Source organism: Streptomyces sp. NBC_00012 (assembly GCF_045040875.1).
In the GTDB taxonomy this organism is placed as follows: Bacteria; Actinomycetota; Actinomycetes; order Streptomycetales; family Streptomycetaceae; genus Streptomyces.
The window spans coordinates 1,316,021-1,372,326 of record NZ_CP108309.1 but is presented as its reverse complement, the minus strand read 5'-3'; the positions used below and the strand labels follow the sequence as shown (position 1 = coordinate 1,372,326).

The window sequence follows — 56,306 nt, the reverse complement described above, 5'->3', positions numbered from 1 at the left end:
CGGGCCGTTCATCGTGGCCTGGCCACCGCCCTTGAGCCAGGGCAGCAGCTGCTTCTGGTCCTCGATCCTGTAGCTCGGGATGCCCGCGGCGTCGCGCGGGTAGTCCACGCCACCGCCCTGCGGTGAGTACCAGATGGTGTTGGAGGTGACCGGCGGCAGGTTCACCAGGCCGTCGTTGTTCGGCGACTCGTTCTTCGGATGGTCGCAGTCGTACCAGCCGAGCGGCTTGGCGGGGTCGGGCAGATTGCGGTCCCGGTAGGGCTGCTTGTTGCCCATGCAGTACGGCCAGCCGTGGTTGCCCGCCTTCGTGATCGCGGCGAACGTGTCGTACTTGGCCGGGCCCCAGGTGGTGGAGGGCGAGCCCGCGTCGGGGCCGACCCAGCCCGCGTACAGCGTGTCGGTCGACTTGTCGATGGAGATCCGGGCCGGGTTGCGCACACCCATCACATAGATCTCGCCACGCGTCTTGCCACCGCCCTCGTCGGGCTCCTTGCCGGTGAAGAGGTTGCCCTCGGGCAGTGTGTAGGTGCCGTCGTCCTCCGGGTGGATCCGCAGGATCTTCCCGTTGAGGTTGTTCGTGTTGCCCGCGGTGCGGCGGGCGTCGGCGAACGAGACGCCCTTGTAGTTCGGCTGCGGGTTGTTCCCCGAGTAACCGTCGCTGAAGCCGGAGGAGTTGTTGTCACCGGTCGCGATGTACAGATTGCCCTTGGAGTCCCAGGCCATCCCGCCGCCCGCGTGGCAGCAGCTGTGGACCTGGACGGGCCAGTTCAGCAGCACCTTCTCCGAGGACAGATTCAGCTTGTTCGTGGACAGGTCCATGGTGAAGCGGGAGACCTGGCGCACCGCCATCTGCTTGTCGCGGTCCAGCTTCGAGTGCGGGGTGTAGTGCAGGTACACCCAGCCGTTCTTCTCGAAGTCCGGGTCCAGCTCGATGCCGAGCAGCCCCTCCTCGACCTTGACCAGCTCGTCGCCGCCGCCCTTGTTGCCGAAGATCGTCAACTCACCGGCGAGGGTGACCTTCCCGGTCTTCGGGTCGTAGACGTGGATCTGTCCCAGACCCTTGCCGATGTCCGGGTCGTTCCAGTCGGTGACGACCGGCCTGCTGCTGTCGGCACCGCCGCGCCCGATGTACAGCACGCGTCCGTCGGGTGCCGTGACCAGGCCGTGGGGTTCGCCGATCTGATCGTTCTGCCCCGGCTGGTTGGGCCGGGTGACGCGTTCGGCCTTGTAGTTGGAGTCGATCGTCGCCTTGCAGTCGGCCTGCGAGATCCGGGTCGTCCAGTTCAGTGCGCCGCGCAGATGGTCGCGGAAGTCGGTCTCCGCGAAGCTGTCGGCCGTACCGCCCATCGCCGTGTAGAAGGACCGGCCGCCGTCGTAGTCGCGGCACCAGGAGACCGGGTGGTCCCAGCCGTTGGCACTCGCGCCCGGTTTATAGGTGATCTCGCGGACCCGGGCCACGGTGTGCACGTCGCCGGACGGGTTCTTCGTCCAGTTCAGCCACTTGTCGGGTCGCTTCCACTCCAGCGGGAGGTTCTTGGTCGCCGGGTGCTGACGGTCGCCGATCTCGACCGTGGCACGCTGTACGGAGGCCGGGCTGTTCGCCGCCGGACGGGCGCCGACCAGGCCGGTGAACCAGTCCGAGTACGGCTCGGTGCGCGCGGCGTCATGGATGCCGAGGAAGCCGCCGCCGGCCTCCATGTACGCCTCCAGGCCGGCCTCCTGATCCGGGTCGAGGACGTCGCCGCCGCCGGTCAGGAAGACGACGGCGTTGTACTTGCCGAGCTTCTTGCCGTTGGTGAAGACCGCGGGGTCGTCGGTGGCGACCGTCCTGAACCGGCCGGATTCCGGGCCGGTCAGGCCGATCCTCTCGATCGCCGCGATCCCGGCGTCCACCGTCGGGGACTCCTCGGTGGCCGAGGCGTGGAACACCAGCACCTTGACGTCGTCGCCGCCCGGCGGCGACGGCAGGGACAACGTTGTCGCCAGGGAGCCGGGCGGCTCCGGATAAGGCTTGGCCTCGGCCGCGTTGGCGCCGAGCAGGGAAGCGGTCAGTGCGCCGGCCGCGAGGCCCGCCGCGAGTCCGCGTCGCGATCTGGACCTGTGATGTGGTGCGCGCTGCATGTGGTCACCCACCCCTCTTTGGTCACTGCAACAGCGCATGAAGCTAGACCTCTTTTCGTGGTCCGCCAATAGCTATGGCGGCAATTGCACGAACTTTGTCCTGGCTGTGGATAAACAGAGTTCCTCCGGCTACGGTGTGGGCCGTCCGGGGCGAGTCGGCGCTCCAAATTCCTTGGATCGGTGGGGAGTTCGGCATGGACAGAAGGAGCTTCAACCGGCGGATGCTGGTCGGTGGCACAGTGGCGGCCGCGACCGGCCTGACATCGATGTCCCTCGGTTCGATCGAGGCCAGCTCGGCGGAACCCGCGGCGAAGACCGTCCCGGCGGGCGGCGCGGTCCGCCACCTCAAGCTGTACGCCGAGAAGCTGGCGGACGGTCAGCTGGGGTACGGCCTGGAGAAGGGGAAGGCGTCGGTCCCGGGGCCTCTCATCGAGATCAATGAAGGCGACACCCTGCACATCGAGTTCGAGAACACGACGGATGTGGCGGCCAGTCTCCACGCGCACGGCGTCGACTACGACATCGCGAGCGACGGCACCCGGATGAACCGGAGCGTCGTCGAACCGGGCGAGACCCGGACGTACACCTGGCGCACCCATGCCCCCGGCCGGCGCAAGGACGGCACCTGGCAGCCCGGCAGCGCGGGCTACTGGCATTACCACGACCATGTCGTCGGCACGGATCACGGCACCGGTGGTATCCGCAAGGGCCTCTACGGTCCGCTGATCGTCCGGCGCCAGGGCGACATCCTGCCGGACAAGACGATCACGATCGTCTTCAACGACATGACGATCAACAACAAGCCGGCCCACGAGAGCCCGAACTTCGAGGCCACGGTGGGGGACCGGCTCGAAGTCGTCATGATCACGCACGGCGAGTACTACCACACGTTCCACATCCACGGTCATCGCTGGGCGGACAACCGGACCGGGCTGCTCACCGGCCCCGACGACCCGAGCCGGGTCGTCGACACGAAGATCGTCGGCCCGGCGGACTCCTTCGGCTTCCAGATCATCGCGGGCGAACGAGTGGGCGCGGGCGCCTGGATGTACCACTGCCATGTGCAGAGCCACTCCGACATGGGCATGGCCGGACTGCTGCTGGTCGCCAAGCCGGACGGCACCGTGCCGGGGTACGAACCCCACCACATGACGGCCCATGGCACGACCGCCGAGGGCAGAACGGCACCCGAGGACGCACCCGAGGACGCGGCGAAGGGCGCGGCGAAGGGCGCGGCCGCGCACGACTCGGCGGCGCACGGCTCCTGACCCGGCCGGTCCGCAGGGGCCGGCACCGTCGGGGCGTGCACACGTCCTGGCGGCGTCAGCTCTCCGGAACTTCCCGGGCCGCCCCGTCCGCTTCGGCCGGGACGGCCGTCCCCTGCGCCGCGGCGGTCGCGGGCGGGTGGGCCGCTCCGGTCGCCAGGCGCAGCTGTTCCTCCTCGACGATGCGCCTGGCCAGCGCCCCGTCCGACACATCCACGGCGTCCGGCGTCGTCTCGGCGACGTCACTGCGCCGCGCGTACAGGTCGAACAGCCGCTCCTTGCGGGCCAGGATGTCCAGCATCCGTTCGTCGACGCTGTCGGCCGCGAGGAGCCGGTGCACCTGGACGGTCCGTATCTGCCCCATCCGGTGGGCGCGGGCCACCGCCTGGTGCTCCATCGTCGGCTTGATCTGCGGTTCGCAGATGATGACGACCGAGGCCGACTGCATGTTCAGCCCGACTCCGCCCGCCTGGATCTGGCTGAGCAGAACGGCATGACCGTCCACGGCGCCGAAGTCGTCGATCAGCCGCTGGCGGCGGTCGGCCGGCAGGCTCCCCGACAACGGGCCGAACACGGGCGGGTCCAGAGCCTGCCCGACGGTGTGGAGGACCTCGCGGAAGTAGGAGAACACCACGACCTTCAGGCCGTTCTCCGCGGCCTCGGCGACCAGCTCGCGCAGCCGGTTCAGCTTCGCGGACGTGGCGGGCCTGGCGTACGCCGCCCGGCGCATCCGCATGAACTGCCCGGCGCCCACCGCCTCGCGGTAGGCATCGAGATCGCCGGGGCTGAACTCCTCCCACTCGTCGACCTGTACCAGCGCCGGGAGTTCGGTCAGCACATCCACCTGGTTGCGCCGCAGATAGGCCGGGGCGACCGCCCTGCGGAAGGCGAGCGAGCCGGCGGCGCCATGGGTGGTGTGTATCGAGGGGGCCAGCTCCGGCTGGAGGTGACGGACCAGGCTGCGGAACTCCTCGACGCGGTTCTCCATGGGCGTACCGGTCAGGAACAGCACCCGTTCGGTGTGCCGCGTCCAGCCGGACACCGCCCGGGAACGGCGGGTGGCGGGGTTCTTGACGTAGTGGGCCTCGTCGACCACCAGCATGCCGGGCCGGGTACCGCAGTCCGCGGCGGCCGGAAGGGTGTGCAGGGCGTCGTACGTGGTGAGGGCGACCCCGCCGCCGCGCCGCCATTCGTCGAAGGCGGACTGCCGCTCGGGACCGTGCACCGGCAGGGTGCGCAGGGTGGAGCGGGCGCGGATCTCACGCGCCCAGTTGATCAGCACGCTCGCCGGGCAGACCACCAGGAAGTGTGTCTCGCCACGCGCCGACAGGTGCGCGAGCGCGGCGATGGCCTGCACGGTCTTGCCGAGCCCCATCTCGTCACCGAGGATCACCCGCTTCTGCGCGAGCGCGAACCGCGCGCCGAAGGACTGGTAGCCGCGCAGCGAGACGCGCAGATGGGCGTCGTCCAGCCGCAGACCGCGCACCCGGTCCGCCATTCCGGAGGGCAGGAACCCCTCGGCCGCGTCCCGGTCCGGCCCGGTGCCGGACATCTCGGCGAGCAGGCTGTAGTACTCCGCGGACCGCAGCTCGAAATCCACCCAGGCCGCGACGTCCGACTCCGCGCCCCGCAGCAGATCGACGCAGACCTGCCCGAACAGCAGGGGCAGCTCGCGCTCGTCCGCCTCGGCGACGGCTGTCCGCACCTCGGTGACGGCCTCCAGCGCCCGGGAACGGGCCTGGCGCCGGGTGAACACCATGCGCAGCCGTCCCCGCGCCGGACCCGCGTCGGCCAGCAGGGGTTCCAGGCGCCCGGCCAGCCGGCCCGCCGCGTCCACCGCCCGCCGGACGTCCGGACCGGCCTCGACCAGCCGGTGCAGTGCGACGACCAGCGCGGTCGTGGCGTCGTCCGGGGCGTCCACGTCTATCCGGACCGCGACCGTGTCCCGCACCGCGTGGGCGATCTGTCCGGCCGCGGCCAGCACCTGGTCGGCGGTCTGCGCGCCGACGCCGGGGATCTGGCGCAGCTCGTAGCGGTTGGCCTCGTGGACCTGGCCGACGGTGGCGAAACCGGCCTGCTCGACGGCGCCGAGCCGCAGCCTGCCCTCCGTGACGTCCTTGAGCCTGGAGGCCGGGATGGCGGCGAGCTCCCGGCGGACGAGGGAGTCGAGCAGCGGCTTCAGCGTGGTGTGCACGGCTTCGACGGCGCGGGTGTGATCGGCCAGTACGGTGCGTGCGCTCTCCAGCAGCCGTTCGGCCCGCGTCAGCAGCTCACGGGCGGCTCTGCCCGTGGGCGCCCCGTCCTCCGCCGGTCCGGCCTGTGTCATGTACGTCCCTCTGTCCGCGCAGCCCGGCTGCCGTCCCGCCCGGCACCTGCCCGGACGATTCCTATCGTGCCACGCGGCACCGACAGGCCCGGCTGGTCAGGGCGCGGGCGGCCGGCGCTCGGCCGGGGAGAGCAGCAGGATCTCCAGGGCCCGTGCGCAGGAGCGGGCCTGCGTCAGGAACCAGCCGGTGCGCGCGTCCGTGATCACGGACGGGGTGGCCCGCACGGCCAGGGCGAAGCGGGCATGACCGGTGCCGTCCAGGACCGGGACCGCCAGGGTCCGCACCCCGTGCGCCGACTCGCCGTCGTTGAGCGCGTAGGCGTCGGACCGGACCCTTGCCAACTCGGCCTCCAGCGCCGCCGGTTCGACGATCGTCCGGTCGGTGAACGCGGGCAGCGGAGGAAGTGCGGAAGGTCCGCCCTCGCCCGGCCGGGCCCAGGCCAGCAGGACCTTGCCGAGCGCCGTGGAGTGCAGCGGTCTGCGCAGGCCCACCTTCGGCGTCACCGAACCGCCCGCCACGATCACCGCATGGGGACCGCTGCGCAGCGCCAGGTCGGCCGTGGCGCCGGTGCGCTCGGCGAGATCGGTCAGCTCGGGCGCGGCCAGATGCAGACCCCGCTGGTGGTAGGAGAGCCTGCCCAGCTCGGTCACGGCGGGGCCCAGCCGGTAGCGGGACGTACGGGCGTCCTGTTCCAGGAAGCCCGCGCCGAGCAGGGTGCGGGCCAGGCGGTGCGCCGTGGAGGCGGAGAGACCGAGGCGGCGGGCGAGGTCGGAGGCGCTGAGGTCGGGGCCGTTGTCGTGGAAGCAGTGCAGCACGTCCAGGGCGCGCTGCACGGCCTGCGCGCCGCCGGGCGCACGCACTGCCGCGGCCTCGGTCATATCGGTTCACTCTCCGCTCGTGAGGGGTCGAGGGTCATGTGATTGCCACATTACGGGAGTTGAAGATCAGGGAAACCACCTGGTGAAACACTGTGTTCACACTGAATCCCACATCATGGGAAGCGAGTTGTGGGACGGCCCCGGTGCGTGGCAGTCTGCGTCGCGTCATCACCGACGAGCAGAAGGGAGCAGTGCCATGGCCGACCGCCGAACCGCGAGTCCGGCCCACGCCGCTCCGGTCCTGCTCGCCCTGACGCTGCGCCGTCACATCGATCTGGCGCGGGTCACCAGCGCTGCCTGTCGCTGACCCCCTCCCCCTCGCGTCTCCCGCTCTCCCTCCGCCGCGCCCCGGCGCGGCCGGGGCCCTCGGCCGTACCCGGTGTCCGCATCCCGGCGTACGCGCCACGACACACCCGCCGCTTCGCCGACCCCTCGGGAAGACCCCATGACGCATGCCGTCCCGCCCCGGACGCTCTGGTTCACCCGCTGTCCCGTACCCACCGCGACCGGCATCGCCGCCGACCGCCGGTGGCTCACCGAGGAGTTCGCCCCCGACGGCATCACGGTGCGGTCCCTCCAGGACGCGGCACCCGGCGCCGACCCGGCCGCCCACTTCACCCACGCCCTGCCGGGCCTGTTCCGCGAAGGCGGCAACGTGCCCGCCCTGTGGGCCCGTTCACGCGGGGAGCGGACCCGGCTGATCGGTCTCACCTGGATCGAGGAGCGGCAGGCCGTACTGGTCCGTCCTGGCTCCGGGATCCGGGGCGTCGAGGCCCTGCGCGGACTGCGGCTCGCCGTGCCCGCGCACGACATCGCCATCGACTTCTGGCGGGCCATGGCTCTGCGTGGCTTCGACGGCGCGCTGGCCGCGGCCGGACTCGGCCCGGACGACGCCACGTTCGTCGACGTACCCGCCGCCGGACACCGGGGCCAGTGGGCCGCCGAGCTGGCGGCGCTGCGGCGCGGTGACGTCGACGCCGTGTACGTGAAGGGCGCGCCGGCCGTCGAGGCCGCCCGGCGGGCGGGCGTGGAGGTCGCCGTCGAACTCGACGAGCTGGCCGACCGCCGGTTCCGCGTCAACAACGGCACCCCGCGCCCCATCACCGTCCACCAGCAACTCCTCGACGAACACCCCGGCCTCGTCGACCGCTTTCTCGCCGTCCTGCTCAGGGCCGCCGACTGGGCCACCGATCAGCCCGCCGAGGTCGCCCGGATCCTCGGCGCCGAGACCGGCGCGGGCGCCGAAGGCGTTGCCGGGGCCTACCGGCCGGGCACCCATCTCACCCTCTGCCCCGATCTCGCCCCGGACCGCCTGACCCTGCTCGCCGAGCAGGAGGCCGGGCTGCGCGCCCACGGGTTCTTGCCCGAACCCGTCGACATTGCGGCCTGGGCCGACCCCGAGCCGCTGCGCCGCGCCACCGAACTGGCCGCCTCCCACGCCCCCCACCGAGCCTTCGCCCCCTGAGCTGTGAGGACCCCCGACATCATGAGAATTCCCCGACCACTGCGCACGGCCGTCGCCCCCGCGCTCCTCACGGCCACCGCACTCCTCGCCCTGACCGCCTGCGGTTCGTCCGCGGCCGACAGCGGTTCCGGCGCCGGGGACCTGGTCGAGATCCGCATCCCCGACCCCGGCAACTCCGGTGTGCTCGCCCTCGGCAAGAAGGACGGCAGCCTCGACGAGGCGCTCGCGAAGGCCGGTGCCAAGGTGCGCTGGACCGGCAGCGCAGGACCGTTCGCCCCGGCCGCCCAGGCGATGAACGCCGACCAGCTCGACATCGCCACCGGCTCCATCACCTCCGGCATCACCTCGCTCGCCCAGCGCCCCGGCTTCAAGTTCTTCACCGCGGTCGACCCCGACACCGCCGGCGAGGGCATCCTCGTCAAGAACGGTTCCGGAATCGGATCGGTCGCCGACCTGGTCGGCAGGAAGGTCGCAGTCAACCAGGGCGGCACCGGCGAGTACCTGCTGCTCAAGGCACTCGCCAAGGCCGGCATCCCCGCCGGCAAGGTCAAGCGCGTCTATCTGCGGCCCGACCAGACGGCCGCCGTCTTCAACGCGGGCAAGGTCGATGCCTGGGCGGTGTGGGCGACCTACGCCGTGGCCGAGATCGGCAGCGGCAAGGCGCACTTCGTCGCCGACGGTGCCGCGATCGGCTCGGACAACTACAGCCTCAACGCCGTGCGCACCGGCTTCGCCGAGCAGCACCCCGGAATCGTCGAGGCGCTCTACCGGTACCTCCACGACGCCAGCGCCGAGGAGAAGCGGAACCCGGCCGCCTACCTCAATGTCTTCACGGACGTCGGGCCGACCGCCGTCACCGGGAAGGCGAAGGAAGTCCAGATCGGATTCGCCCGCAAGGCAGGCACGGTCGACCCCATCGGAGCCGAGGACATCGAACGCTTCGAGGACGTCGCCGGCTTCTACGCCGAGCAGAAGGTCACCACGGACAAGGTCGACGTCGCCGCCCACCTCCTCGACATCGAGAAGCTGAAATGAGCGACACCGTCCCGCACCCGGGCCTCGTCCGGCCCCGCCCCCAGCGGCGCAGGGCCCGCAGCCGCACCTACTCCGCCACCGTCCGCACACTCGGCCCGCTCGCCCTCCTCGTCCTGTGGTGGGCGGCATCCGCCACCGGCCTCCTCACCCCCGACGTACTCGCCTCGCCCGCCGAAGTCCTGCGTGCCGTAGGGGAGCTGTGGGGCAACGGGCAGCTGCCCGACGCACTCACCACCTCCCTCACCCGCTCCGGACTCGGCCTCCTGATCGGACTCGCCGCCGGACTGGTCCTCGGCATCACCACCGGATTTACCCGCCTCGGTGACGAACTCCTCGACTCCTCCGTCCAGACCCTGCGCACCATCCCGTTCCTCTCCCTGGTGCCCCTGTTCATGGTCTGGTTCGGGATCAACGAGACCGCGAAGATCCTCCTCATCGCCGTCGCCACCACCTTCCCGATGTACGTGTCGACATCGAGCGGAGTGCGCGACACCGACCCGAAACTCATCGAGGCGATGCGCAGCTTCGGCATGGGCCGGTTCGCCCTCGTACGCGAAGTCGTTCTCCCCGGAGCCCTGCCGTCGCTGCTCGCCGGGCTGCGGCTCTCCATGACGCTCAGCGTCATCGCCCTGATCGCCGCCGAGGAGATCAACGCCACGGCCGGCATCGGCTATCTGATGTCCCAGGCGCAGAGCTACGCCCGCACCGACATCCTCGCCGTCTGCATCCTCGTCTACGGGCTGCTCGGACTCACCGCCGACATCGTCGTACGGCTGCTGGAGCGCCTGCTGATGCCCTGGCGCACCGCACCACAGGGAGCCACCCGATGACCGACCACGACCCTCGACCGGCCGTACGGGTACGGGAACTGCGGCGCGTCTTCGGTGACCGCGCCGTGCTCGACGGACTCCGGCTCGACATCGCACGGGGCGAGTTCGTCGCCCTGCTCGGCGCGAGCGGCAGCGGCAAGACGACCCTGCTGCGCATCCTGGGCGCACTCGACGGAGCCGACGGGGGAGAGGTACTCGTCCCCGAGGCCCGCACCGTCGTCTTCCAGGAACCCCGCCTCGTCCCGTCGAAGAAGGTCCTCGCCAATGTGACCGTGGCCCTGCCGCGCGGCCGCTCCGGACACGGGCTGCGGGCGCTGGCCGAGGTCGGCCTCGAACGGCACGCCGACGCCTGGCCCGCCACCCTCTCCGGCGGCGAGGCACAGCGCGTCGCCCTCGCCCGCGCCCTGGTCCGCGAACCCGAACTGCTCCTGCTCGACGAGCCGTTCGCCGCGCTCGACGCCCTGACCCGGCTCAGGATGCAGGACCTGGTGGGGGAGCTGTGCCGCAAGCACCGGCCCGCCGTGCTCCTCGTCACCCACGACGTGGACGAGGCCGTACGGCTCGCCGACCGGGTGGCCGTACTGCGCGACGGCCGGCTGATCACCGACGTACCGGTCGACGTCGACCGGCCGCGCGACCCCGGCGACCCCGCCTTCGGAGCCCTGCGCCGGCGCCTGCTCGGCGACCTCGGCGTCGGGACGGCCCCGCACTCCGGGACAGAACCGCACTCCGGGACAGAACCGCGCCCAGATCCGAATCAGCAGCCCGCAACAGCCCCCGAACGTACCGAAGTCGGAGTGATCTGAATGGCCATCACCATTGGTGTGCACAGCAGCAACCCGTCCCTCTACCACCTGTACCACCTCTCCCGGCTCGGCCTCGCCCAGGAGGAACTGGCCCCGCTCGGCGAGAGCGTCGTCTTCCACCCGTACACCGACGGTGTCCGCACCGGCGAACTCCTCAGCCGAGGTGTCATCGACTTCGGCGGCACCGGCTCCACCCCGCCGGTCACCGCCCAGGCCGCAGGCCACGACATCGTCTACACCGCCGTCTCCGCCCCGCGCCCCGAACACGGCGCACTCCTCGTCCCCGAGGACAGCACCGTGCAGACGGTCGCCGACCTCAGGGGCACCACCGTCCACCTCGCGATCGGTTCCTGGCAGACCCACCTCATCGCCAAGGCGCTCGACGACGCCGGGCTCTCCTACGCCGACGACATCACCGCGCTGCGCAGCACCGACGACAGCGAGGAACTGCTGCGCACCGGCGCCATCGCCGCCTGGGTGGCCCAGGGCGCCCAGCTCGCCGCCGCCCGCCGCACCGGCGGACTGCGCACCCTGATCCGCACCGGCGACGTCATCACCGACCGCTCCGTCTTCTTCACCCGCCGGGACCTGGCCGAGGGCCGCCCCGAGATCATCGAGGCGCTCACCCGGGCTCTCCGGCGGGCCGACGACTGGGCGGCGGCCCACCCCCGTCAGGCGGCCGAGATCGCCGCCGCCGACCTCGGCGGAAGCGCCGACGACTGGGAGACCGCGCTGCGTACCCTGCCGTGGAGGATCGAGCCGGTCAGCGACGCCTTCGTCGCCGAGCAGCAGGAAGCGGCCGACATCTTCCACCGCATCGGATTCATCGACCGACCGGTCACCGTCGCCCACGCCCTCGCAGGTGCCGGTGAAGGCGTCGGTGCCGGCGCGGACCGGGCGGTGTGACGACATGGCGACCGAAGTCCTCTGGTACGTCATCCCGCGCGAAGGCGCCTACCCCTGGGAACCCGAAGGCCGGCGGCAGGTCGACCTCGGCTACCTCGCCCGGCTCGCCGGCACGGTCGAACGCCTCGGCTACAGCGGTGCGCTGCTCGCCACCGACCTGTACGACGTCTGGCCGCTCGGCAGCGCGCTGGCCGCCTCCACCAGCACCGCGTTCAAGCCCCTGCTGGCCGTCCACCCCGGCCTGATCTCGCCCACCCTGCTCGCCAAGATGGCCCTCAGCTTCGACAACCTCTTCGGCGGCCGGCTCCGCTTCAACGTCGTCAACGGCTCGACGAAGTCCCTCCAGGAGTACGGACTCCATGTGGAGCACGACGAACGGTACGAGCTGAGCGCCGAGTACTGGTCGATCGTGAAGCGGCTCACCGCCGGTGAGGTCTTCGACCACAAGGGCCGTTTCTACGACCTGAAGAACGCGGGCGCGTCCTTCGGGGAGCTGAGACCGGTCCAGGAGTCGCACATCCCGCTCTGGTTCGGCGGCTCGTCCGCCCCCGGGATCGAGATGGCGGCCGAGCACGTCGACGTCTTCCTCACCTGGGGCGAACCCACGCACCTGCTCAAGGAGAAACTGGAGCGGGTCAGGGCGCGGGCCGCCGCGTACGGCCGCACGCTCAGGATCGGGCTCCGGCTCCACCTCATCGTCCGGGACACGGAGGACGAGGCATGGGCGGCGGCCGACCGGCTCCTCGACGTGACGAGCGAGGCGACGTACGCCCGGCAGCTCGGCGACCGGGCGGGGGAGGACGGCGTGGGCTGGCAGCGCCAGTTCCGCCAGCACGGCGGCAAGGTCCCGGCGCACGCCCGGGAGCTGGAGGCGCACCCCAACATGTGGCCGGGCATGAGCCTGTTCCGCCCGGGGCCGGGCACGGCTGTCGTCGGCTCGACGGCCCAGGTCGTCGAGCGCCTCAAGGAGTTCGAGGAACTGGGCGTCGACACCTTCATCCTCTCCGGCAACCCGTTGCTGGAGGAGGCCTACCGGGTGGCGGAGACAGTGCTTCCCGCACTGGGCATCACCCGCTGACCGGGTCCGGTGACGGAGCAGGCGGCCGGGGAGCGGGCATCGGGCTCACGCCCGCCGGGGATCGCGGGACAGCCCCGCGGACGTGCCCCCGTTCCCCGGCGGCGGCGAGAACCGGCCGTCCGCGGGCTGCGGTCGGCGGTGCCCGGTGCGAGACTCGGAACGTCGGGGAGGACCCCGTGCCGCACGGTACGGGCACCGCCGAAGGAGCCGGCCATGCTCACCACCCGTTACGTCGACGGAGCGCCCATCTGGATCGACCTGGGCACACCCGATCTCGACGGGGCCGTCGAGTTCTACACCGGCCTCTTCGGCTGGGAGTACGTGGCGGGCGGCCCGGAGACCGGCGGCTACGGCATGTTCACGCTGAACGGGAGGACAGCCGGCGGCGCGATGACGGTCACCGAGGAGCAGGCGCAGCCGTCCTGGTCGGTGTATTTCCGGTCGTCGGACGCCGATGCCACGGTGCGGGCGGTCGAGCAGGCCGGCGGCACCGTACCCTTCGCCCTGATGGATGTCCGGGATTTCGGCAGGATGGCCGGATTCAGGGACCGGGCGGGCGCCTTCTTCGGCATCTGGCAGCCTGGGGAGAATCCGGGGCTGGGCGCCGTGGGTGTCCCCGGCAGTCTGTGCTGGGCGGAGCTGTACACCCCGGACGTGCCGGCGGCCGCCGCGTTCTACGACGCGGTCCTCGGATGGGAGACCGTCCGGGCGCCGTTCCCCGGAGGCGGCGGGTCGTACACGGTGATCCGGACCGGCGGCGGTGGCGAGGAGGCGGGCTTCGGCGGCCTCGTCCCGCTGAACGCGGTACCGACACGGGCGGTGGCCGGATCGCACTGGCTGCCCTACTTCGAGGTGGTCGACTGCGACGAGGCGGTCGCGGACGTGGAACGGCTGGGCGGCAGGCCGACCCTGGAGCCCGTGGAGATGGAAGGTGTGGGAAAGTTCGCCCACGTCGCCGATCCGGACGGGGCCGAATTCGCTCTGATCAAGAGCGCGCCGTCGCCGCAGAGCTGACCGGAAGTCATCGGCGCGCCGCATTGATGAGGCGTTGATCGGTCGTTTATCGCGACCGGGCACTGTGGACCGCATGCTGATCAACACCGCGGCCGACCCCGCACTCGCCTGGCAGGAGACAGCGCTGTGCGCCCAGGCGGGGCCCGAGTTCTTCTTTCCCGCCCCCGGCAGCTCCACCCGTGAGGCCAAGCAGCTCTGCAACGCCTGCGAGGGGCGCGAGGCCTGCCTGGAGTACGCCCTCGCCAACGACGAGCGCTTCGGCGTATGGGGCGGGCTGTCCGAGAAGGAGCGGGACCGGCTGCGCAGAACCGGCCGCGGCTGAAGCCCCGCGACACCCTCCGGGGCCCCGACGGTCCGGGCCGCGCTCGTCCGGAGGACGGGCGGCGGCCGGCCGTGCCTGTGGGGGCCGCGGCCGTACCGCCTCGCGGGCCTGGGACGATGGCCGTATGAATGATCACGACCGGGACAGTGCGCTCGCGGCTGCCGTACGGCTGCGCGCCGAGGGCCACCAGGAGGAGGCCCGGCAGCGGCTGCTGGCCCTCTCCTCGGAGTTCCCCGCGGACGCCGAGATCGCCTATCAGACCGCCAGGGCCCACGACGTGCTCGGGCTGGAGGCCGAGGCGGTGCCGTTCTACGAACGCAGCCTCGGCGGCACCGGGCTCTCGGAGGAGGACCGCAGGGGGGCGCTCCTCGGCCTGGGGAGCACGTACCGGGTGCTCGGACAGTACGAGAAGGCCGTGGAGGTGCTGCGCGGCGGTGTCGGGCGCTTCCCCGACGACGGGGCGCTGCGGACGTTTCTCGCCATGGCCCTGTTCAACACCGGTGAGCACCACGAAGCCATGCGGTTGCTGCTGGAACTGCTGGCGACCAGCAGCACGGACCCGCAGGTGCGTCAGTACCGGGCGGCGATCGAGCACTACGCGAGGGACCTGCACGAAACGGTGTGAGACCCGGCGCGGGCGTCGACCCGCCGGCCACCGGACGGCGGTCGGCGGGTCGGGCGCGGAAGGGTCAGGCGCCGGCGCGCGCGGCCATCCGCGCCTTGCGGGCGGCCAGCTTCTCGTCGAACTTCGCCGCCTCGCTGTCCAGGCCGCCCATGTAGAGGCCCAGCTCCTCCTGCGCCATGAGGCCGTTGGGGCCCAGGCCGTCGATGGAGAGGACCTTCAGGTAGCGCAGCACGGGCTGGATCACGTCGTCGTGGTGGATGCGCATGTTGTAGATCTCGCCGATCGCCATCTGCGCGGCGGCCCGCTCGAAGCCCGGCATGCCGTGACCGGGCATCCGGAAGTTGACGACGACGTCGCGCACGGCCTGCATCGTCAGGTCGGGGGCGAGTTCGAAGGCCGCACCGAGGAGGTTGCGGTAGAAGACCATGTGCAGGTTCTCGTCGGTCGCGATCCGCGCGAGCATGCGGTCGCAGACCGGGTCGCCCGACTGATGGCCGGTGTTGCGGTGCGAGACGCGGGTGGCCAGCTCCTGGAACGCGACGTACGCCACGGAGTGCAGCATCGAGTGGCGGTTGTCCGACTCGAAGCCCTCCGCCATGTGCGCCATCCGGAACTGCTCCAGCTTGTCCGGGTCGACGGCCCGTGAGGTGAGCAGGTAGTCACGCATCACGATGCCGTGCCGGCCCTCTTCCGCGGTCCAGCGGTGCACCCAGGTGCCCCAGGCGCCGTCGCGGCCGAAGAGGGAGGCGATCTCGTGGTGGTAGCTCGGGAGGTTGTCCTCGGTCAGCAGGTTCACCACCAGGGCGATCTTGCCGATGTCGGTGACCTTGGACTGGTCGGCCTGCCATGCCTCACCGTCCTCGAAGACCCCGGGGAAGTTCCGCCCGTCGGAGAACGGGACGTACTCGTGGGGCATCCAGTCCTTGGCGACCTTGAGATGGCGGTTGAGCTCCTTCTCCACCACCTCTTCCAGGGCGTACAGCAGCTGGGCGTCGGTCCACGCCTTCGGGCTGCCGAGGTGGGGAGCGGTGATCGTCACGGGGAACTCCTGGGGACGGGAGAATTACCTACGGATACGTAGGTTACGAGACCGTAGGTTAAAGCGGCGGTAAGGCCGGCGCCAAGCCGGCCCTCGCGATGCCCGGTTACGTAACGTTATGTACGCAGGTCCCGGGGTGGATCGGCGTCCCTGGACGAGGTTCGACGCGGCGTGCTGCGGGGGGTCCGTGCCTGCGGATCGCCGCTGACCGGGACCGCCCGGCCCCCGGCTGCGGGGCGCTCAGAGTTGTCGGCGTACTCGGAGCGGACCTTCGCGGGGGCGCGGGCACGGTCGGGGTGTGCGGTCAGAGCAGGTGGTCAGCCGCGCCGGACTTCACCGCGGAGATCAGTGCCCGCAACGCCTCCAGGGTGTCGCTGACATGGGCGGTGGTGTCCGTGGTGGAGCCGATGTACGCCCTGCCCTGGTCGTCGATTCCGAAGCGGAAGCAGTTGGCGCCCTCGCTGCAGAAGGCTTCGTCCCAACGGATATCGGTCATGGTCGCTCCTCAGAGGTCCTGGACTATGGATCGGATGAAGTCGCGCGACTCCTCGACGGGCAGCGCGAGTGCGCGCAGGCGCTCCAACAGGCCGCGATACCGGCGCAGTTGCATGTCGGAATCCAGCAGCATCGAACCATGCGAGGAATCGAGCTGCACGGTGTCGAGCTGTGGCACCGCGGCGCCCGCATAGGTGAACGACTGTCCGGCGCCCGGGAAGCCGCCGGCCGCGAACGGGATCACCCGGACCGTGATCCGGTCCCGCTCGGACTGTCCGAGGATGTGGTCCAGTTGGGCCCTCGCCACGTTTGGGCCGCCGAACTGCATGCGCAGCGCCGCCTCGTGGATCACCGACTCGTACATCGGCGGACTCTCCCGCTGCAGCACCTCCTGGCGGCGCAGCCGCAGCGACAGCCGGGCGATCAGATCGGGTCCGGGCAATTGTGGAACGGCCGTGTCGAAGACCGCCCGCGCATGCTCCTCGGTCTGCAGGAGGCCGGGGATGTGTGTGGTGGTGGATGTCTTCAACTCCACCGAGTGGTACTCGAGTTCGGCGATGTCGAGCAGTCCCGGCAGCAGTAGCCCGCGGTGCTCCTCCCACCAGCCCCTGGCGCGCTCCTGGGCCATCCCGGCGAGCAGGTCGACCAGCCCGGCGTCCGGGCAGCCGTAGTTGAAGGCGAGGGTGCGGACCCGTTCGGCGCTGATGCCGAACCGTCCGGATTCGATGTTCGGGATGCGGGTGCGGTCGACGCCGAGCAGCGCGGCGGCCTGCTGCACCGGCATGCCCGACTGCTCGCGCAGTTTGCGGAGTTCGCGCCCGAGGCGCTGCTGGCGGGCGGTCGGGGTGCTTCTGGGGGGCAAGGTGCGGTCCCTTCCGGGGGTGAGGAACGAAATGACCGGAACCGCACAAGTAGTAGCACTGTGCTCCGCGGTGCGCTACGGTCGGTAGCGCAAGCCTCACACGGGGCGACTGCGCCTATGTGTGATCGTCACCACAATTACCGAAATGTGAGCATCTTGATGAAAGGCGCACTGCGTTGTCTCCCGGCTGTCTCGCCTGCCGGACCCCACCCACCGGTGGCGGACAACCTGAGCTATTCGTTCGCACTGCCCGGCGGCGCCTTCTGCGCCGGCCTCGCACGCGGTGCCGTGAGTGACCTTCTCACCCGGCACGGCCTCACGGGGCTCCGGGAGACGGCCGTACTCGCCGCATCGGAACTGGTCGCCACCGCCTACCGGTTCACCCCGGAGCAGGAAATGCTGCTGCGGGTGCACTGGCAGTTCGACGCACTCCGCCTCACCCTCTACGACCAGCACCCCTCGCACGGCTCGGCCATGAAGTCCGAGGAGTGCCGCGAGCGCCGCAGTGACAGCATGTGGCTGCTGGCCGCCGCGGTCGACGCGCACGGCGGGGACTGGGGGCTGGCGCCCGCGCTGACCCCGTCCGGCGGCTGCAAGACCTGGGCGTTACTCCACAGCTGACGTGCACGCCCGCCCGGCCCGCCGGAGGCGAGGTCTCAGCGGGGGCCGCCGAACAGATCGGTCAGGCCGCGGTCGAGATCCAGGAACCGGTGCTCGTCGCCGACGGGCACCATTTCCTGCGCCCGCTCCAGGAAACGACGCAACTCCGCCGTGCGGACGTGCACCATCGCGATGCCCTCGGCGGCATGGAACTCCAGGACCGTACGGTCGTAACCGAACGGCCTGACGCGTACGTCCCCCACACCGGCCGCCCCGTCCATCCCCGCCGCCAGCAGCTCGCGGGAGAACTCCCAGGCGACCTCGGTGCCCTCCAGGGTCGCCGGGGCGGGAAACGCCATACGCACGGCGAACGGATCCTCGGGGTCGTAATGCAGGGTTGCGGGAAGGGTCTCCATCCGCGGTGCGGATGCGACCATGCGGGCCTGCACGGAGTGCTCGATAACGGTGGACAAGACCTGCTCCCTTTCTCGGCCAGATGAACGCTTCCCGGCACTGATACAGACGAGGGAACTCCCTCATCCGTGCACCGGAAGCCGGCGTGAGCTGTATCACCGCTCGCCGCCGCGCCCGGAGCCCGGCCACTTCCCGGCTGCGCACCCTGGACTGGGCACAACTCGTGGGCTAGCTTCCAGCGCCATGAGGGTCAAGGGGAAGACGAGACGACTGATGTCATGGGGGCTCTGCGCGGCGGCGCTGACCGCGGCACCGGCCACACCGGCAGCCGCGGCGACACCGTGGGAGCACCACCGGCCCGGCGAACGACCGGCCTGGACACTCACCGACACCGGAACCGATGCCCGTTTCCGCGGCCTCGCCGCCGTCAGCCGCCGCACCGCCTGGGTCGCGGGCACCAAGGGCACGGTGCTGCGCACGTCCGACGGGGGCGGGCACTGGCGTGACGTGTCACCGCCGGGTGCGGCCGCGGAGGCGCTGGAGTTCCGCGACATCGAGGCGTTCGACGGCCGGCGCGCGGTGGCGCTGGCCATCGGGGAGGGCGAGGCCTCCCGGGTGTTCCGCACGGACGACGGGGGAGTGAGCTGGACGGAGTCGTTCCGCAATACCGACGCGCGCGCCTTCTACGACTGCCTCACCTTCTTCGACAGTCGGCACGGGCTGGCGATGAGCGATCCGGTGGACGGCAAGTACCGCATCCTGTCCACCGCGGACGGCGGCCGGAGCTGGCGGGTGCTGCCCAGCGCTGGCATGCCGGACGCGCAGCCCGGTGAGGCGGGCTTCGCCGCCAGCGGCCAGTGCCTGGTCTCGGCGGGCTCCAGGGACGTCTGGCTCGCGACCGGAGGCGCCGCCACCGCACGGGTGCTGCACTCCGCCGACCGTGGGCTGACCTGGACCGCCACCGAATCGACGATTCCGGCCGGCGACCCGGCCCGCGGCGTCTTCGGACTCGCCTTCCGCGACCGCCACCACGGCATCGCGGTCGGCGGCGACTACCGGGCCGGAGAGCCGTCGCCGAACGCCGCGGCCGTGACGGGCGACGCCGGCCGCACCTGGCAGCAGGCCGCCACCCCGCCGACCGCCTACCGCTCGGGAGTCGCCTGGCTGCCGCACAGCAGGTCCGGTGCCCTGGCGGTCGGCCCGACCGGCACCGACCTCACGACGGACGGCGGCCGCACCTGGCGCACGGTCGACACCGGGTCGTACGACACCGTCGACTGCGCCCCGGACGGCGGCTGTTGGGCCGCGGGCGAGAAGGGGCGCGTGGCAAGCGCGGGACCGCGTCAGGCTCCCTGAGGGCTGTCCCGCAGCCGGGGCCACCACGAGCCCGCACGGCCCGCCGCCGCCCGACCGCACCGTCGGGCAGCGGCGCGGCCTGCCTGTGGCCCGGCCGTTCCGGGCGGGTTGCCGGAGACCGGGTCCCCGGCGGCCGCTTCGGGCGACACGGGACCAGGAGCCCGACCGGCCCCGGGTACCCGCTATCCGGGCAGCTGCCAACGGTACGGGGCGAGTTCGTCCGAGGTCTTCGTCGCGATGAACTCGGTGATGCGGTACGCGCACACACCCTGTGCCGAGAACGGATCCTCCGAAACGATCTCCTCGATCCGCGCACGGTCGTCCCCGACCGCCAGGATCACCCCGCCGTCGCGCGGGTTCTTGCGGCCCGACGCGATGAACACCCCCGCCGCGTACTGCTTGTCCAGCCAGACGACATGGTCCTGGAGCAGTTCGTCGACGCGCTCGACAGGGGCGGTGTAGGTCAGTTCGAGTACAAACATGATCGCCAGGCTACGGGTACGGCGGGGGCCGGCGGGCTCCGGGCCCGTCCCGTGGGCAGCCCTTAGACTCGGCCGCACCATGACAAACCTCCCGATGCCCGCCGACGAGGCCGAAGCCCGAGCCGTCCAGGACACCCTGCGCTCCCGGGTGGTGCTCGACGAACCCGGACCGCCGCCCGGTTCCGGCCGGGTCACGGGGGTCGACGTCGCCTACGACGACGAGCGCGATGTCGTCGTCGCGGCGGCGGTCGTCCTCGACGGGGCGACCTTCGAAGTGGTCGCCGAGACCACCGCCGTCGGCCGGATCACCTTCCCGTACATCCCGGGCCTCCTGGCCTTCCGGGAGATCCCGACCGTGCTGGCCGCGCTCGAGTCCCTGCCGGTCGACCCCGGGCTCGTGATCTGCGACGGATACGGCAGGGCGCACCCGCGCCGCTTCGGACTCGCCAGCCACCTCGGAGTGCTCACCGGCCTCCCGGTGATCGGCGTCGCCAAGAACCCGTTCACCTTCTCGTACGAGCAGCCGGGCCCCCGTCGCGGGGACCGGACGCCGCTGCTCGACGGCGAGGAGGAGGTGGGCCGGGCGCTGCGCACCCAGGACGGCGTCAAACCCGTCTTCGTCTCCGTCGGGCACCGGACCGGTCTGGACAACGCCTGCGCCCACACCCTGCTGCTGGCCCGCGACTTCCGTCAGCCGGAGACCACCCGCAGGGCCGACTCGCTCTGCCGGCAGGCCCTGCGGGAGGCTACCGCCTGAGGGTGTGCAGGGTGCGTGAGTACGCGTACGGATACCGTTTGCCGATCATCACCGGCAAGCTTGTACTCATGAACGAACATCGAACGTCTACGCGACCCGGCACCGTCTATCTCGCTCAGCGCCGGGTCGCGATAGGGATGACCCTCGGGATGATCGCGGGAGTGGCCTGGGCCGTCTCGATGGTCTGCACGCTGGTTTCCTGGGCGCTCTGAGCCCACAGCACTCGGCCGCCCCCGCCCGACCTGCGGCTACCTGTGCTGATCAGGCCCCTGGGCATTGAGCAGCACGCGCCAGGTGGCCTCGTCCCCGACCCCTGTCACCGGCAGATTCCGGGACTCCTGGAACTCCTTGAGCGACCGCATGGTCGAGGGCGTGTAGGTACTGGTGCTGTCGGTCGGCACCCCGGCGTGGTGCAGCAGGTACTGCACCGCCGTGACGGCATCGGGCTCCGTCGTGCGCGAGTCCACCGTGGTGATCAGCAACGGCCAGGTGTCCTTCCCGACCTTGCCGTCAGGGGTCAGACCGTGTGCCGCCTGGAACTTCTTCACGGCCTGGGCCGTGGCCGGGCCGAAGTCGGCGTCGACCTCCACGTCGAAGCCGTTCGCCCGCAGCAGCAGCTGCACCGTTCGCGCCTTCCAGAGCACATCGCCCTTGCGGGCCAGGGGCCAGTCCGTGCCTTCCGAGGGCCGGTCCGACACGTTCGCCGGGGCCTTGGCGTCGCTCTGTCCCGTGGTGGGCACCAGCCACCACACGAAGCCGCCGAGCACGAGCAGGAGAAGCGAGGCGACGGCCAGGGCCGGGTACGCGACGGGGGAGCGGTCCCACCGGCGGGCCGCCGCGTCGCGGTCGGCGGCCGGACCGGCGGGCGCTGCCGCCGGGCCGGGCGCCGCCGCTGCCGCCGGGCGTTTCCCGGCCGCCGCCCGTGCCAGGGCGAGTGCCCGGTCCAGCTCGTCGGCCGGGGCCCGCAGCGCCGAGTGCAGCTGTTCGACGATCCGGATCGGGGCGTTGGAGGCGTGAGCGGGATTCAGATAGCGCGACAGTGTGGTCTGGTCGATCCCCAGCCGCTTGGCGAGCGACTGCTGAGTGGGTTTCTCGCGGCCGTCGCGCGCCGACGACTCCCACCAGTTCCTCAATAACCCGGCGAGCGCCCGCCCCGGTTGTTCCTCGCGACCCGCCACAGTGTTGTCCGTCATCGTTCTTCCCCGACTCTCTGTGTGCCTAGCCGCAGGTCAGCGCTTTGCATCAGGAGCATGCCCGGGTGCGCCGACCTGCGGGACGCAGATCGTAGTGAAAGCGCCGATCCGTGCCGCGCGGCCGGGAGCCCGCGAAGCGGTGCCACGGCCCGCTCACCCGGGGAACGAGGAGGCAGGGGCGTGCGTGAGACATCACCCGAACGAGTGCGTGCCGCCCGGGACGTCGGCTCAGCGGGTCGACGCGACCCGGAAGCGCAGGCCGGCCGAGCGCAGCCGTTCCAGCAGTGCGTCACCCATCGCGGTGGCCGTGGTGACCTGCCCCGATGTCGGCGGGAGCTCGTCCAGGGCGAGGCAGAGCGCGGACTCGGCGAGCATCCTCGCTGTCTCGTCGTATCCGGGGTCGCCGCCCGAGACCTCGGTGAAGACCCGTTGCCCGCCGCCCTCACCGACGAAGCGCACGGTGAACCAGCTGCGCCGACGGCGCTCCGCGTCCGGCCCCTTGCCCGGCTCGTACCGGTCCATCAGCCAGGACCGGGCCGCCGGAACCTGCGCGGCGCCCAGGAGGGCGCCGACCGCGGCCGTGCCGCCGAGCGCCACCGGCAGATGGCGCACCGAGGCGAAGTGGCGGTAGCGGAAGTCGGGGCCGTACCGGGCCAGCGCCCGCGCCGAGCGTTCGACGATCTGCGGGTCCAGCGTCGGCAGCGGGAGCGCCCAGGTGCCGGTCTCCGTGCTGAAGTGCGGGGCGCCGATCGGGGCGCGGGCCCGGCGCGCGACCAGCCGCGGTTCGTGCAGCCGGCGTTCCCGGGCGGCGCTCAGCATCCGCGGGCCGCGGCCCATCGCGGTGAGCGCCGAGGCGAACGTGCCGCCGGAGAAGACGGCGTTGCTGCGTACGAAGCCGTCGATGCTCAGCGGTACGTCCTGGGGCAGCTGCTGGACGGTGAAGTACACCCCGAGGTCGTGCGGAACGGAATCGAAACCGCAGGCGTGCACGATCCTCGCCCCGGTCTCACGGGCGCGCGTGTCGTGCTCCAGATACATCCGGTCCACGAACTCCGCCTCGCCGGTGAGGTCCGCGTAGTCCGTCCCCGCCTCGGCGCAGGCCGCGACCAGCTTCTCGCCGTACCAGACATAGGGGCCCACCGTCGTGGCCACCACATGGGCGGACTCGGCGAGCTCGCGCAGCGAGTGCTCGTCCTCGGCGTCGGCGTGCAGCAGCGGGAGCTCCGCGCAGCGCGGGTCCATCGCGGTGAGGCGTTCGCGCAGGCGCTCCAGCTTGGCACGGTCGCGTCCGGCCACGGCCCAGCGGCAGCCGGAGGGTGCGTGGGCGACCAGATATCCGGCGGTGAGGGCGCCCACGAAGCCGGTGGCACCGAAGAGGATTACGTCATAAGGGCGTTGTGCCCCGTTCTGCCTGTTCATGAGTGCCTCCGCGGGGCCGGCGCCGATGTGGCAGGCAGAGGTTAGCGGAGGGGTCGTGGCGGTGTGCGGCCGGGCGGCCCCCATGGGGGAGGATCCCGGGGACGGAACTAAGCGCTTGCTCGGCCAAAGGGGTTGTGCGGAGCGCGGTGCGTTCTTAGCATCATCGCTGTTACATCAGTTGTGTCATACCGCTGGGGGCTCGATGGCAACGACAGAGCACGGCTCGCACGGCCCGCTGGCAGGGGTGCGAGTGGTCGAACTGGCAGGCATCGGTCCCGGTCCCTTCGCCGCGATGCTCCTGGCCGACCTCGGCGCCGACGTCGTCAGGGTCGACCGGCCCGGCGGTCCGGGGCTGGGCATCGACCCCGCGTACGACCTCACCAATCGCAACAAACGCTCCGTGCTCGTCGACCTCAAGGCCGAGGACGGAGCCGCCAAGGTGCTCGATCTGGTCGAGCGCGCCGACATCCTGATCGAGGGCTACCGGCCGGGCGTCGCCGAACGCCTCGGCGTCGGCCCCGACGCCGCGCTGGCCCGTAACCCGCGGCTCGTGTACGGGCGGATGACCGGCTGGGGCCAGGACGGACCGCTCGCCGAACGGGCCGGGCACGACATCGCCTACATCGCGCTCACCGGCACCCTCTCCATGATCGGCAAGCCCGACGAGCCGCCCACCGTCCCGGCCAATCTCGTCGGCGACTACGCGGGCGGCTCGCTCTATCTCGTCGTCGGTGTGCTTGCCGCCCTCCAGCACGCCCGCACCCCCGGCGGCCGAGGCCAGGTCGTGGACGCGGCGATCGTCGACGGCGCCGCCCATCTCGCCATGATGATCCACGGAATGCTGGCGGCCGGGGGCTGGCAGGACCGGCGTGGATCCAACCTCCTGGACGGCGGCTGCCCGTTCTACGGCACGTACGAGACCGCCGACGGCCAGTACATGGCGGTCGGGCCGCTGGAGCAGCGGTTCTACGAGGAGTTCCGCAGGCTCCTCGGGATCGGCGACGAGGCCCCGGACCGGGGCGACCCCGGCCGGTGGGAGGAGCTGCGCACCGTCGTCGCCGAACGGTTCCGGACCCGTACGCGCGCCGAGTGGACCGAGGTGTTCGAGGGATCGGACGCCTGCGTCGCTCCCGTACTCTCGCTCCGCGAGGCGCCGCACCACCCGCACATCGCCGCCCGTGCCACCTTCGTCGACCACGACGGGCTCGTCCAGCCCGCGCCCGCACCGCGCTTCTCGGCGACCCCTGCCTCGGTGCGCGGCGGGCCCGCTCGGCCCGGCGCGGACACCGAGGCCGTCGCCGCCGACTGGGGCGTACCCGGCATCGCGGGGACCCCGGAGGGCGGGACCGGCTGATGGTGCGGCCCGCCGTGACCCCCGCCGGGCCGCACCGGCCCGGCCCACCCCCATCGTCAAGAACTGGTTCCAGGAGGCACGCAGTGCAGCGGCAGATCTTCACCGAAGAGCACGAGGCGTTCCGCGAGACCGTGCGTACCTTCCTCACCAAGGAGGTGCTCCCGCACTACGAGCAGTGGGAGAAGGACGGCATCGTCTCGCGCGAGGCATGGCTCGCGGCCGGCCGGCAGGGGCTGCTGGGCCTCGCCGTGCCCGAGGAGTACGGGGGCGGCGGCAACACCGACTTCCGTTACAGCGCCGTCCTCGCCGAGGAGTTCACCCGGGCCGGCACCCCCGGCCTCGCGCTCGGGCTGCACAACGACATCATCGGCCCCTACCTCACGGGCCTCGGCACCGACGAGCAGAAGCGGCGCTGGCTGCCCGGATTCTGCAGCGGCGAGACCATCACCGCCATCGCCATGACCGAACCGGGCGCGGGCTCGGACCTCCAGGGCATCCGCGCCACCGCCGAGGACAAGGGCGACCACTGGCTGCTCAACGGCTCCAAGACCTTCATCTCCAACGGCATCCTCGCCGACCTGGTCGTCGTCGTGGCGAAGACCACCCCCGAGGGCGGGGCGAAAGGGCTCTCGCTGATCGTCGTCGAACGCGGCGCGGAGGGCTTCGAGCGCGGCCGCAACCTCGACAAGATCGGCCAGAAGTCACAGGACACCGCCGAACTGTTCTTCCATGACGTCCGCGTGCCCAAGGAGAACCTGCTCGGCGAGCGCGACGGCGCCTTCATCCACCTGATGACCAACCTGGCGCAGGAACGGATGGGCATAGCGGTCGCCGGGATCGCCGCGGCGGAACATCTGCTGGAGATCACCACGAAGTACGTCAAGGAGCGCGAGGCCTTCGGAAGGCCGCTCTCCAAGCTCCAGCACATCCGGTTCGAGATCGCCGAGATGGCCACCGAGTGCGCCGTCACCCGCACCTTCATCGACCGCTGCATCGTCGACCACTCCGACGGGACGCTCGACGCCGTGCACGCCTCGATGGCCAAGTGGTGGGCCACCGAGCTGCAGAAGCGCGCCGCCGACCGCTGCCTCCAACTGCACGGCGGATACGGCTACATGACGGAGTACCCGGTCGCCAAGGCGTTCACCGACGGCCGCATCCAGACCATCTACGGCGGCACGACCGAGATCATGAAGGAGATCATCGGCCGCTCGCTGCTCGCCTGACCCTGTCGCACAACCTCCCCCGAAAGGCTGCTGTCTTGAGTACCGAAGCGTTTGTCTACGACGCGATCCGCACGCCGCGCGGCCGCGGCAAGGCCAATGGCGCCCTGCACGGCACCAAGCCGATCGACCTCGTCGTCGGCCTCATCCACGAACTCCGCAGCCGCTTCCCCGGCCTCGACCCGGCGGCCATCGACGACATCGTCCTCGGCGTGGTCAGCCCGCTCGGCGACCAGGGCTCCGACATCGCCCGGATCGCCGCCATCGCGGCCGGCCTCCCGGACACCGTCGCGGGCGTCCAGGAGAACCGCTTCTGTGCCTCGGGCCTGGAGGCCGTCAACCTGGCAGCGGCCAAGGTCCGTTCGGGCTGGGAGGACCTCGTCCTCGCCGGTGGTGTCGAGTCGATGTCCCGGGTCCCGATGGGCTCCGACGGCGGCGCCTGGGCGATGGACCCGATGACCAACTTCGAGACCGGCTTCGCTCCGCAGGGCGTCGGTGCCGACCTCATCGCCACCATCGAGGGCTTCTCCCGCCGCGACGTCGACGAGTTCGCCGCGCTGTCCCAGGAACGCGCCGCCGAAGCGTGGAAGGACGGCCGTTTCGCCCGCTCCGTCGTCCCCGTCAAGGACCGCAACGGCCTCGTCGTGCTCGACCACGACGAGCACATGCGGCCCGGCACCACCGCCGACTCGCTCGCCGCGCTCAAGCCGTCCTTCGCCGCGATCGGCGAGATGGGCGGCTTCGACGCGGTGGCGCTGCAGAAGTACCACTGGGTCGAGAAGATCGACCACGTCCACCACGCGGGCAACTCCTCCGGCATCGTCGACGGCGCCGCCTTCGTCGCGATCGGCAACAAGGAGGTCGGCGAGCGCTACGGACTCACGCCGCGCGCCCGGATCATCTCCGCCGCAGTCTCCGGATCCGAGCCGACCATCATGCTCACCGGCCCCGCGCCCGCCACCCGCAAGGCCCTCGCCAAGGCCGGGCTGACCATCGACGACATCGACCTCGTCGAGATCAACGAGGCGTTCGCCGGGGTCGTGCTCCGCTTCGCCCGGGACATGGGTCTCCCGCTCGACAAGATCAACGTCAACGGCGGCGCAATCGCGCTCGGCCACCCCCTGGGCGCCACCGGCGCGATGATCCTCGGCACCCTCATCGACGAACTGGAGCGCCGCGACCAGCGGTACGGCCTCGCCACCCTCTGCGTCGGCGGCGGCATGGGCATCGCCACCGTCATCGAGCGTCTCTGACCGTCCCCCGGCCCCCCGGGAGGGCCGGCGGCGGGTGGCGTGGCGTCGCGGGGGCGGGGCACGCGCCTCGCGGCGTTGTCGTCCCTCACCGTGTTCCCCGAGCTCTCGGCTTCGCTCGAGCAGGGGAGGCCCCATGCGCCATGGACCGGTCCTCCGCCTCGCGATCCACGCACCCCGGCCCCGCTCCTTCACCCGCGCCACCCGCCGCCGGCCCCCTCACTTACGGAGAAGAACAGCAATGACCGAGAGCACGACCATCCGCTGGGAGCAGGACGAGACCGGCGTCGTCACCCTCGTACTCGACGACCCCGACCAGTCCGCCAACACGATGAACCAGGCCTTCAAGGACTCCATCGCGGCCATCGCCGACCGCGCCGAGGCCGAGAAGGACGCCATCCGCGGCATCATCTACACCTCCGCCAAGAAGACCTTCTTCGCGGGCGGTGACCTCAAGGACATGATCAAGGTCGGTCCGGACAACGCCCAGCAGGCCTTCGACACCGGCACCGCCATCAAGAACTCGCTGCGCCGCATCGAGACCCTCGGCAAGCCCGTCGTCGCCGCCATCAACGGCGCCGCGCTCGGCGGCGGTTACGAGATCGCGCTCGCCTCGCACCACCGCGTCGCCCTCGACGCCCCCGGCTCCCGGATCGGCCTGCCCGAGGTCACCCTCGGTCTGCTGCCCGCCGGTGGCGGCGTCACCCGCACCGTACGCCTCATGGGCATCGCCGACGCACTGCTGAAGGTCCTCCTCCAGGGCACCCAGTACACCCCGCGGCGCGCCCTGGAGAACGGCCTGGTCCACGAGGTCGCCGCCACCCGGGAGGAGATGATCGAAAAGGCCCGCGCCTTCATCGACGCCAACCCCGAGTCCCAGCAGCCCTGGGACGTCAAGGGATACAGGATCCCCGGCGGTACCCCGTCCAACCCGAAGTTCGCCGCGAACCTGCCGGCCTTCCCGTCCAACCTGAAGAAGCAGCTCGCGGGCGCCCCGATGCCCGCGCCCCGCAACATCCTGGCCGCCGCCGTCGAAGGCTCCCAGGTCGACTTCGAGACCGCGCTGACCATCGAGGCCCGCTACTTCACCGAGCTGGTCACCGGCCAGGTCGCGAAGAACATGATCCAGGCGTTCTTCTTCGACCTCCAGGCCGTCAACTCCGGAGCCAGCCGCCCCAAGGGCATCGAGGAGCGCCAGGTCAGCAAGGTCGCCGTGCTCGGCGCCGGGATGATGGGCGCCGGCATCGCGTACTCCTGCGCCCGCGCCGGCATCGAGGTCGTCCTCAAGGACGTCTCCACCGAGGCCGCGGCCAAGGGCAAGGCGTACAGCGAGAAGCTGCTGGACAAGGCGCTTTCCCGGGGCCGTACGACCGAGGCGAAGCGCGACGAGCTGCTGGCCCGCATCACGCCGACCGGCGACCCGGCCGACCTGGCGGGCTGCGACGCCGTCATCGAGGCCGTCTTCGAGGACACCGCGCTCAAGCACAAGGTGTTCCAGGAGATCCAGGACATCATCGAGCCGGACGCGCTGCTCTGCTCCAACACCTCGACACTGCCCATCACCGTCCTCGCCGAGGGCGTCTCGCGACCGGCCGACTTCATCGGGCTGCACTTCTTCTCGCCCGTCGACAAGATGCCGCTTGTCGAGATCATCAAGGGCGAGCAGACCGGCGACGAGGCCCTGGCCCGCGCCTTCGACCTGGTCCGCCGGATCAAGAAGACCCCGATCGTCGTCAACGACTCGCGCGGCTTCTTCACCTCGCGTGTCATCGGCCAGTTCATCAACGAGGGCGTCGCCATGGTCGGCGAGGGCGTCGAGCCCGCGTCCGTCGAGCAGGCCGCGGCACAGTCGGGGTACCCGGCGAAGGTGCTCTCGCTGATGGACGAGCTGACGCTCACCCTGCCCCGCAAGATCCGCAACGAGACGAAGCGGGCCGTCGAGGAGGCCGGAGGCACCTGGCCCGGACACCCGTCGGACGCCGTCATCGACCGGATGGTCGACGAGTTCGGCCGACCGGGACGCAGCGGTGGCGCGGGCTTCTACGAGTACGACGAGGCAGGCAAGCGCACCCGCCTCTGGCCCGGACTGCGGGAGCACTTCGGGGGTTCCGGGGGTCGTCCCCCGGGTGGGCACAGCACCGAGCCCGATGCCGACATCCCCTTCGTCGACATGAAGGAACGGATGCTGTTCTCCGAGGCACTGGACAGCGTCCGCTGCCTGGAGGAGAACGTCCTGATCACCGTCGCCGACGCCAACATCGGCTCCATCATGGGCATCGGCTTCCCGCCGTGGACCGGCGGCGTGCTCCAGTACATCAACGGTTACGAGGGCGGCCTGCCCGGCTTCGTCGCCCGCGCCCGGGAGCTCGCCGAGCGGTACGGCGACCGTTTCCTGCCGCCCGCGCTGCTCGTGGAGAAGGCCGAGAAGGGCGAGACCTTCCACGACTGACACCCATGGACGGAGCACATCCCGCGGGCCGCGTTCACTCCGCCGTGAACGCGGCCCGCAGCTCCTCCTTCAACGACCGCTGGAACGCGGTGACCAGCGCCTGGAGCACCATCGGCTGCATATGGGCGGACAACGACTTCATCGCCGCCACGTGCTCGGGGTCCGCCTCCCGTTCCCGGTACGGACCCCACACCTCGTCCCGGAACAGCCGGGTCAGCTCCTGCGCGGCGGACCGGGAGTGCTCAAGCAGCACCGTGCGGGCGGCCAGGATCGTCTCGTGGGCGATCGGTACGCCGAGCAGTTCGACCCCGAGCCGCAGCAGCCCCGGATCCACCCGGTAGCTGCCGTCGGCCGGCTCCGCGTGCTCCAGCACACCCATCGCGGCCAGCCGCGCGATGTCCTGATCGGTCAGCGCCCGGCCGGCCCGCCGCTCCAGCTCCGCCCGCGTCGCGTCCTCCGCGGAGTCGGGTGCCCAGGAGGCCACCAGCGCACGGTGGATCGCCAGGTCGTGCGCGCTCAGATCCGGTGGCAGCTGCTCCAGATAGCGTTCGATCGCGGCGAGCGTCATGCCCTGGTGCTGGAGCTCCTCGATGAGCGCGAGCCGTGACAGGTGCTCGTGGCCGTAGTGCCCCACCCGTCGCGGCCCGATCACCGGGGGCGGCAGCAGACCCCGGGTGCTGTAGAAACGCACGGTGCGTACCGTGACACCGGCGCGCGCTGCCAGCTCGTCGACGGTGAGCGTCGGCTCCTCGGTCCCGGTCGCCATCTCTGCTCCTCGTGTCCGGCCCTGAGGGCGAGCGGCTGTACGCGTGGCCCACCCCGGTGCAACAGTATTGCTGTCTCACCATTGATGTGAAAGTGCCCGGCTCGGTTGTCAGAGGTGCCGCCTAGCCTGATGCCATGTCCGGGATCATGTACGTACAGGGGGACGCGACGGCGCCCCACGGCAAGGGCGTCAAGCTGATCGTCCACGTCTGCAACGACCTCGGTGGCTGGGGCAAGGGATTCGTCCTGGCGCTCTCGCGCCGCTGGCCCGAGCCCGAAGCGGCCTATCGCCGGTGGCACCGGGAGCGCGCGGGCAATGACTTCGCCCTCGGCGCGGTGCAGTTCGTGCAGGTGAGCCCGTACGTCTGGGTGGCGAACACGGTGGGCCAGCGGGGCATGCGCACGGGCAGCAACGGAGTCCCGGTGCGATACGAGGCGATCGACACGGCGTTGGAAGCGGTGGCCGACCGGGCCCGCGAGCTGGGGGCCTCGGTCCACATGCCGCGGATCGGCTGCGGGCTCGCGGGCGGGAAGTGGTCCCGGATCGAGCCCTTGATAGAGAAGCGGCTGACCGGCCGGGGGATACCGGTGACGGTGTACGACTTCGGCTGAGCGTTCGTCCCGGTGTCCCGGTGTCCCGGTGTCCCGGTGTCCCGGCGGGCCGGTGTCCCGGTGTCCCGGGGGCCCTTCGGGGCGCCGGGCGGCCTCGGCCCGCGGTGACCTACTGGATAATCTGACCCGGCCAGCGGGGCGGCAGGAAGAGGTGGGGCCGGTGGCGGGTGCCGAGACGGGGCGCGGAGAGTCCGGGCGTCCCGATGCCGTCAAGCCGCCCGACCCGGTGGACACGTCCCTGCTGACCCTGCTCGGCCTCGGACCGGACGAGGACGCGGTCTACCGCCTGCTCGTGGACCGTCCCGACAGCGAACCGGCCGCGCTCACGGGCCCGGTGAGCGGCCCCGGGGCGGCGCGCGCCCTCGACTCGCTGGTCGAACGCGGGCTCGCCAGTGCCACGCGGCCGGATGCCGAGGACACCGTCCGGTACCGGGCCGCCCCGCCCGTCCTCGCGCTCGGACCGCTCCTCGAATCCCGCAGGTCGGCGCTGCACCGGGTCGAGTCGCTGGTCGGGGATCTCACCGAGCGCCACCGCGCCGCGCAGTCGCACGCATCGGGAGCGCCGGTGGAGGTGCTGTCCGGCCCGGCGACGTCTGCTGACCATGCAGCGCCAGGCCAGGACCGAGGTGTGCACCTTGGTGCCGGCCAGGCACGTGCCCGCGATACTCAGCTTCGAGGACAACCACGAAGAGGTGGACTCCGAGATGATGCGCCGCGGCGTGGCCGTGCGCAGTGTGGTGGAACGCGAATGGCTGGAGCATCCGGAGACCGCGGCCGTGCTGTCCTCCTGCGTCGCCCAGGGCCAGCACATCTCCGTCACGGACCGGCTGCCGATCAAGCTCGCCATAGTGGACCGCCGGGTGGCCCTGCTGCCCCTGGATCCTGAGCGCGAGGCGGAGCCGGTGGCGCTCGTCGTGCACCGAACGGGACTGCTCACGGCCCTGGTCTCGCTCTTCGAGGAGCACTTCGAGAAGGGCTGGCGGCTGAGTGTCTCCGGTACGGCGGAGGAGCACGAGTCCCCGGGCGCGGCGATCGACCGGCAGATCGTGGCCCTCCTCCACGTGGGTCTGACCGACGCCGCCATCGCCCGCCAGCTGGGGATGGGGCATCGCACCGTGCAGCGGCGGCTGCACGCGCTGATGGACGAAGTGGGTGCGGCGACGCGCTTCCAGCTCGGCTGGTACGCCGCGCGTGCCGGGTGGCTGCCCGACATCGCGGACAACCCCTCGGCCCCGGACGTCATCTGAGGCGTAATTACGCCACGGCACTTTCGCGCCAGCATCATCTCTTGTTCACCCGGCCTCCCATGGCGAACGATCAGCACGTCAACGCCTGAGCCACCCCGTTGGCTCGGGCGCAGGTGTGCGATGGGGAGGTCCCGTGAGACGAACGAGTGTGCTGCGGATGCTGGCGACCGGAGTGGCCGCCGCCGCGACCGGCGCGACGCTGCTGGCCGCACCCGCCTGGGCGGACGACACCGCCACGGCACAGCCGACGGAACCGGTGGCCGTCGCCCCGGCGATGACCCAGGGCCTGGACCGGACCGCCCGGGCGGGCACGCCCGCCGAGGCGGCCCGCGCCCACATCAAGGACCACAAGGACACGTACAAGGTCCCGACCTCCGACCTGAAGACGCTGCGGACCACCAGGACCGGCAAGCAGTCCTCGGTGCGTTTCCAGCAGAAGCACGACGGTGTGCCGGTCTTCGGCGCCGAGTACGCGGTGCAGACCGAGGCGGCCGACGGCGGCCAGCGGGTCACCTCCGCGACCGGCACGCTCTACACCGATCTCACCGTCTCCACCACGCCGAAGGTCGCCGAACCCACCGCGAAGCAGAGGATGTTCGCGCTCGACCGCAGTCTGTCCGCGGTGCAGGGCGCGAAGACCGCGGCGCACGGCCTCTCCGTGCTGCCCGACGCCCACGGCGGCAGGCTCGCCTGGCACTTCACCGTCACCGGCGCCAGGACGGACGGCAGTCCGGTGCGCCAGGAGGTGTACGTCGACGCGCGGGTGGGCGGCATCGCGCTCTCGTACAACAACATCGACGCGGCCGACGCGTCGCCCGCGCAGGGGACGGGCGTACGCGTCGACGGCAGCGAGGCGAAGCTGGACGTCAACAAGGAGGCGGACGGTTCGTACACGCTCGTCGACTCGACGCGCTCCATGTACCCGCAGTCCGGCGGCCAGATACGTACCTACGACGCCAACCGCAAGCAGTACACGGACGTCGCCGGCGGCCCGGTCGCCGGCGACATCCCGCTGAGCACCTCGGCGAGCGACCGCTTCGACGGCGCGAACACCTCCTCGGGCGCGGTCGACGCCCACCTGAACGCCACGAAGGTCTACGAGTACTACAAGAGCCAGATCGGCCGCGACAGCATCGACGGCAAGGGCGGCACGATCCACTCCGTCGTCAACGTCGCCGCGAACGGCAAGGACTACGCCAACGCCTTCTGGGACGGCTCCAAGATGGTCTACGGCCACATGAACGGAGTCCCGCTCTCCGTCGGCCTGGACGTCGTCGGCCACGAGATGACGCACGGTGTCACCGAGCACTCCGCCGGGCTCGTCTACCTCAACCAGTCGGGCGCCCTCAACGAGGCGATATCCGATTACTTCGGCAACGCCATGGAGACCGCCGACAAGGGCGTCGCGATGAGCGACCCGACGTCCGGCCTCGTCGGTGAGTACCTCTGCAACGGCACGAAGCCGCTGGAGGAGTGCGCCCTGCGCGACCTGAACGACGGGCGCAACGCGCAGAAGGACTACGAGCCCATCACGCTGGACATCGACAACGGCGGGGTGCACTACAACTCCACCATCGTCGGCGGCGCGCTGTGGGACATGCGCAAGAACCTCGACAGCAAGCTCGCCGACCAGATCGTCTACCGGTCCGCGCAGAACTACCTCACGCCGCTGTCCGGCTTCACCGACATGCGCAACGCGGTCACCCTGGCCGCCAAGTCCCTGAAGGTCTCCGAGGCCGACCTCGCGACCATCGCCAAGGCCTTCGACGACCACGGCATCGAGGCCGGCTGGGAGAAGAAGGGGGGCACGCACGACGGCACCACCATCGGAGCCGGCGTACTGCCCGCCTACGAGGTCTACGGCGGCGTCGACGAGCAGGCCGCGCAGATCAACGGCGATGTCTACGCGATCAGCCACGGCGACGCCATCGCCTGGGACCAGGGCAGCGCCGCCTTCGGTATCACCGTGGGCGCCTTCGGCAAGAAGCCGGTGCGCGAACTGGCCCAGAAGGACGCCTATCTGCTCGACCCCTCGCTGGACGACGACCGCATCGTCTTCACCCGGATCACCGCCGACGGCGTCGGCATCTACCGGACCGGCGCGAAGGGCCAGGGCGCGATCAAGAAGCTGGTCGACCTGCCGGGCGCGGACGAGACCGAGCCGGTGACCGAGAGCGGTGCGCTCGCCTACATCAGCACCACGCCCGACGGCGAGCAGGACGTCATGCTCCGCAAGGCCGACGGAACGACGGTCAACGTGACCCCGGAGGGCGGCACCAAGGCCGCCCGCCTCGCCATGAAGAACGGCCGGATCGCCTGGGCCGGCGGCGACGGGACATACGTCTACGTCCACGACATCGCGACGGGCACCACGCAGACCAAGCGGATCGCCGGTTTCATCTTCGACTATGTCTCCGACATCCAGCTGACCTCCGACAACGTCTTCTGGCGGGAGACGAGCGGCTTCCTGATTCCGGGCTCGAAGTTCATGTCGGCTCCGCTCGACGACCTGTCCAAGGCCGCGAAGCTGCGCTACCCGACGAGCGTGTACGGTGCCCAGTTCTCGGTCAACGACGAGTACTTCGCCTACTCCACGTACGACCTCTGGGGCGCGCTCGGCTCCTGGAGCGGGCCGACCAAGGTGAAGGTCTCCAAGACCGCCGATGTGCTCGCGGGCCTCGACAACTACACCCGCGTCTCCTGCTCCTCCGGCGCCCAGCTGGCTCCTTCGCTCGGGGACGGCCAGCGCGTCGCCTGGCTGGACACGACCGCGGCGGCCACCGACGTGGTGACCCGCGAGACGTTCGCCGGGACCTGCGAGTAGTACCCCCCGGCCGGCAGACCGCACCCTCGGCAGGGCGCCCACCGGACTCCGGTGGGCGCCCTGCCCGCGCTGATACGTCGATACGGGGTGAGTCACTCCGTTCTAGGGTGGGGGTGGAAGCGGCGGAACGGGAGAGGGCCCATGACGGCACGGAGCACCGACGAGACACGGCTGGCCCTGGCGCTGCGCACGACGCCGCCCTCCGACGCGCTGAGCGAGCAGATCCTGGACGCCGCGCGCGAGCAGTTCACGACCTTCGGGCTGCGCCGTTCCACCGTCGACGACGTCGCCAAGCGAGCCAGGGTCTCGCGGGTGACCGTGTACCGGCGGATCGGCAACAAGGACGGCCTCGTCTCCGCCTGTCTGCTGCGCGAGTACCGCCGCTTCGTCATGGAGGTGGACGACGCCGTGGCCGCGCTCCCGACGAAGGAGGACCGGCTCGTCGAGGGCTTCGTCGCGGTTCTCCGGCACATCCGCGAGCATCCGCTCATCGGCGGTCTGCTGAGACTGGAGCCCGAGACGATGCTGCCGTTCCTGACCCTGGAGAGCGGACCGGCCTTCCTCGCCATCCGCGAGTACCTGGCCGACCGGCTGCGGGACGCCCGGCGCGCGGAGGGCCGGCCGGCGAGCGATCCGACCCCGGTCGCCGAACTGATGGTGCGGATCACCGTCTCCTTCCTTCTCAATCCCGTCAGCTGTTTCGAGCTGGACGACGACACCCAGGTGCGGGAGTTCGCCCGCCGCTATCTGGTGCCGCTGCTCGCTGCCGGGTAGCACCGGCGCGGCCGTCCGTCTCGTCGGGCAGGGGCTCCACGGGGCGGCTGCGGGCCCAGTGCGGTCCGAGGTCGTCGAGCCGCCAGCCGAAGGGGTACGAACGGGGCTGCGGGCGCGAGGGTAACCTGCGCGGCCGGGCCGGCAGTGCGCGGACACAACGCGCGCGCAGGCGCAGGGCCGCCGACGCGGAGGCCCGCACCCACCGCGGCTGCGGCCGGAAGCCCAGCGCCGCCAGCAGCGGCTCGTCCAGCACCCCGAGCGCGAATCTGGCCACCAGCGGCCGCAGCGGACGCGGGTACCAGCTCGCGATCACACGGAACGTGGCGTTCGCGACCCGCCGGTTCGCCGGGTCGTACGCGAACATCCGCTCCTCGTAGGAGTCGAGAAGCCGCTCGAACCCCTCGTATGTGTCGGGCACCCCCTCGATGCCCATCATCGCTGCCGTCTTCCGGCCGGCCTCCACCAGGGCCTGGACCTCCTGGGCGCACAGGGGACGCCAGCCGAACCGGTCGATCCAGCGCTTCGGTCCCACGACCGTGGTCGCGAGGACATAGCGGAAGTCGTCGTTCGGGATCCTGTACTTGCCGTGGATCCGGTTGAGATGACGCGCGGCCGCCCGCCCGCGCTCCGAGTCGAAGCCGTCGGCGGCCATCTCGTACCCGATCAGCACCGTGTCGTCGAACCGCTTCTGCCCGGCCCGTTCGAACTCCTGGGTCCGGTCCAGGAGCAAGGAGATGCGGGGAACGCCGTAGTCCCGGAGGAAGGCGACGCTCACCCCCTGCCGGTAGTCCCAGGGGAACTCGAACTGGGAGATCAGCCGAAGGATCTCGGCGTAGTCGCGCGCCGGATCCATCCGGCGAATCTCGTGCAGGCGGCTGTATCGGCCCATGGTGCGCCCTCCTGTCCGTGTGCCGACTCCCTGTGGGGCCGCTCTCGCGGTCTGGCGTTGCGTGACGGGCCAACTCGGCTGATCCACACGGGATATGACGGATCGTCCGGACCGGGAGTCAAAGTTACAAATACTATCGACTTGTTTCACGAGTCCCGTCAACACCGCGGCCGGCCGGGCATGCGGCAGTGTGCGGCGGGGGCCGGTGCGCATGACTTCCGAAGCGCTCGCATACTGGATCACGCAGGGACCGGGCGCCGAACCGTGTGCCCGCCGACCGTCGGGAGCACCGTATGAGCAGCGAACCGGCCAGGGGCGCGGACCCCGCACCACCCCAGCCCGGCGGTGTGCTCTGGAGTCTCTCCGGCGATATTCGGGCCCTGCTGATGCTGCCCGCCGCGCTCGCCCTCCAGGTGGCCCATCCGGCGGTCGGCGCCGGGGTCGACGAGCACTCCGTCTTCCGCACCGACCCCTGGGGGCGTGGCGAGAGATCGCTGCGCTCGCTCCAGCTCTGGGTGTACGGGGGTGAGGCGGCGGCCGAGGAGGGGCGCAGGCTGCGCGCACTGCACCGCACCATCCAGGGCACCGACACCCGGGGGCGCCGCTACCACGCGCTGTCACCGCAGAACTACGCGTGGGTGCACGCCACGGGCTTCCCGGTCTACCAGCACGCCGCGCGCTATCTCGTCCGGCCGCTCACCGCGGCACAGGAACGCGTCCTGTACCGGGAGTGGCTCCAGGTCGGCAGGATCCTCGGTATCCACGACCGGGACATGCCGCAGACGATCGAGGAGTTCTGGCCGTACTACCGGAAGGTGCTCGCCGAGGAGATCGAGTCGACCGCGGTCGTCGAGGACCTGGTCGCCACCGACCGCCCCGTGCCGCCGCCGGACCGCGGGCCGCTGCCGCTCAGGCTGCTGCTGAGGGTGCTGTGGCCGGTGCTGTTCCCGCCGCTGGCCCGGTTCCGGCGCTTCATCACCATCGGGCTGATGCCGCCGGACGCGCGGGAGGCCATCGGGCTGGAGTGGACGGACCAGCAGGAACGCAGACTGCGGCGTTTCAGCGGGGTGGTGCGGCGGGTGGTGCCCGTGCTTCCCGAGCGGCTGCGCTATCTCCCGTACGCATGCCGGGCACGGGCGGCCCACCGCGAGAGCCTCCGGAGCGGGGGAGGGCTCAGGCGGAAGCCCGGCGCACCAGCTCGGTCGGCGTGATCACCGGCTCCTGCTCGCCGTCCCCGGCCTCGCCGTCGAGCCGGCTCATCAGCATCCGCACCATCAACCGGCCCATGCCCTCCACATCCTGACGGACCGTCGTCAGCGGCGGGTCGGTGGCCTCGGCTATCGAAGCCATGTCGTCGAAGCCGACCAGGGCCACCTCCTCCGGCACCCTGAGACCGCGTTCGCGCAGCACTCGCAGAGCGCCCGAGGCCATCAGGTCGTTGGCGGCGAAGACCGCGTCCGGGCCGGGGTGGCGGTCGAGCAGCTCCGCCATCGCCCGCGCACCGCCCTCGACGGTGAAGTCGCCGTCCACCAGCAGGGCCGGATCGGCGTCGGGCAGCACGTCGCGGTAGCCGTCGACCCGGTCCAGGGTCGAGGTCTGGTCGCGCGGCCCGGCGATGTGCGCGATCCGCCGCCGCCCGAGTCCGACGAGATGGCGTACGGCTGCGGCCGCGCCGCCGCGGTTGTCGCAGTCGACGTATGGGACGGCCAGTTCGGACGCGGCGCCGGGCCGCCCCGGACGGCCGCCGTAGACCGTGGGCACCCGGAACCTGCGGATGATCGCGGGGAGTTCGTCGTCGGTGTGCAGCGAGAACGCCAGTACGCCGTCCACATGACCACCGGCCAGATAGCGGGCGACCCGGTCGAAGTCGCCGCTTCCCTCCACCAGGAGCAGGACCAACTGGGAGTCGTGCAGGGTCAGTTCGCGGCTTATGCCGCGGATCTGCTGGGAGAAGAAGGGGTCGGAGAAGATCCGGAACTCCGGCTCGTCGATGATCACGGCGACCGCGCCGTTGCGCCGGGTGACCAGGGTCCGGGCCGCGTGGTTCGGTACGTAGCCGAGCTCCTCGACCGCCTTGCGTACCCGGTCCGCCAGCGGTCTGCGCACCCCGGCTCCGCCGTTCACCACCCGGGAGACCGTCGCCCGGGAGACCCCGGCGCGGGCTGCCACGGCTTCCAGGGTGGGGCGGGCGTCAGAATCGGCATCGTGGGACGGACCGGGCAAGGGACGCTCCTCGTACACGCGGGATCGGGCCGGAAACGGCCGGGGCCGGCCGGACAGCACCGACGCCATCAGCCTAACCGCCGCCGTCGGCCCGCCGCCGGGCACCGCCGCCCCGACCAGGGGAAAGGGTGGCGGCGCCCGGACCGGTCAGCGGTGTTCGTGCACGGAGTCGGTCGCCGCGATCTTCTTCCAGGAGGCGGGCCGGGCCGCCGGCTGCCCGGAGGCGTGCAGGGCGTGTGTCCCGGCCGCAGCCGGCGCCCCGGGCCGCGTCGGCTGGAACAGCCAGGCATCGAAGAGGGCGGCGAGCGGCTTGCCCGAGACCCGCTCCGCATAGGCGACGAAGTCGCTCACGCTCGCGTTGCCGTACGCGTGCTCGGCGGGCCAGCCCTTCAGCAGCGCGAAGAACGTCTCGTCGCCCAGCTCGTCGCGCAGTGCCTGGAGGGCCATCGCGCCCCGGTCGTAGACGGCCGCGTCGAACTGGTTGTCCGGGCCCGGGTCGCCGGGCTTCACCTTCCAGAAGGGGTCGTCGGCCGGGTGCAGGGAGTAGGTGTAGTCGGCCAGCTCCTGCGCGGTTCCCTCGCCCTCCTTCTCCGACCACAGCCACTGGCTGTAGCGGGCGAAGCCCTCGTTGATCCAGATGTCCTTCCAGCCCTTGAGGGACACGCTGTCGCCGTACCACTGGTGCGCCAGCTCATGGACGACGACCGAGACATTGGCGCCGTTGGCGAACTGCTTCGGGCTGTAGAACGGCCTGGTCTGGGTCTCCAGGGCGAATCCGCTCGTCACATTGGGGGAGTAGCCGCCGAGCGCTTCGAAGGGGTACGGCCCGAAGACCTCGGTCAACCACTCGGCGACCTCGGCGCTCCGCTCGATGCTGGCGCGGGCCGCACCGGCGTTGGCGCCGAGGTCCTTGCTGTACGCGTTGACGACCGGCAGCCCGTCGGAGGTGGTGTCCGTGGTGATGTCGAATTTCCCGACCGCCAGCGTCGTCAGATACGTCGCCTGCGGCTTGCCGGAACGCCAGTTGAAGCGGGTCCAGCCGAGCCTCGAACTCTGCGACTGGAGCGTGCCGTTACTGATCGCCTGGGTGCCGTCCGGGACGGCGACGGAGATGTCGTACGTCGCCTTGTCCAGCGGGTGGTCGTTGCTGGGGAACCACCACGCGGCCGATTCCGGTTCCTGGGCGGCCACCGCGCCGTCCGGGGTGCGGACCCAGGACGTCCAGCCGTTGATCTTCACCTCGGAGGGCTTCCCGGCGTAACGCACGACCACCGAGACGGCCCTGCCCTTCGCCAGCGGGGCGGCCGGGGTGATCTCCAGCTCCTGTTCGCCGTTCTTCACATGGCCGGCCTTCTTGCCGTTCACCCGCACCTCGGAGACGTCGAGCCCGAAGTCCAGGTTGAACCGGGATAGTTCCTGGGTGGTCGTGGCGAGGATCGTCGCCGTGCCCTCCAGCAGATCGGTCGAGGGCTGGTACTTCAGGCGCAGGTCGTAATGGGACACGTCGTAGCCGCCGTTGCCACTGGCCGGGTAGTAGGCGTCGCCGATGCCCGGGGCGCCCACGGTGCCTTCGGCGGCCGAGGCCGGGATCGCCAGCAGCAGGGAGGCCGCGATGGCGCTGGGGACGATGAATCTGCGGTGCACGGAATGCTCCAAGTCGTCGGGCGAAAGATCTTTCGAACCGTCATGCCGACACTATTCAGGGACTGCCGCAACAGTGGTGTCCATGGCCGCAGCTGTCACACGATCGCCATTCGGCCGCTGCTCCGGACTGTCGCAAATATGCCGTGATCATGCCATTCCTGTCGTTGATCGCCCTCTGTCGCACGGCAGTTGACCGGGGTACCTTCCGCCCATGCCGATTCGTGTGCTGGGCCGCCCAGGCCCCCGTTCGAGGTACAGATCATTGGTGGTGGCGGCGGTCGCCGCCCTGATGGCAGTCCTGGTCCCACCGACAGGTGCCCAGGGTGCGGGCCCGGCGGACGCCCGGCCGCCGGAGAGCAGGCCCGTCTACTCGTACGGGGACGCCGCCCGTGAATCGGTCTGGGTCGACACCGGGCTGGACGGCGACGGGGACGGGCGGAGCGACCGGGTCGCCGCCGACATCGTCCGGCCGCGCGAGCCCGCCCGGCAGGGCCGGAAGATCCCCGTGATCATGGACGCCAGCCCGTACTACTCCTGCTGCGGGCGCGGCAACGAGTCTCAGCTCAAGACGTACGACGCCGACGGCCGCCCCGTGCAGTTCCCGCTCCACTACGACAACTACTTCGTGCCGCGCGGCTACGCCTTCGTCGCCGTCGATCTGGCCGGAACCAACCGCTCCGACGGCTGTGTCGACGTCGGCGGCCGCTCGGACGTGCAGTCCGCCAAGGCCGTCATCGACTGGCTGAACGGCCGCGCCCGCGCCTACACCACCCGCACCGGCTCCGCCCGCGCCACGGCCGGCTGGTCGAACGGCCGCACCGGGATGATCGGCAAGAGCTACGACGGGACCGTCGCCAACGGTGTCGCGGCGACCGGTGTCGAAGGGCTGCGGACCATCGTGCCGATCGGCGCCATCTCCTCCTGGTACGACTACTACTTCGCCCAGGGCGCACCGCTCTACGGCAGCGGACCCGACTGGCTCTCCGGTTACGTGGAGAGCCCCGAGGCGCGCGGCCGCTGCGCCGCCGTCCAGCAGCGGCTCGTCGACGGCGCGCCGCGCAGCGGTGACTGGACCGGGCTGTGGACCGGGCGCGACTACGTGAAGGACGCCCGCAAGGTGCGCGCCAGCGTCTTCGCCGTGCACGGCATGCAGGACCTCAACGTCCGCACCAAGCACCTCGGCCAGTGGTGGGACGCGCTCGCGGACCGGGGCGTGGAGCGCAAGATCTGGCTCTCCCAGACCGGACACGTCGACCCGTTCGACTTCCGGCGCGCCGAATGGGTCGACACGCTGCACCGCTGGTTCGACCACTACCTCCTCGGCTACGACAACGGCATCGACCGCGAGCCGATGGCCGACATCGAACGCCGCCCCGACCAGTGGTCCACCGACCGGGTCTGGCCGCCCCGCACCACCCGCGCCACCACCGTCCGCCCGGGTACCGGGGACGCGCCGGGCGTCGGCACCCTGACCCTGAAGCCCGCCCGCCCCGGCGCCACCGAGACGTTCACCGACGATCCGGCACAGGGCGAGACGGAGTGGGCCGCCGGCCTGGACCGGACCACGAGCGCCAAGGCCGGGTTCCGCACCGCGCCGCTCACCGACGGTCTGAGGCTCTCCGGCTCCTCCACGGTGACCGTCACCGCCACCCCGACCACGTCGACCGCCCATCTCTCCGCGGTCCTCGTGGACCTCGGCCCCGACACCATCCGCGACTACGGCTCCTCCGGCGAGGGCATCACCACGCTCGCCGACCGCGACTGCTGGGGCGCGAGCACCGCGGGGGACAGCTCCTGCTACAAGGAGACCGAGGCCGACACCACCACCGTCGACCGGACCGTGGTCAGCCGAGGCTGGGCCGACCTCGGTACGTACGCCGACGCACGGAAGGGCCGCCCCCTCACCCCCGGCAGGGCCGTCACCCTCACCATCGACCTGGCGGCCACCGACCACGTCGTCCAGGCCGGACACCGTCTCGCCCTGATCGTCGCCGGCACCGACCGGGACCTCATCGACCCGCCGGACTCCACGCCCACCCTCACCCTCGACCTGGCCCGCACCTTCGCGAAGCTGCCGTTCGTCGGCGGCACCGGTGCCTTCGTGCGCGCCACCGCGGGCTCCGCGGCCGTGCCGGCCACGCCCCGGGCGGACGGCGCCCAGGGTGTGACACCGCCGCGGCCCGCCGCTCGTGTGCCGGGCGGCGGCCGCCCGTAACGGCCCGCCCCACCGTGAAGGGTCCTTCCCGAGAGGGCCCTTCGCACCGCTTGTTGGTCCTCGGAGGCGAGCACTGCGTGTGGTACTGCCTACGGAGAGCGAAACAGTTGCTTCCGTGAAAGGCGCCATCCGTGTCGCAGGACGAACAGAGAAGGGGTGACCGGGGGGACCTGCCGGTGACGGCGGACCTCCCCGGTGACCCGGCCCAGAACCGGCACCCCACGACGGACCGGGTGGTGTTCGGCGTCACCGCCGCCTTCACCCTCGCCTTCGTGGTCTGGGGAGCCACCGCCACCGACTCGCTGGAGAACATCTCCAGCTCCATGCTCAACGGGTTGATCCACAACGGCGGTTGGGCCTTCATGCTCGCCGCGTCCGGCTTCGTGGTCTTCGCCCTCTGGCTCGCCGTCAGCCGCTACGGCAAGATCGTCCTCGGCCAGGAGGGGGAGGAGCCCGAATTCCGGACCGTCTCCTGGGTCGCCATGATGTTCAGCGCCGGCATGGGCATCGGCCTGATGTTCTACGGGGTCAGCGAGCCGCTCGCGCACTTCACCAATCCGCCGCCCGGCACCCATCCCGCCGATGCCGCCGAAGCGATGCAGACGGCGATGGCCACCACCCTCTTCCACTGGACGCTCCACCCCTGGGCGATCTACGCCGTGGTCGGTCTGGCCATCGCGTACAGCACCTTCCGGCGCCGCCGGAGGCAGACGATCAGCGCCGTCTTCGAGCCGCTCATCGGAGCCCGGCACGCCCACGGCGGTCTCGGCCGGCTGATCGACATCCTCGCCATCTTCGCGACCCTCTTCGGCTCCGCCGCGTCACTGGGCCTGGGCGCCCTCCAGATCGGCAGCGGCTTCCACGAACTGCACTGGAAGGAGAAGACCGGCACCGGGCTCCTGGTCCTGATCATCTCCGTGCTGACCGTGGCCTTCGTCGCCTCGGCGGCCTCCGGCGTCGAGAAGGGCATCCAGTGGCTCTCCAACACCAACATGGTGCTCGCCCTGGTCCTCGCCGTCTTCGTCTTCATCGCGGGCCCCACCATCATCGTGCTCGACCTGCTGCCCACCTCGATCGCCGCCTATTTCGGCAACCTGGCCCAGCTCGCCGGACGCACCGAAGCCACCGGCAAGGGCGACGTCGCCGAGTGGCTCGGCAACTGGACCGTCTTCTACTGGGCCTGGTGGATCTCCTGGACGCCCTTCGTCGGCATGTTCATCGCCCGGATCAGCCGCGGCCGGACGATCCGCCAGTTCATCGGCGGCGTCATCCTGGTGCCCAGCGCCGTCAGCCTGGTGTGGTTCGCGATCTTCGGCGGTACGGCGATCAACCTCAAGGAGGCCGGCAAGCTGGGCGACGCCGTCACCCAGGAGGCACAGCTCTTCGGAGTGCTCCAGCAGTTCCCGATCGCCACGGTGATGAGCCTGGTGGTGATGATCCTGGTCGGCATCTTCTTCGTCTCCGGCGCCGACGCCGCCTCCATCGTGATGGGCACGCTCTCCCAGAAGGGCATCCTCGAACCCGCCAAGTGGGTCGTCGTCTTCTGGGGCGTGGTCACCGGCGCCGTGGCCGCGGTCATGCTGCTCATCGGCAACGGCGAGGGCGACGCCCTCGCCGGACTCCAGAACCTGACGATCCTGGTCGCCGCGCCGTTCACGGTCGTCATGGTCGGCATGTGCGTGGCGCTGATGCGGGACCTGCGCCAGGACCCGCTGATCGTACGGCGCGAATTCGGTGTGGAAGCCGTCGAATCCGCGGTCATCGAGGGGCACGCGAAGTACGCCGGTGACTTCGAGATCCGGATCGGTCCGGGCGGCAGCCGGATCACCACCGGGCTCCACGAGGACCACGGACCGGAACCCGACCCCTCCGGCGCGGGCGAACCGGCCGGCTGAGGCCCGGGCCGTCCCGGCGAAGTCCCGCCCTGCCGGCCGGAGCGCGTTGGCCCGGGCAGGGCGGGACCCCGGCTCCGATTAGGATCGACATCCTGATGACTGCCACTCTCGTCGCCAAGGACCTCGCCGCCGGACACGGCGACCGCACACTCTTCGCCGGGCTCGACCTCGTCGTCGCGCCCGGGGACGTGATCGGTCTCGTCGGAGTCAACGGCGCCGGAAAATCGTCCCTGCTCCGGCTCCTCGCCGGGCTCGACCGGCCGGAGGAGGGCGAGCTGCGGCTCTCCCCGCCCACCGCCACCGTCGGCCACCTCCCGCAGGAGCCGGAACGGCGGGCCGGGGAGACGGTGCGGGAGTTCCTGGCCCGCCGCACCGGCGTCGCCGAGGCTCAGGCCGCGATGGACGCGGCCACGCAGGGCCTCGTCGACGGGGCGCCGGGTGCGGACGACGCGTACTCCGAGACGCTGGAACGCTGGCTGGCCCTCGGCGGCGCCGACCTGGACGAGCGCGCCGAGGAGGTCGCCGCCGAGCTCGGGCTGACCGTCGGCCTCGACCTGCCGATGACCGCGCTCTCCGGCGGCCAGGCCGCCCGCGCGGGCCTGGCCTCCCTGCTGCTCTCCCGCTACGACGTCTTCCTGCTCGACGAGCCCACCAACGACCTCGACCTGGACGGCCTGGAGAGGCTGGAGCGCTATGTCTCGGGGCTCCGCGCGGGCACCGTGGTGATCAGCCACGACCGCGAGTTCCTGATGCGTACGGTCACCAAGGTCCTCGAACTGGACCTCGCCCAGCAGCAGATCAATCTGTACGGCGGCGGCTACGCGGCCTACCTGGAGGAGCGCGAGCGCGCCCGCAGGCACGCCCGCGAGGAGTTCGAGGAGTACGCCGACAAGCGCGCCGCCCTCGAAGGGCGCGCCCAGATGCAGCGCTCCTGGATGGACAAGGGCGTCAAGAACGCCCGCCGCAAGGCCACCGACTCCGACAAGCTCGGCCGCAAGTTCCGCAGCGAGTCGAGCGAGAAGCAGGCCGCGAAGGCCCGGCAGACCCAGCGCATGATCGAACGGCTCGATGTCGTCGACGAGCCGCGCAAGGAATGGGAACTCCGGATGGAGATCGCCTCCGCACCCCGCTCCGGCTCGGTCGTGGCCACCCTGCGCGAAGCACGGGCCGTACGCGGTGACTTCGCCTTCGGCCCGGCGTCGCTGCAGATCGACTGGGCGGACCGGGTCGCCATCACCGGCGCCAACGGAGCGGGCAAGTCCACCCTGCTCGCCGCACTGCTCGGCCGCCTCCCGCTGGACTCCGGCCATGCCACGCTCGGGGCGGGAGTGGTGGTCGGAGAGGTCGACCAGGCACGCAAACTCTTCCACGGCTCGGAGTCGCTCCTGGAAGCGTTCTGCGCCGCCGTGCCCGACACCGAACCGGCCGAAGTGCGCACGCTGCTCGCCAAGTTCGGCCTCCGCGCCGACCATGTGATGCGCCCCGCCACGACGCTCTCCCCTGGGGAGCGCACCCGGGCGGCGCTCGCCCTGCTCCAGGGCAGGGGCGTCAACCTCCTGGTGCTCGACGAGCCCACGAACCACCTCGATCTGCCCGCGATCGAGCAGCTGGAGTCGGCGCTCGACTCGTACCCGGGAACGCTGCTGCTGGTCACGCACGACCGGCGCATGCTGGACGCGGTACGGACCACCCGGCGGGTCGAGGTGGCGGCGGGAAGGGTGACGGAGCTCTGAGCCCCGCACCGGGCCGTCGGCGGCGGCCCGGTGCCCGGCGGTCCGTGCGACCGACCGCTTCTGCTGGTATCCCAAAGGGGTCGCGCCTTTCGATTCCGCACCACTTTCGGCCGGGTCATTTCTGGCGTGACGCCCACGCTCCTCGACGGTGGTGGAATTTGGTATGCCAAGTGCTCAGGTGCTGTACTCCTTCGACGCGTACCGGCGGGCAGGCGTCAACCTCTGCCTGGGCACCGACTCCTTCCCGCCGGACCTGATCCGGGGCATGGACCTCGGCGTCCACCTCGCCAAGGTCGTCGACGGGCGCGCGGACGCGGCGCCCGCCGAGCGCTACGTCGAGGCGGCCACCCTCGGCGGCGCCCGAGCGCTGGGCCGGAGCGACCTCGGACGGCTGGAACCGGGCGCCCGGGCGGACCTGGTCGCGTTCCGGCTGGACGACATCCGCGACGGTGTCCAGGACGACCCCGTCCGCACCTTCCTGCTGAACGGCACCGCCCGGCAGGCCACCCACTCCGTCGTGGCGGGACGCCCGGTCATGACCGACGGCCGGATCCCCGGCGTCGACCTGGTGAACCTGCGCCGGCGCGCCCAGAGCCTCTTCGACCGGATGCGCGAGGCGTACAGCGAGCGCGACCTGCGCCGGCGCGGTGCCCGGGAGCTGTTCCCGCCGACGTTCCCGCCGTTCGAGGAGCCCCGCCCATGACCGGAGCCGGCACGTCCCACGTCGCGCACGCCGAGCGGACGATCCGCTCCCGCAGCCTCGGCGGCGAATACCCGCCCGGCTCGCGCCTGCGTGAACGCGAACTCTCCGACGCCCTGGGCGTGTCCCGGATTCCGGTCCGCGAAGCGCTCACCCGGCTGACGGGGGAGGGGCTTGTGCTGATCTCGCCACGACGCGGCGCGTCCGTGCGCGACCTCTCGCTCCGCGACGTGGCCGAACTCTTCGACCTCCGGCTGAGCCTGGAGGTGTTCGCCGCACGCAGAGCGGCGGAGGCCTGCGCCGCCGGCCGCGGCGGTGAACGGCTGCGGGAACTCATGGAAGCGGCCGAGGACGCCACCCGGCGCGGCGACATGCAGGAGATCCCCGCCGCCAACACCGCCCTGCACGCGGAGATCGTCGCGATGACCGGGAACCGGCTGCTCCAGGACGGACTGCAACCGTCGCTCGGCCTGGTGCAGTGGCTGTTCACCCTCACCGGCGGCCTCGAACCGCGGCACCGAGCACCAGGACATCTGCGCCGCGATCCACGCGGGCAAGCCCGACCTGGCCGATGCCCTCGCCTACGCGCACATCGAGAGGGGCCGAGGCCCCTCACTGGCGGCCCTGGCCGAGGTGCTCCCGGCCGAGTGACCGGCGGCCGGACGACCGCCGGCCGGGGAACCGGGCACCGGCGCCCGAGACAAGGAGATCCACCACATGCTGATCACGAATGTCCGCCCCTGGGACGGCGAGCCGTGCGACATCGAGATCGAGAACGGCACGATAACGGCGCTCACCCCGCACGATCCGGACCGCGCCGCGGCAGACGGCACCGTCGCGGGACGGGGACGGCTCGCCCTGCCGTCGTTCTCCGACGTCCACTGCCACCTGGACTCCCCCGCATCGGGCTGCCCTTCCGCCCGCACACGGGCGCCCCCGGCGTCTGGGCCATGACCATGAACGACCGCGCCCACTGGCGTGAGGACGAGTGGAGCGTCGCCGAGCGGGCCACGTACACCCTGGGCCGCATGATCGAGCGCGGCACGACCCGGGTCCGCAGCTACGCGCAGATCGACGCGGACTGCGGCCTGGAGCGGTTCGAGGGCGTGCTCGCCGCCAAGGAGGCGCACGCCGGCCGGTGCGAGGTCGAGATCATGGCCTTCCCGCAGGCCGGCCTGCTCAAGGAGAAGGGCGTGCCGGAGCTGATGGACCGGGCGCTCTCCTCGGGCGCGGCCGTCGTCGGCGGCATCGACCCCTGCACCCTGGACCGGGACCCGGTGCGCCACCTGGACATCATCTTCGACCGCGGCCACATCCCGCTTCGGGCAGGTGAGGGGGGAGCTGAGCGGAGTTCCCGGAGGAACGGGGCCGCAGGCCGGCTCGTACATGCCCTGGAAGACCAGCTTGTTGATCAGCTCGCGGTCCAGCGACAAGTCGAACGCCTCCGCACCCGCACATCGCGCCCGAAGGGGGTGTCGACGGGGCCGGGGTCCTTGTCGATGCCCTTCGCGTTGCCGACGTTCAGGGTGAGGGCCATGTAGCCGAGCGACGGGGTGTTGAGGAGCTGGAGGTCCTTCTCACTCAGGGAGTTGCGTACCTCGACCGGACCCATCTGGTCGCCGATCTGGACGTCGCCGAACCGGATGTTGGCCATCCGGATGTTGCCGTCGGTGATCGTCTTGTAGATGACGCGGTCGAGATGGACCTTGTCCGCGTCGTAGTACAGCGGGTCCTTCGTCAGCTTGATCCGGTCGCCGACGACTCGCTTGTCGTACCGGAACGGGGCGACGCACGACGGATGGGTGGCGAAGTCCCTGCCGTACTTCTTGATGGCCTTCGGGGACATGATCAGCCCGGCGGTGTTGGCAGGCCGGCCGGCCCAGCAGCGGGACGTCGGGGTGGCTCAGCGAGAGCCGCACGGTGTAGGGACCGATCGCCGTGACCTTCTGTACGGAGTCGATCTCGGACGCGCGCCCGGATCCGCGCAGATGCAGATGGCGGTCGAGCGAGGTCTTCATCGCCGCGGCGTCCAGCCGGGCGCCGTCGCTGAACCCGGCGTCCTTGCGGACGGTGAAGGTCCTGCCGCCGTCGGTGATCTTCGGCATCGAGGCGGCGAGCTGCGGTACGAACTTGTTGTCCTGGTCGACGTCGTAGAGCTGTTCGCACATGGACGAGAACACGGTGCGGGCGACCAGGGTGGACGTCAGGCTCGGGTCCAGCATGTCGGGATCGGACTTCAGCCCGATGGCGACCGTGGGTCCGGGTGCACTCACCGGACCCGTGAGAGGGAGGGGCGGGGAGGGGGCCGTCGCAGGCTCGGCCCTCCCCGCCCCGGCACCGCTACCGCTTCCGGCCGCCCTGGTCCGGGTCCGCCAGCCCGGCCCGGCGCAGCGCGTCCGCCATCGCGCTGTTCACCGGCGCCGGTGCCTGCCGGGCGGATCCGCCATCGCCACCACCGCGCCGGTCACGCTCCTGGCCGCCCTGCCCCTGGCGCTGCCTCGGCGGCCGGCCGCCCTGGCCGCCGCGCTCACCCCGCTCACCCCGCTCGCGCCGCTGGCCGCCGCCCTGGGTGCCCGCGCCGGCCGCAGCCTCGTCGTCCAGCCGCAGTGTCAACGAGATCCGCTTCCGCGGCACATCGACGTCCATGACCTTGACCTTGACGATGTCGCCCGGCTTCACGACGTCCCTCGGGTCCTTCACGAACGTCCGGGACATCGCCGACACGTGCACCAGGCCGTCCTGGTGCACCCCGATGTCCACGAACGCGCCGAACGCCGCGACATTGGTGACGACACCCTCCAGCACCATGCCGGACGCCAGATCGCCGATCTTCTCGACGCCCTCCTTGAAGGTGGCTGTCTTGAACGCGGGCCGCGGGTCGCGCCCCGGCTTCTCCAGCTCCTTCAGGATGTCGGAGACCGTCGGCAGACCGAACTTCTCGTCCACGAAGTCGTCGGCCCGCAGCGAGCGCAGCACACCGGTATTGCCGATCAGCGACCCGACATCGCCGCCGGTCCGCTTCACCATCGACCGCACCACCGGATACGCCTCCGGGTGCACGCTCGACGCGTCCAGCGGGTCGTCGCCCCGGATGCGCAGGAAGCCCGCGCACTGCTCGTACGCCTTCGGGCCCAGCCGCGCCACGTCCTTGAGCGCTTTGCGGGACCGGAAGGGGCCGTTGGCGTCACGGTGCGCGACGATGTTCTCGGCGAGCCCCGAGCCGATCCCCGACACCCGCGAAAGCAGCCGCGCGGACGCGGTGTTGACGTCGACGCCGACACCGTTCACACAGTCCTCGACGACCGCGTCCAGCGAGCGCGACAGCTTCACCTCGGACAGGTCGTGCTGGTACTGGCCGACCCCGATCGACTTCGGGTCGATCTTCACCAGCTCGGCGAGCGGGTCCTGCAGCCGCCGTGCGATGGAGACGGCCCCGCGCAACGACACGTCCATGTCCGGGAGTTCCTGCGAGGCGAAGGCCGACGCCGAGTACACCGAAGCGCCGGCCTCCGAGACCATCACCTTGGTGAGCTTCAACTCCGGGTGCTTGTCGATGAGTTCACCGGCCAGCTTGTCGGTCTCCCGGGAGGCCGTGCCGTTGCCGATCGCGATCAGGTCGACGTCGTGGGCCTTGGCCAGCCGCTCCAGAGCGGCCAGCGACTGGTCCCACTTGTTCGCCGGGACGTGCGGGTGGATGACCTCCGTCGCGACGACCTTGCCGGTCGCGTCGACGACGGCGACCTTCACTCCGGTACGGAATCCGGGGTCGAGACCCAGCGTGGCCCGCGTCCCGGCCGGTGCGGCGAGCAGCAGATCGCGCAGGTTCGACGCGAAGACGCGTACCGCCTCGTCCTCCGCCGCGGTGCGCAGCCGCAGCCGCAGATCGATGCCGAGGTGCACCAGGATCCGGGTCCGCCACGCCCACCGCACGGTGTCGCCGAGCCACTTGTCGCCGGGGCGGCCGCGGTCGGCCACGCCGAAGCGCCGGGCGACCATGTTCTCGTACGTCGACGGCCCCGGGGTCTCGGAGGGCTCCTCCGGCTCCATGACCAGGTCGAGCACGTCCTCCTTCTCGCCCCGGAGCATCGCGAGCACCCGGTGCGAGGGCAGCGCGGTGAACGGCTCGGCGAAGTCGAAGTAGTCGGCGAACTTCGCGCCGGCCTCCTCCTTGCCGTCCCGCACCTTGGCCGCCAGCCGCCCGCGCGTCCACATGCGCTCCCGCAGCTCACCGATCAGATCGGCGTCCTCGGAGAACCGCTCGGTGAGGATGGCGCGGGCCCCCTCCAGTGCCGCCGCACCGTCCGCGACGCCCTTGTCGGCATCGACGAAGGCGGCGGCAGCGGCGAGCGGCTCCACCGACGGGTCCCCGAGCAGGCCGTCGGCCAGCGGTTCGAGCCCGGCCTCGCGGGCGATCTGGGCCTTGGTGCGCCGCTTGGGCTTGAACGGCAGATAGATGTCCTCGAGGCGCGCCTTGGTGTCGGCGGCCCGGATCTGCGCCTCCAGCGCCTCGTCCAGCTTGCCCTGCTCGCGCACCGAGTCGAGGATCGCCGTCCGGCGGTCCTCCAGCTCCCGCAGATACCGCAGCCGCTCCTCCAACGTGCGCAGCTGCGCGTCGTCGAGCATCTCGGTCGCTTCCTTGCGGTAGCGCGCGATGAACGGCACGGTCGACCCGCCGTCGAGCAGCTCGACGGCCGCCTTCACCTGCCGTTCGCGTACGCCGAGCTCCTCGGCGATCCTGCCTTCGATGGACGTCGTCACGGTTCTACCGACTCGCCTTCTCGTACTGGCTCTACTGGCTGTGCCTGCCGGGGCGGGGCCCCTTCGCCTGCATTGTGCCGGGTGGCCGGGCGCCGTGTCGCCCGGCCACCCCGGTGCCCGTCGTCAAACTGCCGTCTGCCGAGCGGCGTCCGGCACGCACGCCCGCGGCGCTGTCGGAGTAGCCCGCGTACACCCAGTACGAGGGCGGTCCTCCGCCTTGCGATCGCACGCACCGGATGCCGCTCGGCCGCCCTCCCGGCGACGACGGCAGTCTGACGACAGTCCCCGGGGCCTCTCGCGCGGATCGGTCCGGCCGGCGGCTCAGCCCTTGCCGATCAGATCGTCCGGGAACGCGCCCGCCGCCGCCGCCGTGAACATGAACCCGCGCCCCAGCTCGGTCAGCCGCTCCACACCCTCGGCGCCCAGGCGCTCGTACGGCGCCGCGTCCATCCGGTCCGTGGCCTCCTCCAGATCGGACCGGAGCGCGACGCCCGCCTCGGTCAACTCGCCCTCGGCGTCCAGGAGTCCGCGCCCGCGCAGCCGCTCGCAGGCCGCGTCCCAGTCGTCGCGCTGCCAGCCGCGGGTGGCCAGCACCCAACGAGGGTTCATCCCCTTGCCGGTCGCCGTGTGGCTGACCAGGGCCTCCAGTGGGTCGAGCCCGGCGGTCAGGAGCGCGGCGAGATGGCCGTCGCCGCGGTGCTCCCGCAGCAGCGTGCCGGCGTGCCAGTACGCCAGGTGCGGCTGCTCGGGCACCGGGAGATCGGCATGGGCGGCGTAGAGCAGCCGGGCGTGCCGGGTGCAACCCTCGGCGGCGCGCAGCGCGAGCTCCGCCGCCTCGGCCAGCTCCGGGGAAGCGATGATCTCCTCGCCCAGCAGCCGGCGCAGAGTGGTGTCGGCAGCGCGCAGCCGGGCGTCCAGGACCGCCTGCGGCGAGGCGACGGACCACACTGCGGGCAGGTGCCGGGCGATGAGGTCGTGGTTGAAGTTGTAGAACGCCGCGGTGACCGTGCCCGGACCGACGGCACCCATCGCGGCCGAACGCGCCGCGAAGTAGGCGGCGTTCGGGTCGTCGATGCCGAGCTCCCCGAGCTCCTTGCCGAGGTCGGGGGAGAAGTAGACCGTCGAGTGCAGCAGGTTGGTGGCGTTGTGGCAGCGGCGTCCGGCGCGTGGCGGCAGAGTACTCATGCAGGCACATTACCGACTGGTCGGTACGTACCGTAACCCCGGGGCGGCACCCGGATCCTGGCCGTCGCGCGGTGGCAGGAAAGGTGGGTTCCTCGTCATTGCAGCCATGATCCGGGCCGACCAGGATGGCAGTCATGACGCAGCGATCCGTACTCGTCGTCCTCTACGACGGCGTCCAGAGCCTCGATGTCACCGGGCCGGTGGAGGTCTTCGCCGGGGCCTCCCGCTTTCCCGGGGCCGGGTACGGGCTGCGCACCGCCTCGCTCGACGGCGCCCCGGTCCGCACGTGCAGCGGCCTCGTCCTCGTCCCGGACAGCAGCCTCGCCGACGCACAACCGCCCCACACCCTGCTCGTCCCCGGCGGCGAGGGCACCCGCCACCCCGACCCGGCACTCGTCGACTGGCTGCGCGAACACGCACCGCACGCCGAGCGGCTCGTCTCCGTCTGTACCGGCGCGCTGCTCCTTGCCGGGGCCGGACTGCTGGACGGGCACCGGGTGACCACGCACTGGACGGTCTGCGACCACCTCGCCCGCAACCACCCGGCCGTCGAGGTCGACCCGGACCCGATATTCGTACGCGACGGCAGACTGGCCACCTCCGCCGGAGTCACCTCCGGGATCGACCTGGCCCTCGCGCTCGTCGAGGAGGACCACGGCAGGGACGTCGCGCTCACCGTCGCCCGGCACCTCGTGGTCTTTCTGCGCAGGCCCGGCAACCAGGCCCAGTTCAGCGCCCAGCTCTCCGCCCAGACCGCCCGGCGCGAGCCCCTGCGCGAGGTCCAGCACTGGATCACCGAGAACCCCGGCGCGGACCTCTGCGTCGAGGCGCTCGCCGCCCGCGCCCGCCTCTCGCCCCGTCACTTCGCGCGCGCCTTCCGGGCCGAGACGGGCCTCACGCCGGGCCGTTACGTCGACCGCGTACGCCTGGAGCAGGCCCGCAGACTGCTGGAGGACACCACCGACGGCGTCACCGGTATCTCACGTGCCTGCGGATACGGCACCCCGGAGGCCATGCGCCGCGCGTTCGTCAAGGCCCTGGGCACCGCCCCCGCCGAATACCGCCGACGCTTCCGCCCCCATTCCGCGGCCGGCTGACCGCCGACCCGCCGCGCATGACCGCGGCTCCGCGGCCGGCTGATCACCGACAGCCGATGACCACTACCCACCCACGATCGACCGCGAAAGGGAACCCATGCAGATCGCCATCGTCCTCTTCGACCGCTTCACCGCACTCGACGCGGTGGGCCCGCACGAAATGCTTGCCCGCACTCCCGGCGCCGAGACCGTGTTCGTCGCGGAACGGACCGGCCCCGTGCGCAACGACACCGGCAGCCTCGCACTCGTCGCCGACCGGACCCTCGCCGACGTACCGGCACCGGACGTGGTGGTCGTGCCCGGAGGTCCCGGACAGCGCGGCCAGATGGAGAACGAGGCGCTGCTCGGCTGGCTGCGCACCGCCGATGCCACCAGCACCTGGACCACCTCCGTCTGCACCGGCTCGCTGCTGCTCGCCGCGGCCGGACTGCTGACGGGCCGACGGGCCACCTCGCACTGGCTCATGCTGGACGTACTGGAGGAGCTCGGCGCCGATCCGACCGGGGACCGCGTCGTCATCGACGGCAAGTACGTCACCGCGGCGGGCGTCTCCTCCGGCATCGACATGGGTCTCACCCTGGCCGGCCGGATCGCGGGCGACGAGCACGCCCTGGCCGTGCAGCTGCTGACCGAGTACGACCCGCAGCCGCCGTACGACGCGGGCTCGCCGGAGAAGGCCCCGGCGGCGATGGTCGAGAAGTTCCGGGCCCAGCGCCACTACCTCCTCCAGTAGCGCGCGGGCGCGGGCCGTCAGGCCCCGGTCGTCCAGGTGAACTCCGGCTCGCGCCGCTCCAGGAAGGCGGCGACACCCTCGGCGGTGTCGCCGCTGCGGCGTGCCTGCTGAGCCCAGTACGCGTCCCGGTCCCGGTGCCCGTCGGCGAACTCCTTCGCCGCCGCCTGCGTGAGCTGCGAGCGGGCCGTCAGGGTCCGCACGTACGCCGCCACCCGCTTCTCCAGCCCGCCGGCCGGCAGCACCTCGTCGACCAGGCCGGTGCGCAGCGCCCGTGCGGTGTCGATCAGCTCGCCGGAGAACAACAGGTGCTTCGCGGTGGCCGGGCCGGTCAGCGCCACCAGGCGCCGGGTCGATGACGCGGCGTACACGATGCCTAGCTTGGCCGGTGTGACACCGAAGGACGCGCCCTCCTCGGCGAACCGCAGGTCGCAGGCGGCCGCCAACTGGCTGCCACCGCCCACGCAGTAACCCCGGATCACCGCGAGCGTCGGCCTGGGGAACGCGGCCAGCGCCTCCTCGGCCGCCACCGCGAGCGCCTGCGGATCGCCCGCGGGATCCCGGAGCGAGGAGATGTCCGCGCCGGCGCAGAAGGTGTCCCCGGCACCCGTCAGCACCAGCACCCGGACCGCGGCGTCGGCCGCCAGCCGCTCCAGCAGACCGGGCAGCGCGCTCCACATCGCCGCCGTCATCGCGTTGCGTTTGGCGGGGTTGCTGATCACGACGGTGGCGACGCCGTCCACGACGGCGTGCTCCAGGCCGGATTCCGTACGGTCCATGCGCCGGATGCTATCCGTACGGTTCGAACCTATGATCAAGAAGGGGTCCGGGACCAGGCGCGCACCGTGAGGAGCTTCCCGTGGCAGATCCCGCAACCGAGGGCAGGAGACTGAGCCGCAGCTTCGGCTGGCTCGCCCTGCTCGGCACCCTGCTCGTCGTGGCCGGCCTGGTCGGTCTCGTCTACACCGGCGTCGCGACACTGACCTCGATGCTCCTGTTCGGCTGGCTGCTGCTGCTCGGCGGCATCGTCGGACTGCTGCACGCCATCGACTCCCGCGGCAGTGACTACTTCTGGCTGGGCGTCGTGGTGGCCGCGCTGAACATCGCCGCCGGAATCGTCGTCATCCGTCACCCGCACGGCACCGCCGAGGCGCTGACCATGTTCGCCGCGCTGCTCTTCCTGACCGGCGGGGTGTTCCGCCTGGTGGGCAGCGTCGTGGTGCGCGGCCCGCAGTTCGGCTGGACGCTGCTGCAAGGAGCCTTCGGCCTGCTGCTGGGGCTGCTGGTGCTCTTCGACTGGCCGCACAGCAGCCTCTATGTGCTGGGTCTCTTCTTCTCGCTGGCGCTGCTCTTCGACGGCCTCGGCCTGATCGCGATGGGGGTGGGCGGCCGCCGCATCGTTTCGATGGTTTCGGAACAGAGGGTGACCGACGAGCTGCCCGGCCAACCC

General features: G+C 71.3%; 51 protein-coding genes and 2 pseudogenes (2 of these 53 running past the window's edge). 33 read left to right on the top strand and 20 right to left on the bottom strand.

Annotated elements, in window-relative coordinates; all coding sequences use genetic code 11:
* Positions 1 to 2,121: the 5' portion of a ThuA domain-containing protein gene (locus OHA19_RS06475; protein WP_405749642.1), read on the bottom strand. Its footprint begins 372 nt before the window's first position; only the first 2,121 of its 2,493 coding nucleotides appear in the window; it begins with the start codon at positions 2,119 to 2,121; its stop codon lies beyond the left edge, outside the window.
* A gap of 194 nt (positions 2,122 to 2,315) precedes the next feature.
* Here OHA19_RS06475 and OHA19_RS06470 point away from each other — a divergent pair, with 194 nt between their 5' ends.
* A complete protein-coding gene (locus OHA19_RS06470; protein ID WP_405749640.1) occupies positions 2,316 to 3,389 on the top strand; it encodes a multicopper oxidase domain-containing protein in 1,074 nt (357 codons plus the stop codon).
* A gap of 55 nt (positions 3,390 to 3,444) precedes the next feature.
* Here OHA19_RS06470 and OHA19_RS06465 read toward each other — a convergent pair whose 3' ends face one another.
* Both OHA19_RS06465 and OHA19_RS06460 read right to left on the bottom strand, forming a co-directional pair.
* On the bottom strand, positions 3,445 to 5,712 hold the full coding sequence (locus tag OHA19_RS06465; RefSeq protein WP_405718900.1) for a DEAD/DEAH box helicase: 2,268 nt from the start codon (positions 5,710 to 5,712) through the stop codon (positions 3,445 to 3,447).
* 96 nt (positions 5,713 to 5,808) lie between these two features.
* The gene (locus OHA19_RS06460; RefSeq protein ID WP_405718902.1) at positions 5,809 to 6,591 is read right to left on the bottom strand and encodes an IclR family transcriptional regulator; all 783 of its coding nucleotides are present in this window, start codon (positions 6,589 to 6,591) and stop codon (positions 5,809 to 5,811) included.
* Between the two features lie 196 nt (positions 6,592 to 6,787).
* On the opposite strand from OHA19_RS06460, the gene OHA19_RS06455 reads away from it, so the two are divergent.
* The 10 genes from OHA19_RS06455 (at position 6,788) to OHA19_RS06410 (ending at position 14,672) form a co-directional block, all read left to right on the top strand.
* Positions 6,788 to 6,898 carry a putative leader peptide gene (locus OHA19_RS06455; protein WP_405718904.1) on the top strand — a complete coding sequence of 37 codons (111 nt, stop codon included), beginning with the start codon at positions 6,788 to 6,790 and terminating at the stop codon, positions 6,896 to 6,898.
* 138 nt (positions 6,899 to 7,036) lie between these two features.
* Positions 7,037 to 8,056, top strand: coding sequence for an ABC transporter substrate-binding protein (locus tag OHA19_RS06450; protein ID WP_405749638.1), 1,020 nt, complete (start codon positions 7,037 to 7,039; stop codon positions 8,054 to 8,056).
* Between the two features lie 21 nt (positions 8,057 to 8,077).
* Positions 8,078 to 9,091, top strand: a complete 1,014-nt coding sequence (locus OHA19_RS06445; RefSeq protein WP_405749637.1) for an NrtA/SsuA/CpmA family ABC transporter substrate-binding protein — start codon at positions 8,078 to 8,080, stop codon at positions 9,089 to 9,091.
* Positions 9,088 to 9,921, top strand: a complete 834-nt coding sequence (locus tag OHA19_RS06440) for an ABC transporter permease (RefSeq protein WP_405718912.1) — start codon at positions 9,088 to 9,090, stop codon at positions 9,919 to 9,921. Before OHA19_RS06445 ends, OHA19_RS06440 begins: the two co-directional genes overlap by 4 nt.
* Positions 9,918 to 10,727 carry an ABC transporter ATP-binding protein gene (locus OHA19_RS06435; RefSeq protein ID WP_405718915.1) on the top strand — a complete coding sequence of 270 codons (810 nt, stop codon included), beginning with the start codon at positions 9,918 to 9,920 and terminating at the stop codon, positions 10,725 to 10,727. Before OHA19_RS06440 ends, OHA19_RS06435 begins: the two co-directional genes overlap by 4 nt.
* Positions 10,728 to 11,633 (top strand): ABC transporter substrate-binding protein, encoded by a 906-nt coding sequence (locus tag OHA19_RS06430; protein ID WP_405718918.1) that lies wholly within the window; start codon positions 10,728 to 10,730, stop codon positions 11,631 to 11,633.
* 4 nt (positions 11,634 to 11,637) lie between these two features.
* On the top strand, positions 11,638 to 12,711 hold the full coding sequence (locus tag OHA19_RS06425; protein ID WP_405749635.1) for an LLM class flavin-dependent oxidoreductase: 1,074 nt from the start codon (positions 11,638 to 11,640) through the stop codon (positions 12,709 to 12,711).
* Between the two features lie 213 nt (positions 12,712 to 12,924).
* Positions 12,925 to 13,725, top strand: a complete 801-nt coding sequence (locus OHA19_RS06420; RefSeq protein WP_405749634.1) for a VOC family protein — start codon at positions 12,925 to 12,927, stop codon at positions 13,723 to 13,725.
* A 73-nt stretch (positions 13,726 to 13,798) separates the two neighbouring features.
* Positions 13,799 to 14,047 (top strand): WhiB family transcriptional regulator, encoded by a 249-nt coding sequence (locus tag OHA19_RS06415; protein ID WP_405718925.1) that lies wholly within the window; start codon positions 13,799 to 13,801, stop codon positions 14,045 to 14,047.
* Between the two features lie 124 nt (positions 14,048 to 14,171).
* On the top strand, positions 14,172 to 14,672 hold the full coding sequence (locus OHA19_RS06410) for a tetratricopeptide repeat protein (RefSeq protein WP_405749632.1): 501 nt from the start codon (positions 14,172 to 14,174) through the stop codon (positions 14,670 to 14,672).
* Between the two features lie 64 nt (positions 14,673 to 14,736).
* Here OHA19_RS06410 and OHA19_RS06405 read toward each other — a convergent pair whose 3' ends face one another.
* The 3 genes from OHA19_RS06405 to OHA19_RS06395 all read right to left on the bottom strand — a co-directional run bounded on the left by OHA19_RS06405 (position 14,737) and on the right by OHA19_RS06395 (position 17,068).
* Positions 14,737 to 15,711: an acyl-ACP desaturase gene (locus tag OHA19_RS06405; RefSeq protein WP_405749631.1), complete on the bottom strand. Its 975-nt coding sequence runs from the start codon at positions 15,709 to 15,711 to the stop codon at positions 14,737 to 14,739.
* A 304-nt stretch (positions 15,712 to 16,015) separates the two neighbouring features.
* On the bottom strand, positions 16,016 to 16,207 hold the full coding sequence (locus tag OHA19_RS06400) for a hypothetical protein (protein ID WP_405718933.1): 192 nt from the start codon (positions 16,205 to 16,207) through the stop codon (positions 16,016 to 16,018).
* 9 nt (positions 16,208 to 16,216) lie between these two features.
* A complete protein-coding gene (locus tag OHA19_RS06395; RefSeq protein WP_405718936.1) occupies positions 16,217 to 17,068 on the bottom strand; it encodes a helix-turn-helix transcriptional regulator in 852 nt (283 codons plus the stop codon).
* Between the two features lie 216 nt (positions 17,069 to 17,284).
* Here OHA19_RS06395 and OHA19_RS06390 point away from each other — a divergent pair, with 216 nt between their 5' ends.
* The gene (locus tag OHA19_RS06390; protein WP_405718939.1) at positions 17,285 to 17,689 is read left to right on the top strand and encodes an ATP-binding protein; all 405 of its coding nucleotides are present in this window, start codon (positions 17,285 to 17,287) and stop codon (positions 17,687 to 17,689) included.
* A 35-nt stretch (positions 17,690 to 17,724) separates the two neighbouring features.
* Here the strand turns inward: OHA19_RS06390 and OHA19_RS06385 are convergent, their stop codons facing one another.
* A complete protein-coding gene (locus OHA19_RS06385; RefSeq protein WP_405718942.1) occupies positions 17,725 to 18,141 on the bottom strand; it encodes an SsgA family sporulation/cell division regulator in 417 nt (138 codons plus the stop codon).
* A gap of 184 nt (positions 18,142 to 18,325) precedes the next feature.
* On the opposite strand from OHA19_RS06385, the gene OHA19_RS06380 reads away from it, so the two are divergent.
* A complete protein-coding gene (locus OHA19_RS06380; RefSeq protein ID WP_405749629.1) occupies positions 18,326 to 19,438 on the top strand; it encodes a WD40/YVTN/BNR-like repeat-containing protein in 1,113 nt (370 codons plus the stop codon).
* Positions 19,439 to 19,620: 182 nt separating this feature from the next.
* Here the strand turns inward: OHA19_RS06380 and OHA19_RS06375 are convergent, their stop codons facing one another.
* The gene (locus OHA19_RS06375; protein WP_405718947.1) at positions 19,621 to 19,920 is read right to left on the bottom strand and encodes a YciI family protein; all 300 of its coding nucleotides are present in this window, start codon (positions 19,918 to 19,920) and stop codon (positions 19,621 to 19,623) included.
* A gap of 94 nt (positions 19,921 to 20,014) precedes the next feature.
* Between OHA19_RS06375 and OHA19_RS06370 the strand changes: the two genes are divergently transcribed.
* The gene (locus OHA19_RS06370) at positions 20,015 to 20,677 is read left to right on the top strand and encodes an endonuclease V (RefSeq protein ID WP_405721999.1); all 663 of its coding nucleotides are present in this window, start codon (positions 20,015 to 20,017) and stop codon (positions 20,675 to 20,677) included.
* 68 nt (positions 20,678 to 20,745) lie between these two features.
* The gene (gene mmpA / locus OHA19_RS06365) at positions 20,746 to 20,889 is read left to right on the top strand and encodes a morphogenic membrane protein MmpA (RefSeq protein ID WP_266728004.1); all 144 of its coding nucleotides are present in this window, start codon (positions 20,746 to 20,748) and stop codon (positions 20,887 to 20,889) included.
* A gap of 36 nt (positions 20,890 to 20,925) precedes the next feature.
* Here the strand turns inward: mmpA and OHA19_RS06360 are convergent, their stop codons facing one another.
* Positions 20,926 to 21,870, bottom strand: coding sequence for a peptidoglycan-binding protein (locus OHA19_RS06360; RefSeq protein WP_405718951.1), 945 nt, complete (start codon positions 21,868 to 21,870; stop codon positions 20,926 to 20,928).
* A gap of 228 nt (positions 21,871 to 22,098) precedes the next feature.
* The gene (locus tag OHA19_RS06355) at positions 22,099 to 23,289 is read right to left on the bottom strand and encodes a saccharopine dehydrogenase family protein (protein WP_405718953.1); all 1,191 of its coding nucleotides are present in this window, start codon (positions 23,287 to 23,289) and stop codon (positions 22,099 to 22,101) included.
* A gap of 202 nt (positions 23,290 to 23,491) precedes the next feature.
* On the opposite strand from OHA19_RS06355, the gene OHA19_RS06350 reads away from it, so the two are divergent.
* From OHA19_RS06350 to OHA19_RS06335, 4 genes are all read left to right on the top strand, one after another.
* Entirely contained in the window at positions 23,492 to 24,643 is a 1,152-nt protein-coding gene (locus tag OHA19_RS06350; RefSeq protein ID WP_405718956.1) for a CaiB/BaiF CoA transferase family protein, read from the top strand.
* Between the two features lie 83 nt (positions 24,644 to 24,726).
* Complete coding sequence (locus OHA19_RS06345) at positions 24,727 to 25,869, top strand: acyl-CoA dehydrogenase family protein (protein ID WP_405718958.1); 1,143 nt, start codon at positions 24,727 to 24,729, stop codon at positions 25,867 to 25,869.
* A gap of 35 nt (positions 25,870 to 25,904) precedes the next feature.
* Positions 25,905 to 27,119, top strand: coding sequence for an acetyl-CoA C-acetyltransferase (locus OHA19_RS06340; protein WP_405749627.1), 1,215 nt, complete (start codon positions 25,905 to 25,907; stop codon positions 27,117 to 27,119).
* 238 nt (positions 27,120 to 27,357) lie between these two features.
* On the top strand, positions 27,358 to 29,565 hold the full coding sequence (locus tag OHA19_RS06335; protein WP_405718963.1) for a 3-hydroxyacyl-CoA dehydrogenase NAD-binding domain-containing protein: 2,208 nt from the start codon (positions 27,358 to 27,360) through the stop codon (positions 29,563 to 29,565).
* 34 nt (positions 29,566 to 29,599) lie between these two features.
* Here the strand turns inward: OHA19_RS06335 and OHA19_RS06330 are convergent, their stop codons facing one another.
* On the bottom strand, positions 29,600 to 30,331 hold the full coding sequence (locus OHA19_RS06330) for a MerR family transcriptional regulator (RefSeq protein WP_405718966.1): 732 nt from the start codon (positions 30,329 to 30,331) through the stop codon (positions 29,600 to 29,602).
* 134 nt (positions 30,332 to 30,465) lie between these two features.
* Between OHA19_RS06330 and OHA19_RS06325 the strand changes: the two genes are divergently transcribed.
* Positions 30,466 to 30,942 carry a macro domain-containing protein gene (locus OHA19_RS06325; RefSeq protein ID WP_405718969.1) on the top strand — a complete coding sequence of 159 codons (477 nt, stop codon included), beginning with the start codon at positions 30,466 to 30,468 and terminating at the stop codon, positions 30,940 to 30,942.
* A 109-nt stretch (positions 30,943 to 31,051) separates the two neighbouring features.
* Here OHA19_RS06325 and OHA19_RS06320 read toward each other — a convergent pair whose 3' ends face one another.
* Positions 31,052 to 31,624, bottom strand: coding sequence for a hypothetical protein (locus OHA19_RS06320; RefSeq protein WP_405749625.1), 573 nt, complete (start codon positions 31,622 to 31,624; stop codon positions 31,052 to 31,054).
* Between OHA19_RS06320 and OHA19_RS06315 the strand changes: the two genes are divergently transcribed.
* The 3 genes from OHA19_RS06315 (at position 31,596) to OHA19_RS06305 (ending at position 35,787) form a co-directional block, all read left to right on the top strand.
* The gene (locus OHA19_RS06315) at positions 31,596 to 32,189 is read left to right on the top strand and encodes a hypothetical protein (protein ID WP_405718974.1); all 594 of its coding nucleotides are present in this window, start codon (positions 31,596 to 31,598) and stop codon (positions 32,187 to 32,189) included. The genes OHA19_RS06320 and OHA19_RS06315 overlap by 29 nt on opposite strands.
* A 133-nt stretch (positions 32,190 to 32,322) precedes the next feature.
* On the top strand, positions 32,323 to 35,013 hold the full coding sequence (locus tag OHA19_RS06310) for a M4 family metallopeptidase (protein WP_405749623.1): 2,691 nt from the start codon (positions 32,323 to 32,325) through the stop codon (positions 35,011 to 35,013).
* A gap of 141 nt (positions 35,014 to 35,154) precedes the next feature.
* Positions 35,155 to 35,787 (top strand): TetR/AcrR family transcriptional regulator, encoded by a 633-nt coding sequence (locus OHA19_RS06305; protein WP_405718979.1) that lies wholly within the window; start codon positions 35,155 to 35,157, stop codon positions 35,785 to 35,787.
* On the opposite strand, the gene OHA19_RS06300 is transcribed toward OHA19_RS06305, so the two are convergent.
* Entirely contained in the window at positions 35,705 to 36,676 is a 972-nt protein-coding gene (locus OHA19_RS06300; RefSeq protein ID WP_405718982.1) for an oxygenase MpaB family protein, read from the bottom strand. The genes OHA19_RS06305 and OHA19_RS06300 overlap by 83 nt on opposite strands.
* Before the next feature lie 293 nt (positions 36,677 to 36,969).
* On the opposite strand from OHA19_RS06300, the gene OHA19_RS06295 reads away from it, so the two are divergent.
* Positions 36,970 to 37,887 carry an oxygenase MpaB family protein gene (locus OHA19_RS06295; protein WP_405718985.1) on the top strand — a complete coding sequence of 306 codons (918 nt, stop codon included), beginning with the start codon at positions 36,970 to 36,972 and terminating at the stop codon, positions 37,885 to 37,887.
* Here OHA19_RS06295 and OHA19_RS06290 read toward each other — a convergent pair.
* Together OHA19_RS06290 and OHA19_RS06285 are read right to left on the bottom strand one after the other, a co-directional pair.
* Positions 37,850 to 38,899, bottom strand: coding sequence for a LacI family DNA-binding transcriptional regulator (locus OHA19_RS06290; RefSeq protein WP_405718987.1), 1,050 nt, complete (start codon positions 38,897 to 38,899; stop codon positions 37,850 to 37,852). The genes OHA19_RS06295 and OHA19_RS06290 overlap by 38 nt on opposite strands.
* Before the next feature lie 147 nt (positions 38,900 to 39,046).
* Positions 39,047 to 40,543, bottom strand: a complete 1,497-nt coding sequence (locus OHA19_RS06285; protein ID WP_405718989.1) for a M1 family metallopeptidase — start codon at positions 40,541 to 40,543, stop codon at positions 39,047 to 39,049.
* A gap of 211 nt (positions 40,544 to 40,754) precedes the next feature.
* Between OHA19_RS06285 and OHA19_RS06280 the strand changes: the two genes are divergently transcribed.
* From OHA19_RS06280 to OHA19_RS06255, 6 genes and pseudogenes are all read left to right on the top strand, one after another.
* Positions 40,755 to 42,758 carry a Xaa-Pro dipeptidyl-peptidase gene (locus OHA19_RS06280; RefSeq protein WP_405718991.1) on the top strand — a complete coding sequence of 668 codons (2,004 nt, stop codon included), beginning with the start codon at positions 40,755 to 40,757 and terminating at the stop codon, positions 42,756 to 42,758.
* A gap of 131 nt (positions 42,759 to 42,889) precedes the next feature.
* Complete coding sequence (locus tag OHA19_RS06275) at positions 42,890 to 44,653, top strand: BCCT family transporter (protein ID WP_405718993.1); 1,764 nt, start codon at positions 42,890 to 42,892, stop codon at positions 44,651 to 44,653.
* A gap of 95 nt (positions 44,654 to 44,748) precedes the next feature.
* Positions 44,749 to 46,386, top strand: coding sequence for an ABC-F family ATP-binding cassette domain-containing protein (locus OHA19_RS06270; protein ID WP_405718996.1), 1,638 nt, complete (start codon positions 44,749 to 44,751; stop codon positions 46,384 to 46,386).
* Positions 46,387 to 46,549: 163 nt separating this feature from the next.
* The gene (locus OHA19_RS06265; RefSeq protein ID WP_405749621.1) at positions 46,550 to 47,089 is read left to right on the top strand and encodes an amidohydrolase family protein; all 540 of its coding nucleotides are present in this window, start codon (positions 46,550 to 46,552) and stop codon (positions 47,087 to 47,089) included.
* Positions 47,086 to 47,737: pseudogene (locus OHA19_RS06260) on the top strand (GntR family transcriptional regulator). Before OHA19_RS06265 ends, OHA19_RS06260 begins: the two are co-directional and overlap by 4 nt.
* Before the next feature lie 66 nt (positions 47,738 to 47,803).
* Complete coding sequence (locus OHA19_RS06255) at positions 47,804 to 48,040, top strand: hypothetical protein (RefSeq protein ID WP_405719001.1); 237 nt, start codon at positions 47,804 to 47,806, stop codon at positions 48,038 to 48,040.
* 457 nt (positions 48,041 to 48,497) lie between these two features.
* Here the strand turns inward: OHA19_RS06255 and OHA19_RS06250 are convergent, their stop codons facing one another.
* The 4 genes and pseudogenes from OHA19_RS06250 to OHA19_RS06235 all read right to left on the bottom strand — a co-directional run bounded on the left by OHA19_RS06250 (position 48,498) and on the right by OHA19_RS06235 (position 53,029).
* Positions 48,498 to 48,932 (bottom strand): ABC transporter substrate-binding protein, encoded by a 435-nt coding sequence (locus OHA19_RS06250; protein ID WP_405719004.1) that lies wholly within the window; start codon positions 48,930 to 48,932, stop codon positions 48,498 to 48,500.
* An 82-nt stretch (positions 48,933 to 49,014) separates the two neighbouring features.
* Positions 49,015 to 49,191 (bottom strand): annotated as a pseudogene (locus tag OHA19_RS06245) (ABC transporter substrate-binding protein); the annotation flags it as partial.
* 235 nt (positions 49,192 to 49,426) lie between these two features.
* A complete protein-coding gene (locus OHA19_RS06240) occupies positions 49,427 to 51,844 on the bottom strand; it encodes a Tex family protein (protein WP_405749619.1) in 2,418 nt (805 codons plus the stop codon).
* Between the two features lie 321 nt (positions 51,845 to 52,165).
* Entirely contained in the window at positions 52,166 to 53,029 is an 864-nt protein-coding gene (locus OHA19_RS06235) for an SCO6745 family protein (protein WP_405719008.1), read from the bottom strand.
* 134 nt (positions 53,030 to 53,163) lie between these two features.
* Here OHA19_RS06235 and OHA19_RS06230 point away from each other — a divergent pair, with 134 nt between their 5' ends.
* Together OHA19_RS06230 and OHA19_RS06225 are read left to right on the top strand one after the other, a co-directional pair.
* Positions 53,164 to 54,126 carry a GlxA family transcriptional regulator gene (locus OHA19_RS06230; RefSeq protein WP_405719010.1) on the top strand — a complete coding sequence of 321 codons (963 nt, stop codon included), beginning with the start codon at positions 53,164 to 53,166 and terminating at the stop codon, positions 54,124 to 54,126.
* Positions 54,127 to 54,223: 97 nt separating this feature from the next.
* Positions 54,224 to 54,859 (top strand): DJ-1/PfpI family protein, encoded by a 636-nt coding sequence (locus OHA19_RS06225; RefSeq protein WP_405719013.1) that lies wholly within the window; start codon positions 54,224 to 54,226, stop codon positions 54,857 to 54,859.
* Between the two features lie 17 nt (positions 54,860 to 54,876).
* Here OHA19_RS06225 and OHA19_RS06220 read toward each other — a convergent pair whose 3' ends face one another.
* Positions 54,877 to 55,635, bottom strand: coding sequence for an enoyl-CoA hydratase/isomerase family protein (locus OHA19_RS06220; protein WP_405719016.1), 759 nt, complete (start codon positions 55,633 to 55,635; stop codon positions 54,877 to 54,879).
* 80 nt (positions 55,636 to 55,715) lie between these two features.
* Between OHA19_RS06220 and OHA19_RS06215 the strand changes: the two genes are divergently transcribed.
* Positions 55,716 to 56,306, top strand: the 5' portion of a protein-coding gene (locus tag OHA19_RS06215; protein WP_405719019.1) for an HdeD family acid-resistance protein. 33 nt of this gene lie beyond the right edge of the window; only the first 591 of its 624 coding nucleotides appear in the window; the start codon lies at positions 55,716 to 55,718; the stop codon falls past the right edge of the window.

Excerpts from the sequence above, each read along its gene's own strand:
- OHA19_RS06460 (WP_405718902.1), bottom strand. The coding sequence starts at position 6,591 with ATGACCGAGGCCGCGGCAGTGCGTGCGCCCGGCGGCGCGCAGGCCGTG.
- OHA19_RS06455 (WP_405718904.1), top strand. The coding sequence starts at position 6,788 with ATGGCCGACCGCCGAACCGCGAGTCCGGCCCACGCCGCTCCGGTCCTG.
- OHA19_RS06255 (WP_405719001.1), top strand. The coding sequence starts at position 47,804 with ATGCTGATCACGAATGTCCGCCCCTGGGACGGCGAGCCGTGCGACATC.
- OHA19_RS06350 (WP_405718956.1), top strand. The coding sequence starts at position 23,492 with ATGGCAACGACAGAGCACGGCTCGCACGGCCCGCTGGCAGGGGTGCGA.
- OHA19_RS06450 (WP_405749638.1), top strand. The coding sequence starts at position 7,037 with ATGACGCATGCCGTCCCGCCCCGGACGCTCTGGTTCACCCGCTGTCCC.
- OHA19_RS06370 (WP_405721999.1), top strand. The coding sequence starts at position 20,015 with ATGCCCGCCGACGAGGCCGAAGCCCGAGCCGTCCAGGACACCCTGCGC.
- OHA19_RS06420 (WP_405749634.1), top strand. The coding sequence starts at position 12,925 with ATGCTCACCACCCGTTACGTCGACGGAGCGCCCATCTGGATCGACCTG.
- OHA19_RS06355 (WP_405718953.1), bottom strand. The coding sequence starts at position 23,289 with ATGAACAGGCAGAACGGGGCACAACGCCCTTATGACGTAATCCTCTTC.
- OHA19_RS06400 (WP_405718933.1), bottom strand. The coding sequence starts at position 16,207 with ATGACCGATATCCGTTGGGACGAAGCCTTCTGCAGCGAGGGCGCCAAC.
- OHA19_RS06435 (WP_405718915.1), top strand. The coding sequence starts at position 9,918 with ATGACCGACCACGACCCTCGACCGGCCGTACGGGTACGGGAACTGCGG.
- OHA19_RS06235 (WP_405719008.1), bottom strand. The coding sequence starts at position 53,029 with ATGAGTACTCTGCCGCCACGCGCCGGACGCCGCTGCCACAACGCCACC.
- OHA19_RS06445 (WP_405749637.1), top strand. The coding sequence starts at position 8,078 with ATGAGAATTCCCCGACCACTGCGCACGGCCGTCGCCCCCGCGCTCCTC.
- OHA19_RS06230 (WP_405719010.1), top strand. The coding sequence starts at position 53,164 with ATGACGCAGCGATCCGTACTCGTCGTCCTCTACGACGGCGTCCAGAGC.
- OHA19_RS06280 (WP_405718991.1), top strand. The coding sequence starts at position 40,755 with ATGCCGATTCGTGTGCTGGGCCGCCCAGGCCCCCGTTCGAGGTACAGA.
- OHA19_RS06470 (WP_405749640.1), top strand. The coding sequence starts at position 2,316 with ATGGACAGAAGGAGCTTCAACCGGCGGATGCTGGTCGGTGGCACAGTG.
- OHA19_RS06270 (WP_405718996.1), top strand. The coding sequence starts at position 44,749 with ATGACTGCCACTCTCGTCGCCAAGGACCTCGCCGCCGGACACGGCGAC.
- OHA19_RS06430 (WP_405718918.1), top strand. The coding sequence starts at position 10,728 with ATGGCCATCACCATTGGTGTGCACAGCAGCAACCCGTCCCTCTACCAC.
- OHA19_RS06465 (WP_405718900.1), bottom strand. The coding sequence starts at position 5,712 with ATGACACAGGCCGGACCGGCGGAGGACGGGGCGCCCACGGGCAGAGCC.
- OHA19_RS06325 (WP_405718969.1), top strand. The coding sequence starts at position 30,466 with ATGTCCGGGATCATGTACGTACAGGGGGACGCGACGGCGCCCCACGGC.
- OHA19_RS06295 (WP_405718985.1), top strand. The coding sequence starts at position 36,970 with ATGAGCAGCGAACCGGCCAGGGGCGCGGACCCCGCACCACCCCAGCCC.
- OHA19_RS06380 (WP_405749629.1), top strand. The coding sequence starts at position 18,326 with ATGAGGGTCAAGGGGAAGACGAGACGACTGATGTCATGGGGGCTCTGC.
- mmpA (WP_266728004.1), top strand. The coding sequence starts at position 20,746 with ATGAACGAACATCGAACGTCTACGCGACCCGGCACCGTCTATCTCGCT.
- OHA19_RS06415 (WP_405718925.1), top strand. The coding sequence starts at position 13,799 with ATGCTGATCAACACCGCGGCCGACCCCGCACTCGCCTGGCAGGAGACA.
- OHA19_RS06220 (WP_405719016.1), bottom strand. The coding sequence starts at position 55,635 with ATGGACCGTACGGAATCCGGCCTGGAGCACGCCGTCGTGGACGGCGTC.
- OHA19_RS06225 (WP_405719013.1), top strand. The coding sequence starts at position 54,224 with ATGCAGATCGCCATCGTCCTCTTCGACCGCTTCACCGCACTCGACGCG.
- OHA19_RS06265 (WP_405749621.1), top strand. The coding sequence starts at position 46,550 with ATGCCAAGTGCTCAGGTGCTGTACTCCTTCGACGCGTACCGGCGGGCA.
- OHA19_RS06250 (WP_405719004.1), bottom strand. The coding sequence starts at position 48,932 with ATGTCCCCGAAGGCCATCAAGAAGTACGGCAGGGACTTCGCCACCCAT.
- OHA19_RS06425 (WP_405749635.1), top strand. The coding sequence starts at position 11,638 with ATGGCGACCGAAGTCCTCTGGTACGTCATCCCGCGCGAAGGCGCCTAC.
- OHA19_RS06375 (WP_405718947.1), bottom strand. The coding sequence starts at position 19,920 with ATGTTTGTACTCGAACTGACCTACACCGCCCCTGTCGAGCGCGTCGAC.
- OHA19_RS06410 (WP_405749632.1), top strand. The coding sequence starts at position 14,172 with ATGAATGATCACGACCGGGACAGTGCGCTCGCGGCTGCCGTACGGCTG.
- OHA19_RS06335 (WP_405718963.1), top strand. The coding sequence starts at position 27,358 with ATGACCGAGAGCACGACCATCCGCTGGGAGCAGGACGAGACCGGCGTC.
- OHA19_RS06300 (WP_405718982.1), bottom strand. The coding sequence starts at position 36,676 with ATGGGCCGATACAGCCGCCTGCACGAGATTCGCCGGATGGATCCGGCG.
- OHA19_RS06440 (WP_405718912.1), top strand. The coding sequence starts at position 9,088 with ATGAGCGACACCGTCCCGCACCCGGGCCTCGTCCGGCCCCGCCCCCAG.
- OHA19_RS06305 (WP_405718979.1), top strand. The coding sequence starts at position 35,155 with ATGACGGCACGGAGCACCGACGAGACACGGCTGGCCCTGGCGCTGCGC.
- OHA19_RS06330 (WP_405718966.1), bottom strand. The coding sequence starts at position 30,331 with ATGGCGACCGGGACCGAGGAGCCGACGCTCACCGTCGACGAGCTGGCA.
- OHA19_RS06360 (WP_405718951.1), bottom strand. The coding sequence starts at position 21,870 with ATGACGGACAACACTGTGGCGGGTCGCGAGGAACAACCGGGGCGGGCG.